54 protein-coding genes and 4 tRNA genes (2 of these 58 cut by a window edge) are annotated in these 54810 nt (G+C 59.2%); 36 read left to right on the top strand and 22 right to left on the bottom strand.

What is annotated here, in order from left to right:
* Positions 1 to 963, bottom strand: the 5' portion of a protein-coding gene (locus CFBP4996_RS08385) for an SDR family oxidoreductase (protein WP_080851510.1). It extends 324 nt beyond the left edge of the window; the window shows 963 of its 1287 coding nt (coding positions 1–963); the start codon lies at positions 961 to 963; its stop codon lies beyond the left edge, outside the window.
* Positions 964 to 1087: 124 nt separating this feature from the next.
* Between CFBP4996_RS08385 and CFBP4996_RS08380 the strand changes: the two genes are divergently transcribed.
* Positions 1088 to 2215, top strand: coding sequence for an ATP-dependent DNA helicase (locus CFBP4996_RS08380; protein ID WP_059756749.1), 1128 nt, complete (start codon positions 1088 to 1090; stop codon positions 2213 to 2215).
* Positions 2216 to 2221: 6 nt separating this feature from the next.
* Here the strand turns inward: CFBP4996_RS08380 and CFBP4996_RS08375 are convergent, their stop codons facing one another.
* The gene (locus CFBP4996_RS08375; protein WP_080851513.1) at positions 2222 to 2920 is read right to left on the bottom strand and encodes a MerR family transcriptional regulator; all 699 of its coding nucleotides are present in this window, start codon (positions 2918 to 2920) and stop codon (positions 2222 to 2224) included.
* Positions 2921 to 3156: 236 nt separating this feature from the next.
* Between CFBP4996_RS08375 and CFBP4996_RS08370 the strand changes: the two genes are divergently transcribed.
* Together CFBP4996_RS08370 and CFBP4996_RS08365 are read left to right on the top strand one after the other, a co-directional pair.
* On the top strand, positions 3157 to 3912 hold the full coding sequence (locus CFBP4996_RS08370) for a pyridoxine 5'-phosphate synthase (protein ID WP_080853130.1): 756 nt from the start codon (positions 3157 to 3159) through the stop codon (positions 3910 to 3912).
* A 72-nt stretch (positions 3913 to 3984) separates the two neighbouring features.
* Positions 3985 to 5250, top strand: a complete 1266-nt coding sequence (locus tag CFBP4996_RS08365) for an NAD(P)/FAD-dependent oxidoreductase (RefSeq protein WP_080851516.1) — start codon at positions 3985 to 3987, stop codon at positions 5248 to 5250.
* A 229-nt stretch (positions 5251 to 5479) separates the two neighbouring features.
* Here the strand turns inward: CFBP4996_RS08365 and CFBP4996_RS08360 are convergent, their stop codons facing one another.
* Positions 5480 to 6526, bottom strand: coding sequence for an NAD(P)-dependent alcohol dehydrogenase (locus tag CFBP4996_RS08360; RefSeq protein ID WP_080851518.1), 1047 nt, complete (start codon positions 6524 to 6526; stop codon positions 5480 to 5482).
* A 189-nt stretch (positions 6527 to 6715) separates the two neighbouring features.
* Between CFBP4996_RS08360 and CFBP4996_RS08355 the strand changes: the two genes are divergently transcribed.
* The 3 genes from CFBP4996_RS08355 (at position 6716) to ilvC (ending at position 9746) form a co-directional block, all read left to right on the top strand.
* Positions 6716 to 7624, top strand: a complete 909-nt coding sequence (locus CFBP4996_RS08355) for an AraC family transcriptional regulator (protein ID WP_080851521.1) — start codon at positions 6716 to 6718, stop codon at positions 7622 to 7624.
* A 399-nt stretch (positions 7625 to 8023) separates the two neighbouring features.
* Entirely contained in the window at positions 8024 to 8677 is a 654-nt protein-coding gene (locus tag CFBP4996_RS08350; RefSeq protein WP_003507581.1) for a TetR/AcrR family transcriptional regulator, read from the top strand.
* A gap of 49 nt (positions 8678 to 8726) precedes the next feature.
* Complete coding sequence (gene ilvC / locus CFBP4996_RS08345; RefSeq protein ID WP_003495030.1) at positions 8727 to 9746, top strand: ketol-acid reductoisomerase; 1020 nt, start codon at positions 8727 to 8729, stop codon at positions 9744 to 9746.
* A 68-nt stretch (positions 9747 to 9814) separates the two neighbouring features.
* Here the strand turns inward: ilvC and CFBP4996_RS08340 are convergent, their stop codons facing one another.
* The gene (locus tag CFBP4996_RS08340; protein ID WP_080851523.1) at positions 9815 to 10846 is read right to left on the bottom strand and encodes an endonuclease/exonuclease/phosphatase family protein; all 1032 of its coding nucleotides are present in this window, start codon (positions 10844 to 10846) and stop codon (positions 9815 to 9817) included.
* A gap of 108 nt (positions 10847 to 10954) precedes the next feature.
* Positions 10955 to 11407: an RbsD/FucU family protein gene (locus tag CFBP4996_RS08335; RefSeq protein ID WP_003522400.1), complete on the bottom strand. Its 453-nt coding sequence runs from the start codon at positions 11405 to 11407 to the stop codon at positions 10955 to 10957.
* Between the two features lie 273 nt (positions 11408 to 11680).
* Here CFBP4996_RS08335 and CFBP4996_RS08330 point away from each other — a divergent pair, with 273 nt between their 5' ends.
* The 5 genes from CFBP4996_RS08330 (at position 11681) to CFBP4996_RS08310 (ending at position 18366) form a co-directional block, all read left to right on the top strand.
* Positions 11681 to 12925 carry an aminotransferase-like domain-containing protein gene (locus CFBP4996_RS08330; protein WP_059756777.1) on the top strand — a complete coding sequence of 415 codons (1245 nt, stop codon included), beginning with the start codon at positions 11681 to 11683 and terminating at the stop codon, positions 12923 to 12925.
* Between the two features lie 327 nt (positions 12926 to 13252).
* Positions 13253 to 14236 (top strand): ABC transporter substrate-binding protein, encoded by a 984-nt coding sequence (locus tag CFBP4996_RS08325; RefSeq protein ID WP_035223972.1) that lies wholly within the window; start codon positions 13253 to 13255, stop codon positions 14234 to 14236.
* Positions 14237 to 14245: 9 nt separating this feature from the next.
* Positions 14246 to 15940, top strand: coding sequence for an ABC transporter permease (locus CFBP4996_RS08320; RefSeq protein ID WP_080851526.1), 1695 nt, complete (start codon positions 14246 to 14248; stop codon positions 15938 to 15940).
* Positions 15928 to 16956, top strand: a complete 1029-nt coding sequence (locus CFBP4996_RS08315; protein WP_080851528.1) for an ABC transporter ATP-binding protein — start codon at positions 15928 to 15930, stop codon at positions 16954 to 16956. The genes CFBP4996_RS08320 and CFBP4996_RS08315 overlap by 13 nt, the downstream gene beginning before the upstream one ends.
* A gap of 300 nt (positions 16957 to 17256) precedes the next feature.
* The gene (locus CFBP4996_RS08310) at positions 17257 to 18366 is read left to right on the top strand and encodes an endonuclease/exonuclease/phosphatase family protein (RefSeq protein ID WP_121490265.1); all 1110 of its coding nucleotides are present in this window, start codon (positions 17257 to 17259) and stop codon (positions 18364 to 18366) included.
* A 30-nt stretch (positions 18367 to 18396) separates the two neighbouring features.
* On the opposite strand, the gene CFBP4996_RS08305 is transcribed toward CFBP4996_RS08310, so the two are convergent.
* Positions 18397 to 20136 (bottom strand): GGDEF domain-containing protein, encoded by a 1740-nt coding sequence (locus CFBP4996_RS08305; protein ID WP_080851531.1) that lies wholly within the window; start codon positions 20134 to 20136, stop codon positions 18397 to 18399.
* A gap of 213 nt (positions 20137 to 20349) precedes the next feature.
* Here CFBP4996_RS08305 and CFBP4996_RS08300 point away from each other — a divergent pair.
* The 3 genes from CFBP4996_RS08300 to CFBP4996_RS08290 all read left to right on the top strand — a co-directional run bounded on the left by CFBP4996_RS08300 (position 20350) and on the right by CFBP4996_RS08290 (position 22710).
* Positions 20350 to 20425 (top strand) — tRNA-Thr (locus CFBP4996_RS08300).
* Between the two features lie 1014 nt (positions 20426 to 21439).
* Positions 21440 to 21760: a hypothetical protein gene (locus tag CFBP4996_RS08295; RefSeq protein WP_137396236.1), complete on the top strand. Its 321-nt coding sequence runs from the start codon at positions 21440 to 21442 to the stop codon at positions 21758 to 21760.
* Positions 21761 to 22140: 380 nt separating this feature from the next.
* The gene (locus tag CFBP4996_RS08290) at positions 22141 to 22710 is read left to right on the top strand and encodes a hypothetical protein (protein WP_003522434.1); all 570 of its coding nucleotides are present in this window, start codon (positions 22141 to 22143) and stop codon (positions 22708 to 22710) included.
* 91 nt (positions 22711 to 22801) lie between these two features.
* Here CFBP4996_RS08290 and CFBP4996_RS08285 read toward each other — a convergent pair whose 3' ends face one another.
* Positions 22802 to 23155 carry a nuclear transport factor 2 family protein gene (locus CFBP4996_RS08285; protein WP_003522435.1) on the bottom strand — a complete coding sequence of 118 codons (354 nt, stop codon included), beginning with the start codon at positions 23153 to 23155 and terminating at the stop codon, positions 22802 to 22804.
* Between the two features lie 396 nt (positions 23156 to 23551).
* Between CFBP4996_RS08285 and CFBP4996_RS08280 the strand changes: the two genes are divergently transcribed.
* Positions 23552 to 24154 carry a J domain-containing protein gene (locus CFBP4996_RS08280; protein ID WP_003522436.1) on the top strand — a complete coding sequence of 201 codons (603 nt, stop codon included), beginning with the start codon at positions 23552 to 23554 and terminating at the stop codon, positions 24152 to 24154.
* A gap of 8 nt (positions 24155 to 24162) precedes the next feature.
* Here the strand turns inward: CFBP4996_RS08280 and CFBP4996_RS08275 are convergent, their stop codons facing one another.
* Together CFBP4996_RS08275 and CFBP4996_RS08270 are read right to left on the bottom strand one after the other, a co-directional pair.
* A complete protein-coding gene (locus CFBP4996_RS08275; RefSeq protein ID WP_080851537.1) occupies positions 24163 to 24771 on the bottom strand; it encodes a DUF922 domain-containing Zn-dependent protease in 609 nt (202 codons plus the stop codon).
* Positions 24772 to 24930: 159 nt separating this feature from the next.
* Positions 24931 to 25386 (bottom strand): PRC-barrel domain-containing protein, encoded by a 456-nt coding sequence (locus tag CFBP4996_RS08270; RefSeq protein ID WP_080851539.1) that lies wholly within the window; start codon positions 25384 to 25386, stop codon positions 24931 to 24933.
* A 141-nt stretch (positions 25387 to 25527) separates the two neighbouring features.
* Here CFBP4996_RS08270 and CFBP4996_RS08265 point away from each other — a divergent pair, with 141 nt between their 5' ends.
* Positions 25528 to 25953: a DUF1801 domain-containing protein gene (locus tag CFBP4996_RS08265; RefSeq protein ID WP_080853132.1), complete on the top strand. Its 426-nt coding sequence runs from the start codon at positions 25528 to 25530 to the stop codon at positions 25951 to 25953.
* A gap of 37 nt (positions 25954 to 25990) precedes the next feature.
* Here CFBP4996_RS08265 and CFBP4996_RS08260 read toward each other — a convergent pair whose 3' ends face one another.
* Positions 25991 to 26959 (bottom strand): alpha/beta hydrolase, encoded by a 969-nt coding sequence (locus CFBP4996_RS08260; protein ID WP_080851542.1) that lies wholly within the window; start codon positions 26957 to 26959, stop codon positions 25991 to 25993.
* Positions 26960 to 27135: 176 nt separating this feature from the next.
* On the opposite strand from CFBP4996_RS08260, the gene CFBP4996_RS08255 reads away from it, so the two are divergent.
* Positions 27136 to 27735: a hypothetical protein gene (locus CFBP4996_RS08255; protein WP_080853133.1), complete on the top strand. Its 600-nt coding sequence runs from the start codon at positions 27136 to 27138 to the stop codon at positions 27733 to 27735.
* A gap of 128 nt (positions 27736 to 27863) precedes the next feature.
* Here CFBP4996_RS08255 and uvrB read toward each other — a convergent pair whose 3' ends face one another.
* A complete protein-coding gene (gene uvrB, locus CFBP4996_RS08250; protein ID WP_080851545.1) occupies positions 27864 to 30830 on the bottom strand; it encodes an excinuclease ABC subunit UvrB in 2967 nt (988 codons plus the stop codon).
* A 268-nt stretch (positions 30831 to 31098) separates the two neighbouring features.
* Between uvrB and CFBP4996_RS08245 the strand changes: the two genes are divergently transcribed.
* Together CFBP4996_RS08245 and CFBP4996_RS08240 are read left to right on the top strand one after the other, a co-directional pair.
* Positions 31099 to 31452, top strand: a complete 354-nt coding sequence (locus tag CFBP4996_RS08245) for a DMT family protein (RefSeq protein WP_059759571.1) — start codon at positions 31099 to 31101, stop codon at positions 31450 to 31452.
* 107 nt (positions 31453 to 31559) lie between these two features.
* Positions 31560 to 31982, top strand: coding sequence for a GNAT family N-acetyltransferase (locus tag CFBP4996_RS08240; protein ID WP_080851548.1), 423 nt, complete (start codon positions 31560 to 31562; stop codon positions 31980 to 31982).
* Between the two features lie 17 nt (positions 31983 to 31999).
* Here the strand turns inward: CFBP4996_RS08240 and CFBP4996_RS08235 are convergent, their stop codons facing one another.
* Positions 32000 to 32383 (bottom strand): winged helix-turn-helix transcriptional regulator, encoded by a 384-nt coding sequence (locus CFBP4996_RS08235; RefSeq protein WP_080851551.1) that lies wholly within the window; start codon positions 32381 to 32383, stop codon positions 32000 to 32002.
* A 154-nt stretch (positions 32384 to 32537) separates the two neighbouring features.
* Here CFBP4996_RS08235 and CFBP4996_RS08230 point away from each other — a divergent pair, with 154 nt between their 5' ends.
* Both CFBP4996_RS08230 and CFBP4996_RS08225 read left to right on the top strand, forming a co-directional pair.
* Positions 32538 to 33149, top strand: a complete 612-nt coding sequence (locus CFBP4996_RS08230; RefSeq protein WP_080851554.1) for an NAD(P)-dependent oxidoreductase — start codon at positions 32538 to 32540, stop codon at positions 33147 to 33149.
* A gap of 12 nt (positions 33150 to 33161) precedes the next feature.
* Positions 33162 to 33638 carry a nuclear transport factor 2 family protein gene (locus tag CFBP4996_RS08225; RefSeq protein ID WP_080851557.1) on the top strand — a complete coding sequence of 159 codons (477 nt, stop codon included), beginning with the start codon at positions 33162 to 33164 and terminating at the stop codon, positions 33636 to 33638.
* A 66-nt stretch (positions 33639 to 33704) separates the two neighbouring features.
* Here the strand turns inward: CFBP4996_RS08225 and CFBP4996_RS08220 are convergent, their stop codons facing one another.
* From CFBP4996_RS08220 to CFBP4996_RS08205, 4 genes are all read right to left on the bottom strand, one after another.
* Positions 33705 to 35069 (bottom strand): PepSY-associated TM helix domain-containing protein, encoded by a 1365-nt coding sequence (locus CFBP4996_RS08220; RefSeq protein WP_080851560.1) that lies wholly within the window; start codon positions 35067 to 35069, stop codon positions 33705 to 33707.
* Between the two features lie 47 nt (positions 35070 to 35116).
* Entirely contained in the window at positions 35117 to 35521 is a 405-nt protein-coding gene (locus CFBP4996_RS08215; protein WP_080851561.1) for a DUF2946 family protein, read from the bottom strand.
* 160 nt (positions 35522 to 35681) lie between these two features.
* A complete protein-coding gene (locus tag CFBP4996_RS08210) occupies positions 35682 to 36074 on the bottom strand; it encodes an acyl-CoA thioesterase (protein ID WP_077981754.1) in 393 nt (130 codons plus the stop codon).
* Between the two features lie 76 nt (positions 36075 to 36150).
* Entirely contained in the window at positions 36151 to 37038 is an 888-nt protein-coding gene (locus tag CFBP4996_RS08205; RefSeq protein ID WP_080851563.1) for a TrmH family RNA methyltransferase, read from the bottom strand.
* A 209-nt stretch (positions 37039 to 37247) separates the two neighbouring features.
* On the opposite strand from CFBP4996_RS08205, the gene CFBP4996_RS08200 reads away from it, so the two are divergent.
* Positions 37248 to 37332, top strand: a tRNA-Tyr gene (locus CFBP4996_RS08200).
* Between the two features lie 25 nt (positions 37333 to 37357).
* Positions 37358 to 37431, top strand: a tRNA-Gly gene (locus CFBP4996_RS08195).
* Positions 37432 to 37474: 43 nt separating this feature from the next.
* Here CFBP4996_RS08195 and CFBP4996_RS08190 read toward each other — a convergent pair.
* Both CFBP4996_RS08190 and CFBP4996_RS08185 read right to left on the bottom strand, forming a co-directional pair.
* Positions 37475 to 37741 carry a site-specific integrase gene (locus CFBP4996_RS08190; RefSeq protein WP_162935848.1) on the bottom strand — a complete coding sequence of 89 codons (267 nt, stop codon included), beginning with the start codon at positions 37739 to 37741 and terminating at the stop codon, positions 37475 to 37477.
* Positions 37742 to 38491: 750 nt separating this feature from the next.
* Entirely contained in the window at positions 38492 to 39457 is a 966-nt protein-coding gene (locus CFBP4996_RS08185; protein ID WP_080851564.1) for a hypothetical protein, read from the bottom strand.
* Positions 39458 to 39537: 80 nt separating this feature from the next.
* On the opposite strand from CFBP4996_RS08185, the gene CFBP4996_RS08180 reads away from it, so the two are divergent.
* Positions 39538 to 39801 carry a DnaB-like helicase N-terminal domain-containing protein gene (locus tag CFBP4996_RS08180; RefSeq protein ID WP_080851565.1) on the top strand — a complete coding sequence of 88 codons (264 nt, stop codon included), beginning with the start codon at positions 39538 to 39540 and terminating at the stop codon, positions 39799 to 39801.
* Positions 39802 to 39877: 76 nt separating this feature from the next.
* On the opposite strand, the gene CFBP4996_RS08175 is transcribed toward CFBP4996_RS08180, so the two are convergent.
* Together CFBP4996_RS08175 and CFBP4996_RS08170 are read right to left on the bottom strand one after the other, a co-directional pair.
* Positions 39878 to 40072, bottom strand: coding sequence for a hypothetical protein (locus tag CFBP4996_RS08175; protein WP_035263387.1), 195 nt, complete (start codon positions 40070 to 40072; stop codon positions 39878 to 39880).
* Between the two features lie 129 nt (positions 40073 to 40201).
* Entirely contained in the window at positions 40202 to 40528 is a 327-nt protein-coding gene (locus tag CFBP4996_RS08170) for a BA14K family protein (RefSeq protein ID WP_080851567.1), read from the bottom strand.
* Positions 40529 to 40845: 317 nt separating this feature from the next.
* On the opposite strand from CFBP4996_RS08170, the gene CFBP4996_RS08165 reads away from it, so the two are divergent.
* The gene (locus CFBP4996_RS08165) at positions 40846 to 41295 is read left to right on the top strand and encodes a hypothetical protein (protein WP_035263391.1); all 450 of its coding nucleotides are present in this window, start codon (positions 40846 to 40848) and stop codon (positions 41293 to 41295) included.
* Between the two features lie 627 nt (positions 41296 to 41922).
* Positions 41923 to 42291: an MliC family protein gene (locus CFBP4996_RS08160; RefSeq protein ID WP_080851568.1), complete on the top strand. Its 369-nt coding sequence runs from the start codon at positions 41923 to 41925 to the stop codon at positions 42289 to 42291.
* A gap of 470 nt (positions 42292 to 42761) precedes the next feature.
* On the opposite strand, the gene CFBP4996_RS08155 is transcribed toward CFBP4996_RS08160, so the two are convergent.
* Positions 42762 to 43394, bottom strand: a complete 633-nt coding sequence (locus CFBP4996_RS08155; RefSeq protein ID WP_035263395.1) for a TerC family protein — start codon at positions 43392 to 43394, stop codon at positions 42762 to 42764.
* A gap of 402 nt (positions 43395 to 43796) precedes the next feature.
* On the opposite strand from CFBP4996_RS08155, the gene tuf reads away from it, so the two are divergent.
* Positions 43797 to 44972: an elongation factor Tu gene (tuf, locus tag CFBP4996_RS08150; protein WP_003525183.1), complete on the top strand. Its 1176-nt coding sequence runs from the start codon at positions 43797 to 43799 to the stop codon at positions 44970 to 44972.
* Positions 44973 to 45204: 232 nt separating this feature from the next.
* Here tuf and CFBP4996_RS08145 read toward each other — a convergent pair whose 3' ends face one another.
* Complete coding sequence (locus CFBP4996_RS08145; RefSeq protein WP_020812237.1) at positions 45205 to 45792, bottom strand: histidine phosphatase family protein; 588 nt, start codon at positions 45790 to 45792, stop codon at positions 45205 to 45207.
* 185 nt (positions 45793 to 45977) lie between these two features.
* On the opposite strand from CFBP4996_RS08145, the gene CFBP4996_RS08140 reads away from it, so the two are divergent.
* From CFBP4996_RS08140 to rpoC, 9 genes are all read left to right on the top strand, one after another.
* Positions 45978 to 46053: transfer RNA gene (locus CFBP4996_RS08140), tRNA-Trp, on the top strand.
* 185 nt (positions 46054 to 46238) lie between these two features.
* On the top strand, positions 46239 to 46439 hold the full coding sequence (gene secE / locus CFBP4996_RS08135) for a preprotein translocase subunit SecE (protein ID WP_003523719.1): 201 nt from the start codon (positions 46239 to 46241) through the stop codon (positions 46437 to 46439).
* 45 nt (positions 46440 to 46484) lie between these two features.
* Positions 46485 to 47015: a transcription termination/antitermination protein NusG gene (nusG, locus tag CFBP4996_RS08130; RefSeq protein WP_003523721.1), complete on the top strand. Its 531-nt coding sequence runs from the start codon at positions 46485 to 46487 to the stop codon at positions 47013 to 47015.
* Positions 47016 to 47159: 144 nt separating this feature from the next.
* Complete coding sequence (rplK, locus tag CFBP4996_RS08125) at positions 47160 to 47591, top strand: 50S ribosomal protein L11 (RefSeq protein WP_003523723.1); 432 nt, start codon at positions 47160 to 47162, stop codon at positions 47589 to 47591.
* 2 nt (positions 47592 to 47593) lie between these two features.
* Entirely contained in the window at positions 47594 to 48289 is a 696-nt protein-coding gene (rplA, locus tag CFBP4996_RS08120) for a 50S ribosomal protein L1 (protein WP_080851570.1), read from the top strand.
* A gap of 354 nt (positions 48290 to 48643) precedes the next feature.
* Positions 48644 to 49162 carry a 50S ribosomal protein L10 gene (gene rplJ, locus CFBP4996_RS08115; RefSeq protein ID WP_003523725.1) on the top strand — a complete coding sequence of 173 codons (519 nt, stop codon included), beginning with the start codon at positions 48644 to 48646 and terminating at the stop codon, positions 49160 to 49162.
* Positions 49163 to 49221: 59 nt separating this feature from the next.
* Entirely contained in the window at positions 49222 to 49602 is a 381-nt protein-coding gene (gene rplL / locus CFBP4996_RS08110) for a 50S ribosomal protein L7/L12 (RefSeq protein WP_003523726.1), read from the top strand.
* Positions 49603 to 49864: 262 nt separating this feature from the next.
* A complete protein-coding gene (rpoB, locus tag CFBP4996_RS08105; RefSeq protein ID WP_003523727.1) occupies positions 49865 to 54001 on the top strand; it encodes a DNA-directed RNA polymerase subunit beta in 4137 nt (1378 codons plus the stop codon).
* A 180-nt stretch (positions 54002 to 54181) separates the two neighbouring features.
* Positions 54182 to 54810, top strand: partial view of a DNA-directed RNA polymerase subunit beta' gene (gene rpoC / locus CFBP4996_RS08100; protein ID WP_059762645.1) — the start only. Its footprint extends 3580 nt past the window's final position; the window shows 629 of its 4209 coding nt (coding positions 1–629); it begins with the start codon at positions 54182 to 54184; its stop codon lies off the right edge, out of view.

Genomic DNA, 54810 nt, shown 5'->3' with positions numbered 1-54810 from the left:
AGACAGGCAGAGAACGATCAGGGGTTTCAACAGATATAATCTGGCAAACCACAGGTCCTGAACGCCGGAAGGGTGGGCGGCCAGCGTCTGTTCCAGGGTCTTGAGTGACGCCATCGCCGGTCCTGCTTCATTCTCCGTTACGATGCCTTCCGACATGACCGTCATGGCGGTCGAACGCAGTGGCGACCGCCAGCCGAGTTTGCCTGCGGCATCCGCCACAAAGCCGACGGGGCGCATGAAGGCGGCGGGAAGATTTATGATCGGAGCACGGGGCAGGCCCAGCCATTGCCGGTGTCTGGCGACTACGTCCTGCAATGTCAGCGTTTCCTTCGCGGCGAGTTCTAGATCGCTGTCCGCCGGGATTTCGCCGTCGATCGCCGCGCATACCACGGTTGCCACATCCTCCACCGCGACCGTCCGGACGGCGATTCGTCCATTGACGAGCGGCACCACGAAGGGAAAGCCTGCAAGCGCACGCACGAGTGCCGTGCCGCCGTGCGCGTTTCGCCCAAGCACCAGCGCGGGGCGCAGAATGACGTGAGGCAGACCGCTTGCGGCGAGCGCCTCGTCGGCGCGGCGTTTGGTGGCGAGGAAGGGCAGGCCGGATGCGGCGCCCGCCGTGCGGGCCGATATCAGGATTATCCGTCTGCCGCCCGCCTGCGCCGTTGCTTCATAGAGCGCCAGCATCGCCTTTTCCTGCGTCGCGGCAAGGTCATCCGACAGGCCGTCCTGCAGCGCGCCCGCGCAATTGAGAATGGCGTCATGGTCATGGACGAGCGATGACCAGTCTGTCGCGTGCGTCATCCTGGAAAGATCGGCTGAGACCCAGTTGGCGAAAGGCCATTTGTCGCGGGCGCGGGTGACCGAACGCGCCAGCCCCGTCACGGCATGCCCGCGGAGGTGCAGGCTTTTGAGAACCTCCGAACCGATGAAACCTGTTGCGCCGAGAATCAATATCTTCATACGAGGGATGATAGCGACCACGGTTTAAAAACCAGCCGTGTTTTATTGCCGCATTATCACGTAGCGATTCATCTTTCGTTCTTTTTCTGTTGCGCATGACGCTCGAATCCTGCGATGAGGGCGCATGTTATTTTCACCGCAACAGGACGAAGCGCTGAAGGCTGTTTCCCGCTGGCTGAAGGAAGGCCGGACGCCGGTTTTCCGGCTGTTCGGTTATGCCGGAACGGGCAAGACGACGCTTGCCAAGCATTTCGCGGAAAATGTCGATGGCGAGGTGCTGTTTGCGGCCTTCACCGGCAAGGCCGCGCAGGTGCTGCGCTCGCGCGGGGCGACCAATGCGCGCACCATCCATTCGCTGATCTATCGCCCGCGCGGCGAAGAAACGGTGGAAGACGAGGAAACCGGCAAGACTTCGATTGCGCCGATGTTCTCCATCAACCGCCAGAGCCCGCTCGCCAAGGCGGCGCTCATCATCATCGATGAATGTTCGATGGTGGATGAGCAGCTCGGCAAGGACCTGATGAGCTTCGGCACGCCGATTCTCGTGCTTGGCGATCCCGGCCAGCTGCCGCCGGTTTCGGGCGGCGGCTTCTTTACCGAGCAGGAGCCGGACTATCTGCTGTCGGAAATCCATCGGCAAGCCAAGGACAATCCCATCATCCATCTCGCCATGGATGTGCGGGAGGGCCGGGAGATCATGCGCGGCGATTACGGGACGGCGCAGGTGATTTCCAAATCCGAGGTGACGCAGTCGCTGGTTCTCGATGCCGATCAGGTGCTGGTCGGCACCAACCGCACCCGCCGCCGTTACAATCAGCGGCTTCGCGAGCTGAAGGGTTTTACCGCCGATTACCCGCAATCCGGCGACAAGCTGGTCTGCCTCCGGAACGATCCGGCCAAGGGGCTGCTCAACGGTTCGCTCTGGCAGGTGATGAGTTCTTCGCGCGAAACGGTGAAGCCCGGCATCAACCTGATGATCCGGCCTGAAGACGACGATATGGATCGTGGTGCTGCCAAGATCAAATTGCTGAAGGCGGCCTTCGAGGATGTGGAGACGGAAATTCCGTGGTCCACGCGCAAGCGGTATGACGAATTCGATTTCGGCTATGCGCTGACCGTGCACAAGGCGCAGGGTTCGCAGTGGAACAACGTGGTTCTCTTCGACGAGAGCTATGCTTTCCGGGACTCGCGCGAGAGGTGGCTTTACACCGCCATTACCCGTGCGGCGGAGACACTGACCATCGTTCGTTGATCGTGACTATGCACGGATGACGCCGAGCAGAACCGCCTTGGCGACCGCCTGAAAGCGGTTGCTGGCATTGAACTTGCCGATGATCTTCGCCTCGAGAACATTGAGATCGCTGCCCGAAAGACCAAGGGCGCGGGCAAGGCGCACCGGGGCGTAACCCTCCGCCATCAGTTCCAGACATTTTCGTTCGGTGTCGGTGAGGGCGATGTCCTTGGCGGGCGCCCGTTCCGCGCCATCCATGCCGTCCGCATCCGTGTCGGCGACCAGCAGTTCCTCGATCTGCTGGGCCTGGCGCTGAAGGGTGGAAAGCTCGGCTGTCAATTCCCGCTTCCGCTGCCGCAGCGCGGCGTGGAATATATCGTCCGCCTCGCTTTGCGAGAGCGAACGGACGAATTTTTCCATGATCTCGGTAATGGCGGCGACGGAAATACCCACTTCGCGGCAGACGTTGATGACGGCCATGCGCTGGACATTGCGGTGGGTGTAGACCCGCATCTGGCCGATGCGCTTCGAGGTCAGCAGCGCCTTTTCCTCGTAAAAATGCAGCGTTCGGTGGGTCACCCCGAAGATATTGGCCATGTCGGCGATGGGCACGGGTTCCGCGGGCAGGGAGGAGGGCAGGCTTATATCCGGTAGAAAGCTGCTGATCCTTAGATTGGGTTTGTCCTCGTCGCCGTGACTTTCGAACGGCATCCGGCCATCCTGCATTGTCTCCCCCTTCGCGCTCTTTGACAGTGTGCCTGCCTTTTTAAAGGTGCCCGTTGCTTGTTCCCCCAAGACGGGCATGTTTTCCGATCAAGACCTCATGCCAAACGCTACATCAGAACCGTAACGTGTATTGCCTGTTTTCGTTCCCGTAGTAATAAAAAATTCGCCGGCCTTCTTGCGATTGGCCTCAACCTGCGTGAAACAGGATGTCAATTCCGAACCGGAGCCCCGATGCCATGCCCGCAAAACTTTCTGTCAATCTGAACGCAATTGCCATGTTACGCAACCGCCGCGATCTTCCATGGCCGGATGTCGCGCATTTCGGGCATATTGCACTGGCGGCGGGGGCAAGCGGGCTGACTGTACACCCGCGGCCGGATCAGCGCCATATCCGCTTTTCCGATCTGCCGGTGCTGCGCGCCCTGATCGATGACAGTTTCCCTGACACGGAATTCAACATCGAAGGTTATCCGACCGAGGATTTCCTCGTTCTTTGCGAGAAGACCCAACCGGAGCAGGTGACGCTGGTGCCCGACGATCCCTCGCAGGCAACCTCCGACCACGGCTGGGATTTCCGCAAACACGGCGTTTTCCTGAAAGACGTGGTGGGGCGCCTGAAGGCTGGCGGCATGCGCGTCTCGCTTTTTGCCGATGGCGATGGGGAGCGCGAGCCGGCGGAACTGGCGGCCGAGACGGGGGCGGCGCGCATCGAACTTTACACCGGCCCCTATGGCGGCTGTTTTGACGATCCGCAAAAGGGTGATGCGCTTCTCGAAAAGCTCGGGCAGACGGCGGATCATGCCAGAGCGCTCGGGCTTGCCGTCAATGCCGGCCATGACCTCACCGTCGCAAACCTGCCCAAGCTGATGAAACGCATCCCTTATCTGGCCGAGGTTTCCATCGGTCACGGGCTGACGGCGGATGCGCTTGAATATGGCATGGCTGAAACAGTCCGGCGTTTTTGTCACGCCTGCGGTCAGGCTATTTCATAACCAAAGTCAATTTTTTTGCCTATAGTTTGCCGGCGCATGCTCCGTGCGCGAGCTTATGAAGGCAGAAGACATATGCAAGAACATCATGTTGTCGTCGTGGGTGGAGGCTTCGGCGGTTTGCAACTGGTACACGGGCTGGAGGGGGCCCCTGTCCGCATCACATTGATAGATCGTCGCAATCACCACCTGTTCCAGCCATTGCTTTATCAGGTTGCGACGACGGCTCTGGCGACATCCGAAATCGCCTGGCCGATCCGCCATCTCTACCGCGACCGCAAGGAGGTCACGACCCTGCTTGCGGAGGTGACCGGCATAGACCGGGCGGCGCGGACCGTGCATTTAAGTTCGGGTCAGGTGATCGGCTTCGATACGCTGGTGCTGGCAACCGGCGCCCGCCACGCCTATTTCGGCCGCGACGAGTGGGAGCGTTCCGCCCCCGGTCTCAAGACGCTCGAAGATGCGACGACAATCCGCCGCCGCTTGCTTCTGGCTTTCGAACGGGCCGAACTCGCCACCAGTGAAGAGGAACGGCAGGCGCTGCTGACCTTCGTCATTATCGGCGCAGGGCCGACGGGCGTGGAAATGGCGGGCATGATCGCCGAACTGGCCCATAAGGCACTGCCGGCGGAATTCCGTAATGTGGATACCAGAAAAACCCGGGTGCTGCTCGTCGAGGCCGGCCCTCGCGTTCTGCCGGTCTTCACGGAAGATCTTTCGGCCTATGCGAAGGAAGCGCTCGAAAAACTCGGCGTCGAGGTACTGCTCGGCACACCGGTGACGGCGTGCAGCGATGAGGGCGTGACGGTGGGCGAGACCTATTACCCCTGCCGCACCGTGGTCTGGGCCGCCGGCGTGCAGGCGTCGCCCGCCGCGAAATGGCTCAACGCCGCCGCCGACCGGGCCGGGCGGGCCGTCGTCGGACCTCATCTCAATCTGGAAGACGATCCGAATATCTTCGTCATCGGCGATACGGCCGCCGTCAATCAGGAAAACGGCAAGCCGGTGCCGGGCATCGCACCCGCGGCAAAGCAGCAGGGCGCCTATGTCGCGAAAGTCATCAAGGCGCGGCTGGCCGGCCGGCCGTCACCGCCGCCGTTCCGCTACAGCCATCAGGGCAATCTGGCGACCATCGGCAAACGCGCGGCGGTAATCGATTTCGGCAGGTTCAAACTCAAGGGCGTGCTGGCGTGGTGGATATGGGGGCTTGCCCACATCTACTTCCTGATCGGAACTCGGTCGCGGCTTGCCGTGGCGTGGAGCTGGCTGTGGATTTACTTAAGCGGCCAGCACAGCGCGCGGCTGATTACCCAGAAAGAGACGCTGAAGGACGAGGCCTGAGGGCAGGGTGTGCAACAAGAAAGGGCGGGAAGCCTGCGCTTCCCGCCCTCGTGCTTCTGTCGGCGCGCCCAACCTCTCCTCCGTCATGCCGGGCTTGATCCGGCATCCAGCCGACGCGCGTCTGCGCGGCGAGAAGAGTTTTTTCAGCCCAAGGACTTGGGCTGGCTGGACCCCGGATCTAGTCCGGGGTGACGGCGTGCGGATGTGGCGTGTGTGCCTAATCCAACGCTCAAGCGTCGAGCGACGCCATATCGATGACGAAGCGATACCGCACATCGCTCTTCAGCACGCGCTCATAGGCTTCGTTGACGTCCTGAATGTTGATCGTCTCGATTTCCGAGACAATGTTGTGCTCGCCGCAGAAATCCAGCATGTCCTGGGTTTCCTTGATCGAACCGATCATCGAGCCGGACAGGCTTTTCGCGCCGATGATGAGCGAGAAGGCGTGCACCGGGATTGCATGTTCCGGCGCACCGACGACGACCATGCTGCCCTTGGGCTTCAGGAGGCCGAGATAGGCGTTCCAGTCGATGGCGACGCCGGCTGTGCAGATGATCAGGTCGAAGGTGCCGGCCAGCTTCTCGAAGGTCGAGGCGTCGCTGGTGGCGTAATACTCCTTCGCGCCGAGCTTCAGGCCGTCTTCCTTCTTCGACAGGGTCTGGGAAAGAACGGTGATATCCGCGCCCATGGCGGCACCGAGCTTGACGCCCATATGACCGAGGCCGCCCATGCCGACAATCGCGACCTTCTGGCCGGGACCGGCGTTCCAGCGGCGCAGCGGCGAATAAAGCGTGATGCCGGCGCAGAGAAGCGGTGCGGAAGCGTCGAGCGGCAGGTTGTCCGGGATCGACAGGACATAACCTTCCTTGACGACGATCGAGTCGGAGTAACCGCCATGGGTCGCGGTCTTCGTGAAGGGATCGACGTCGTTATAGGTCTGGACGAGGCCGGGCATGTAGTGCTCGTTGTCGAGATCGCGGGTGGCGCAGCCAACGCAGGAATCGACGAAGCAGCCGACGCCGACATGGTCGCCGACCTTGAACTTCGTGACCTTGGAGCCGACAGCTTTCACGACGCCGGCGATTTCATGGCCGGGAACGATCGGGTAGACGGCGTTCTTCCATTCGTTGCGGACGGTGTGGATGTCCGAGTGGCAGATGCCGGCATATTTGATATCGATGACGACGTCGTCGTCGTTCGGCTCGCGGCGTTCGAAGGTGAACGGGGTAAGCGGCTTCGACGCATCGGTCGCAGCGTAACCTCTAGCAATAGCCATCTGAATATCCTTTCGGGAGTTGGGGACGACGGAATATGCGATGGAAGCGCGAGGCGGCGTTAGAGCGATCCTCCGAGCTTTTTGCACGATCCTGCAAAAATATGGTGGCGCACTCTTTGCGCGGGCCGTGCGGCTTTCTAGATAAAAGGCATCCGACGCATCTCTTCCTTCAGTTAAGGGATTTCCCCTATGTCCTTGCCGTTCAATGTCTATCAGGAGATCGCCTCCATTGCCGCGCGGCATGCTACCCAGGACGGCGAGGTGCAGACGGCAATCGACTCCCTCGGCATCAGCCGGCGCACGACGCCGAGCGCCCCATGCCACGGCAGCTATCGCCCCTGTCTCGCGCTGGTGATCCAGGGCTCGAAAAGCGTTCAATTGGGAACGGACACCATCAATTATGGCGCGGGGGATTATCTCCTGACCTCGCTTGATCTGCCGGTTGCATGGCGGGTGGTGGAGGCGAGCAGGGAGGTGCCGCATTTCTGCATCGCTCTTGCCATCGACAGCGAAAAGCTGCTCGATCTCATGCGCCGCGTGCCCATCGATCCGCCTGCCGAGCCGGCGAACGCCCAGCGCGGCATCGTCGTCAATACGGCCACGCCGGAACTTCTCGATGCGGCCATTCGCCTGTTGCGCCTGCTCGACCGTCCGGCGGACATTGCGGCCATGGCGCCGCTGATCGAACAGGAAATCCTCTATCGCATCCTGACCGGACCGGCGGGTGGGCAGCTTATGAACATCATCGCGGCCGGCAGCCATGGCAACCGCATCGCCCGCGCCATTGCCTGGCTGCGTGAGAATTTCGCACGCCAGCTGCGTATCGAGGATCTGGCCGATCATATCGGCATGAGCGTCTCGTCCTTCCACCATCACTTCAAGACGATCACGGCCATGACGCCGGTTCAGTACCAGAAGCAACTGCGCCTGCATGAGGCGCGGCGGTTGATGCTGCTGGAGCGGCTGGATGCGGGCACCGCCGGCCATCGCGTCGGTTACCAGAGCCCGTCGCAGTTCAGCCGCGAATATAGCCGTTTCTACGGGTTATCGCCGTCGCGGGATATTGATGCATCGCGGGAGATCAGCGCGGTTGGGTAGTTGGGAAGGTTGTGCGTCGGTTAGCGGATTGATGGCGGGTGTGGCTTACCCCCCTCTGCCCTGCCGGGCATCTCCCCCACAGGTGGGGAGATTGATATGAGGCTAAGCTTCGCCCATCTCAAGGCCAGAGAATGAAGCGGCGCCAAAGCCGCTTGCCGATCTCCCTCCTTGTGGGGGAGATGCCCGGCAGGGCAGAGGGGGGTAAGCCCCACCCGCCATCAATCCACTAACCGACGCACAACCTCGTAAAGCTCCCCAGGCCGGCATTCACGCTGCACCGCACCGCGTCAATTCTCATCCTCCCCCGAAGAATCCGCTTGACGGGCAAGCAGCCTCCGCTTAAATGGCGCTCGAACCGTACCGTACGGTACATTAATCGAGCCCCTGGAGTGGAAAGACTTGGCTTCCGACCCGATCACAGCGCAGGAATTTTCGCCGCGCCAGAACGCCGTTCTGGATCAGGCATTGCGTCTATTGGTCGAGGGCGGCGAGAAAGCGCTCACCACATCGGGTCTGGCGCGCGCCGCCAACTGTTCCAAGGAAAGCCTCTATAAGTGGTTCGGCGACCGGGACGGCCTGCTGGCGGCGATGATCACCTTTCAGCAGAGCAAGGTCCGCACCTTCGAGAAGGCGGGCGACCGCGTTTCCGCACCGCAGCTTGCCGATCACCTCGAGGTTTTCGCGCATGATCTGCTGGATGTGCTGGCGGGTGACGTGTCGCTGGCGCTTAACCGTCTGGCGATAGGGCAGGCGAGCCGTGACGGCTCGAAGCTCGGCGATCTGCTGCTGGAACGCGGCCGTCGCCAGATCGACCGGCGGGCGCGTGGGCTGATTGAGGCGGGTCGCCGTTCGGGCTATCTGCGTTTCGATGATGCCGAAGAGGCGTATCGCAGTTTTTACGGCCTCATCGTTTCGGATTTGCATGTGCGCATGCTTTTGGGCGAGGCGCCGGACAAGGATTTTTCCGCCCGGGCGAAGAAGGCGGTCGTCGCCTTTCTGACCCTCTACGGCACGGAAAAAGTACATTCGGAACTCAGCGGCAAACCCGCCTGACATTCCGGTTCAGACAACTGAGAGACAAGCATTAGGGAAGGACCATAAAATGCGCGTTTATTATGATCGTGATGCCGATCTCAATCTCATCAAGTCCAAGAATGTCGTCGTTGTCGGCTACGGTTCCCAGGGCCGCGCCCATGCGCTGAACCTCAAGGATTCCGGCGCCAAGAACGTCGTCATCGCTCTGAAGGCCGGTTCGCCGACCGTCAAGAAGGCCGAAGCCGACGGCTTCAAGGTCATGACCGTTGCCGAAGCCGCCAAGTGGGGCGACCTTCTGATGATGGCGACGCCGGACGAACTCCAGGCCGACATCTACAAGGCCGACATCGCCGGCAACATCCGTGATGGCGCAGCAATCGCTTTCGCACACGGCCTCAACGTTCACTTCGGCCTCATCGAGCCGAAGGCATCGCTCGACGTCGTCATGATCGCACCGAAGGGCCCAGGCCACACGGTTCGCGGCGAATACCAGAAGGGCGGCGGCGTTCCCTGCCTCGTTGCCGTTCACCAGAACGCTTCCGGCAACGCGCTTGAACTCGCTCTCTCCTACGCCTGCGGCGTTGGCGGCGGCCGTTCGGGCATCATCGAAACCAACTTCAAGGAAGAGTGCGAAACCGACCTCTTCGGCGAACAGGTCGTTCTGTGCGGCGGTCTCGTCGAGCTCATCCGCGCCGGTTTCGAAACCCTGGTCGAAGCCGGTTACGCACCGGAAATGGCCTATTTCGAGTGCCTGCACGAAGTGAAGCTGATCGTCGACCTGATCTATGAAGGCGGCATCGCCAACATGAACTACTCGATCTCCAACACGGCCGAGTGGGGCGAATACGTCACCGGTCCGCGCATCATCACTGCCGACACCAAGGCTGAAATGAAGCGCGTTCTGCACGACATCCAGACCGGCAAGTTCACCTCCGAGTGGATGCAGGAATGGAAGGCCGGCGGCGCCCGCTTCAAGGGTATCCGTCGCAACAACGACTCCCACCAGATCGAAGAAGTCGGCGCCAAGCTGCGCGGCATGATGCCCTGGATCGGCAAGAACAAGCTGGTCGACAAGGCCGTCAACTAAGCTTCATTGCTTGCAGAAGATTAAAAGGCCGGGGCGATAGCTCCGGCCTTTTTGTTTTCGATGTGCTGTCACACGATGGCGTCTTCTTCTTCGATAATCACCGAAACCGGGAAGTGATCGGAGAACCCACCGAGATTGACGTTTTTGACCGCATCGCCTTTCGACAGGCCGAAGCGGATCGGCCCCTCATTCTTGCTGTGGCTGACCATGGCGGCAATGGCTTCGATTTTTGCCGTCTCCTCACGCGCCTTGAAGCCGCTGCTACCGGTCAGAAGCGATCGGGAAACGAGGATCTGATCGAAGATATTGGCATCGCCGTTGAAATAGAGCGTGCCGTAGATGGTTCTTGCCGTGCCCACTGAATCGACCACCGGCTGGCGCAGGTAATTCCATGTGAGATTGTAGAACATGGCCGATTGCGAGTTTTCGACATCGTCGCGCTCGCGGGTGGAATTGGCGTGGTAGCGTAGCGATGCATCGGAAGGATCGTCGTTGAAGTCGCCGAAGGCGATGACGGCGATGTCGTTGCCTTTCTCTTCCCTGATGCGCTGGTGCCAGTAGCCCAGCGTTTCACCGGCGGTCATGCGAAAACCGGCGCTTTCCACCGCGCCGCCAGAGCGTGACGGCCAGTGATTGGAGAGCGCGATAAGCTGGCGGCCGCCCTTGGTGATGAAGGTGCACTGGGTAATGTCGCGCGTGCCGGTGCGGCGCATCACGAAATGGCTGAAAATCTCGTTCTCGTTGATCAGCAGCTTTTTGCTGTCGTAGATGAAGGCGGTATCGATGCCGCGCTGGTCCTTGCTGGAATCGGCGTGCACGACCCGGTAGGAGCGCGCGGGCATGAGGTCGTTCAGATGTTCCGCCAGCGTCTCCAGAACGAAACGGTTCTCGACTTCGCAGACACCGAGCAGATCCGGTCCCGCGCCGCCGATCTGGCTTATGATCAGACCGAGCTGCTTGACCTTGGTTTTGAACAGGTCCTCGGTCCAGCCTTTCAGATCGTTCTTCAGCCGCTCGGCAATCCACGGCTCGCGCGCCGGATAACCCTCCGGCGCAAACAGGTTTTCGACATTCCAGAACGCCAGGACATATTGGGTCATGATCCGCACACCTCCGGTTGGTTTTTCAAGCCTAGTGGAAGTTTTTGCCATAACAACTTGAAATTGTCATGAAGGTGGGCGGTTGGCGCAATTTTCCCGTTTTCGGCCTTACTTCGCTGGCGGGATGACACCCTTCGTCAGAAGGAAGCAGCCATAAAATCGGGTTTCACCTGTCGTGATGACGCAATAGGCTTTTTTTGCCTGCTCGTAGAAGGCGAAGCGCTCGATGCCATACATGGGAGCGGATTTTCCTTCCGCCGCGTCGATTTCCTTCTGCACTTCCACCTGCACCGGCTCCAGCTGATCCGGCGCGCCCATCACTTCCATGCGGCCGACCGAGGGCTGCAGCGGCGTGTCGAGCGGCAGGACGGAGAGGATCGCCTTCATGGCGCGGGCTGCGGAGACGTTGTCGATATGCAGCACCTTGCCGACGGTCGTGTGGCGGGCAACAGAATCGGAAGGGAAGTTGGTGTCGGAGATTACCAGCGTATCGCCGTGACCCATGGCGCGCAGCGCGTGCAGGACATCGGCATTCAGCGCCGGGTCGATATTTTTCAGCATGTCGTCAAACTCCCATGATGCTTTCGCCGTGTTGCGGCGCGCGCGCAATCCAGCTGGAAAACCATGCCGCGTCAATCGCAAAGGTGTGATTGTGAAGCTTTGCGCAAGGGTGTATTTGGCTTTGTCCGCAAAATCGGGCCTTAAGGCAGGTCGGTTGCGGGCAAGGTGCAGGGAGGCAGAAATAATTCGAAAAACTGATAAGTCAGTATTGCTGACGTATCGACATTTCTGTAAAGATGCACGCATAAAAACGACACAAGAGGAAACGTACCCATGCTCAATTGGGAACAAATTTTCGCCACGCGCTCTTCGCGCATGAAAGCGTCCGAAATCCGCGAGTTGCTGAAGCTGCTCGAGCAGCCCGATATCATTTCCTTTGCCGGCGGTATTCCTGACCCGGCTCTTTTCCCCGCAGAGGAGTTTCAGCAGGCTTATGCGGAAATTTTTTCGGGTTCGCAGGTCAACTCGGCGCTGCAATATTCGGTAAGCGAAGGTTACAAGCCGCTGCGCGAATGGCTGGCGGGCGAAATGGCCGAGATCGGCATCGACTGCACCGCCGATAACGTCTTTATCGTTTCCGGTTCTCAGCAGGGTCTCGATTATCTCGGCAAGCTGTTCCTGTCGCCGAAGGATACGGCGCTGGTGACGTGGCCGACCTATCTCGGCGCACTTTCCGCCTTCAACGCCTATGAGCCGAATTACGACCAGCTGAACCCCGGCGGCAACCGCACGCCCGAGGCTTACCGCGAAACGGCGGCCAAGCTCGGCGGTGCGGTGAAGTTCGCTTATCTCTCGGCCGATTTCTCCAACCCGACCGGCGAAACCGTCGATCTGGCCGGCCGCGAAAAGGTTCTGGCGCTGGCCGATGAACTCGATATCGCCGTCATCGAAGATGCCGCCTATCAGTCGCTGCGTTACGATGGCGAGGCTGTTCCGCCGATCATGGCGCTCGACATCGCCCGCTCGGGCGGCATCGAGAACACCCGCACCATCTACTGCGGCAGCTTTTCGAAGACGCTCGCACCAGGCCTTCGCGTCGGTTACATCGTCGCTTCCGCGCCGGTCATCCGCAAGCTGGTGCTGATGAAGCAGGCCGCCGACCTGCATTCCTCCACCATCAACCAGATCGCCATCGAACGTGTCGCCTCGCGCGGCTTCGACAAACAGGTCGCCAAGATCAAGGCAGCCTATAGCGCCCGTCGCGACGCGATGCTGGCTGCGCTCGACAGATACATGCCGAAGGGCACGCGATGGACGAAGCCGGAAGGTGGCATGTTCATCTGGGTGACGTTGCCTGAGGGTATGGATGGCGCAGCTCTGCTGGCGAAATCCATCGCCACGGAAAAGGTCGCCTTCGTTCCCGGCCGGGCATTCTTCGCGGATGGCTCCGGCACGAATACGCTGCGCATCAGCTTCTCCTGCGCCAACGAGGCGATGATCGAGGAAGGCATGAAGCGGCTTGGCCGGTTGATCGCGACGGCGCAGGCGGAAACGGGCGAGGCGTTGCCGGCTATTTAAGGGGCTTTGCGGCAACGACGGAGGTTGTGGCTTCACCCCCCTCTGTCCTGCCGGACATCTCCCCCTCAAGGGGGGAGATCGACTCGCGGGCAGGTTTCGCCCATCTCGATGTTTGAGACCGAAGTGGTGTCAGCGCCTCTTGCCGATCTCCCCCCTTGAGGGGGAGATGCCCGGCAGGGCAGAGGGGGGTGAGCCGCAAGCGCCAAGGGGCACTGTTCCCCTCAATCTCGACGATCCCAACAGATCACACCCCAAAAATCCTGCCTGTCACATACATGTTATGCAATCATGTTTTAGCGGTCCCACCAAACAACAGGGACTGGACCCATGAAAACGCTGCTCTCCGCTTTCACCGCCATCGTGTCGCTCGGCTTCATCGCCACCGCCGCCAATGCCGCCGATCTGGTGCTTTACACCAGCCAGCCCAACGAGGACGCGCAGGCGACCGTTGATGGTTTCAAGGCTGCCAATCCCGGTCTTGAAGTCGAATGGGTGCGTGACGGAACGCCGAAGATCATGGCCAAGCTAATGGCCGAGATCAATGCCGGCAATCCGGTTGCCGACGTGCTGCTGATCGCCGATACCGTGACGCTGGAGCGCATGAAGCAGGCTGGCCAGCTTCTGGCCCACAAGTCTGCGGAAGCCAAGAACATCGATGCCTCGCTCTACGATGCGGACGGCTTTTATTATTCCACCAAGCTCATCACGACAGGCATCATGTACAACACCGCCGCTGCGATGAAGCCGACGAGCTGGAAGGATCTGGCCAAGGCGGAAGCCAAGGGTCTGGTGACCATGCCGAGCCCGCTGACCTCGGGTGCGGCGCTGATCCATGCGCAGACGCTTGCCGCCGTTAAGGATCTCGGCTGGGACTATTACAAGCAGCTGAAGGCCAATGAAGCCATTGCCGGCGGTGGCAACGGCGCGGTTCTGAAGTCCGTTGCATCGGGCGAAAAGGCCTATGGCGTGGTCGTCGATTACATGCCGATCCGCGAAAAGGCCAAGGGCGCGCCGGTCGAGTTCGTCTTCCCGGAAGAGGGCGTTTCGGCCGTCACCGAGCCGGTCGCGATCATCAAGGGCACCAAGCATGAGGAAGCGGCGAAGAAGTTCGTCGATTACGTGCTGTCCGAAAAGGGCCAGCAGGGCTTCGTGAAGCTCGGTTACATCCCGGTTCGTGCTGATGCCGGCATGCCGGAAGGTTTCCCGGCCCGCGACAAGATCAAGGTTCTGCCGCTCAACGCTGCCGATGCGCTGAAGAATTCCGAACAGGACCTGAAGACCTTCTCCGACATCTTCGGCTCCAAGGGCTGATATAGCGGCATGTCCCGTTCCAATGCCTATGGAAGCAGCCAGCCGCGCTGGCTGTTTCCTTTTGTGGTCAGCGTTGTTTTTGCGCTCAGCGCCCTGCCGCTCGGGCGGCTCGCCTATACCGGCATCATGTCATCACTTAATGGTGACATATGGCGGCTTCTCGCCGATCCGGCGCTTTGGGATGCGGCGCTGAACACGCTCTCCACATCGTTTTTCGGCATGCTGATTTCGCTCGGCATCGGCGGCGCTTTCGCACTTGCGCTGACGCTTTGCGACATACGCGGCAAGTCGATTCTGAGCTTCCTGTTCATGTTGCCGATGATGATACCGCCGCAGGTGACGGCGCTGTCGTGGATCGGCATGACCGGTCCCTCGAGCACGCTGTTGAAGGCCATCGGCCTTGCGCCGGCGATGGGATCGCCGCAGCCGCTTTATTCGATTGCGGGCATCGCGCTGCTGCTCGGTGTGCAGCACGCGCCGCTCGTCTATCTGTCGCTGCGGGCCGGTCTGCTGGCCTTGCCGCAGGACGGCATCGAGGCAGCCAAGCTTTCCGGTGCTTCGCCGCGCCGCGTGCTGTTCGATATCATCCTGCCGCTGTCGACGCCGGGATTGATCGCCGGGGCGGCGATCTCCTTCGTGTCTAGTGTCGGCAATTTCGGCATTCCGGCGATCCTCGGCATTCCCGCCTCGCTCTTCACCCTGCCGACGCTGATCTACAGCCGTTTTGCCAGTTTCGGCACCAGCACATTCGGCGATATCGCCATTCTCTCCACCATGATCGCCATCATCTCCGTCGCCGGGCTTGCGCTTCAGGAACGGGCGATGAAGGGCAGGGATTATCGCATCATAGGCCTTTCCGGTAAGGCGGCGACCTTCCGGCTTGGGCTGTGGCGGGTGCCGGCGGAGCTTGCCCTGTGGCTCGTGCTGTTCTTTATGCTGGTGGCGCCGCTGACGGCGCTGGTGGCAAGCTCGCTCGCGCCTGCCTATGGCGTGCCGCTCAGCCTCAAGACCGCGACGTTGCATGCCTATGAGGAGTTGCTCTATCGGCAGAGCGTGACGCGTACCGCCTTCCGCAACTCGCTGTTTCTGGCGACGGCCACCTCGCTTTGCCTGCTGGCGGTGACGGTGCTGACGGCTTATTTCCTGGTGCGCGGCAAGAGCCGCTTCATGTTCCTGCTTTCGGCGCTGGTGGATATTCCCTATGCGCTGCCGGGGGTGGTGATTTCCGTTTCTTTCGTGCTGCTTTTCGCGGCTCCCATTCCGCTTGTCGGCATCACGCTTTACGGCACGATCTGGATCATTCTGCTCGCCTATTTCTCCTCCTTCTTCGCCGTCAGCCTCAAACCCATGGTCAGCGCCTTCCTGCAATTCGACCCGTCGCTGGAAGAGGCGGCAAGGCTCTCCGGCGCCGGTTTCTGGCGGCGGCTGAAGGATATCATCCTGCCACTGGTCGGGCCTGCGGCGGGGGCATCGGTCATCCTTGTTTTCCTGATCGCCTGCAACGAGCTGACGGTTTCGGCGCTGCTGTGGTCCGCCGGCACCCAGACGCTCGGCGTGCTCATTTACAATCTCGATGACAGCGGCAGCTTCGATCTTGCCTCGGCACTTTCGGTGCTTGTCGTCATCATGGTGATTTTCCTCATGGCTCTGCTGGAAATTCTGGGGCGCTATCTGCCGAAAGGAGTGGTCCCTTGGCGAAACTGATCCTCAACCGCCTGTCGAAAAGTTTCGGTGCCGGTTCGAAACCAGCCGTGGACGATGTGTCGCTGACGGTGCGCGACGGCGGTTTTCTCGCTCTGCTCGGGCCTTCCGGCTGCGGCAAGACGACGGTGCTGCGCATGATCGCCGGTTTCGAACAGCCGACCGACGGTTCCATCCTGCTCGGCGAGCGGGTGCTGGCCGATGCCGGCAGCATGGTGCCGCCGGAGCGGCGTAACATGGCGATGGTGTTCCAGTCCTATGCACTGTGGCCGCATATGTCGGTTGCCGACAATGCCGGTTATCCCTTGAAGGTGCGCGGTATTTCGGGTGAGAAATATCGCGACAAGGTGCGCCAGGCGCTTGCCGCGGTCCGCCTCGAGAGCTTCGCCGATCGCCGCCCCGCTGAATTGTCCGGTGGCCAGCGGCAGCGCGTGGCGCTCGCGCGCTGCCTCGTTACCGAGCCTGACGTGGTGCTGCTCGACGAGCCGCTCGCCAATCTCGACCGGCATCTGCGGCAGGAGATGGAGGAGACGTTTCGCGAGTTCCACATCCGCTCTGGCGCGACGATGATTTATGTCACCCACGATCAGGCGGAAGCCATGGCGCTGGCAACCGATGTCGCCGTGATGTCGCAGGGCAAGCTGCTGCAGGTCGCGCCACCGGCGGAGCTTTATGCGCGGCCCGAAGGCAGGCTGGTCGGCTCGCTGGTGGGGCAGGGGGCGATCCTGACCTTGCCGGTGCCGGAAGGGACTTCGCGCGACCTTGATTGGGCAGAACTTCGGGCAGCGATGGAGAGCGGCAGGCTATTGCCGCAGGCGGATATTCTCGTGCGGCCGCAGGATGTGGTGCGGGATGCAGAGGGCATTGCCTGCACCGTCACCTCGGTTCTTTATGAGGGCGAGCGTTATGCCCTGCGCCTCGACCTGCCGGATGGGCAGGCGCTGAGGGCCTATTCGCGCGAAGCGGTGGCAGTCGGTGATCGCCTGCCGGTCGCCATTCGCGCGGCGTGGCGGCTTTAGAGGTGGTGTCACGGGCGACCTGTCGATGCAATAATACGGCAGATCTCGCTTCTCCCATTTTATTGGGTTCCCCGTCATTCCGGCCTTGAGCCGGAATCTAGCCGCCGCGCGTCTGCGCGGCGAGAGGACTCCTTTCAGCCCAAGGACTTGGGCTGGCTGGATACCGGCTCAGGGCCGGTATTGACGGAGAGAAATTCAGCAATCGGAAAGAGGTAGGCAGCGCCGCACTCGTGCGAGAACACTCCACTGGCGAAACGGGTCTGGAATCGCTAGTCTCGGTATTCAAAACAGGGATCATTCATGTCGCTTCGGCTTGCCACCTTCAATATCGAAAATCTCCTCACCCGTTTCGATTTCACCGGCTTTCGCAACCAGACGCGGCGCGACAGGGCGATCCAGCTTTTCGATATCAGGGACGAGGCGACCTATCAGGCGCTGGAAAGCGCGCGGATGGTGTCTTCCACCGACGATACGCGCCAGCTTTCGGCGCTCGCCATTGCCGATGCGGATGCCGATATTCTCTGCCTGCAGGAAGTGGACAACATGGCCGCCCTGCAGGCCTTCGAATATGGCTATCTCTATCGCATGGTCGGCAATGGCTACCTGCAGAAATATCTGGTCGAGGGCAATGACAGCCGCGGCATCGATGTCGCCGTGGTCATGCGTGAGGAGACGCGGGACGGCGACAGGATCGAGGTGGTCGATATCAAGAGCCATGCGGCGCTGACCTATCGTAATCTCGATCTCTTCAATCCCGCGCTTGCCGTGACAAACCAGATCGACGACAAGATTTTCAAACGGGATTGCCTGGAAATCGACCTGAGGATCGGTGGAAAGCCGCTGACGCTTTACGTTACGCATTTCAAATCCATGACCAATGCCCGCGATGCGGTCGACGCCCGCATCGCCACCATGCCGATCCGCGAGGCGGAAGCCATGGCCGTGCGCAGTATCATTGAAAACCGCTGGGGTGTGGGCAATACGCGCAACAAGAATTTCGCCATCTGCGGCGATCTGAACGATTATCAGGAGCGTGTCGCGATTTCCGGCGACAGACGCAGCGGCTACAGCTTCGCGCCCGTCGAAGAGGAGCGCAGCGCGCTCGATATCCTTTCGGCCGATGGTTTCGTGGTCAATCCGATGATGCGCCGTGACGTCATGGATCGCTGGACGCTTTACCATTCACGCGGGCCGCAGGAGCAGCATCTGTGCCAGCTCGACTATATCTGGCTGTCCCCGCGTCTGGCGGAGACGAACGTCACGCATGTTCCCGAAATCATTCGCAATGGACAGCCTTTCCGGACGATATTCCCGCCGGGGCAGGAGGTCGAACGTTATCCCCGCACCGGCTGGGATCGTCCGAAGGCTTCCGATCATTGCCCCGTGGTCATGACGCTGGATTTGATCTAGTCGAAGCAAAACCCGCCGCCGGCGATGCTCTTAGCCGTTCGCGACCTTCGGGAAATAGGTTGCCCAGACCCGGTTGCGGCCCGCACGCTTGGCTTCGTAAAGCCGGTCGTCGGCGATGGCGATCAACTCGTCCCAGCTGTTGATCGCACGCGCTTCCTGCCAGACCACGCCGAAACTTGCCGTCAGCGACAGGCCGCTTTGCTCGTCGATGGTCTGGGCTTCGATCAGGCGGCGAAGGCGGTCGGCCGTGGCCGTCGCCGTGGCGTGGCTGACATTCTGCAGCACAACGACGAATTCCTCACCGCCATATCGGGCAAGAATGTCGTCCTTGCGCAATGCGCTGCGCAACAGGCCGGCGGTCTTCTGAAGCGCGATGTCACCCATGGCATGGCCGTAACGGTCGTTGATCGATTTGAAATGGTCGATATCGACAATCATCACGCCGAGCGACTGACATTGCTCCTCGCCCGTCAATATGGAGCGAACAGCCTTTTCGAGTGCGCGGCGGTTGAAGACGCCCGTCAGCGCATCGGTTTCGGAAAGGGTGCGCAGCTGTTCGGCCAGCGCACGCTGCTGGTTTTCCATTTCACCCTTCTGGCGAAGCTGTTCGCGCAGGAAATCCAGTTCCTCGAACATCTTCTTCACTTCCGGAGCAACCCTGTCCTCATGATTGCTCTCGGAAAGATCACCGCCGGCGATGGCGGCGATCTGCGCCTGGACGGATTGCATGGGCCGGAACAGCGCGGTTTTGTAAACCGATGTCAGCCGCAACAGCACCAGCACAGCGATGCCGGCGAGAAAGAGCGAGGTTCCGCCATAGATCAGGGCCTCCTGCTTTTTCTTTTCGATCCGTGCGCGCGTTTCGGACAGAATAAGATCGCGCAGGGTGTCGGACGACCGCATGCCCTCGATATAGTTTCTGGAGAATTCAAGTGCGCTTGGCTGGGCGGATGGTACGGCCATCACGACCGTATTCTGCGCGTAACGCAAAGCCTGACCGAAATATTGGGTTTCAAGATCGCGCAATGCCCCGTCCAGTCGCGGGGTCGAGAGATAAGCGGCGGTATAATTGATTAGCGATGCCCTCAGTGACAGCAGGCTCTGCATCTCGGTATCGAACTTGGCGCGATAACCGAGCTTTTCCTGCCTGTTCGCCTTTAGACTCATGATCACATAGGAACCGAGGCGGCCGATCCGGTCCCGCATCACGCCCGCCGTGCCCGTCAGTGCGATGTCAATCGCCACGTCGGGCGTCACCTTGATGATGGCGCGTGCGGCCCTGCCGCGCAGCAGATTGACGCTGTCCGCCGCCTTGAACATCGATGAAATCGCGTTGGACATCGCGCCGTGGTTACGCGCGTCGGGAGGGAGCGCGGCAACCTGATCGACCAGTTCTCGCGATTGCTCGAGCTTCTGGCGGGTTTCAGCAAGTGACTTCGCCAGTTCAGGCTGTGTCCTGATATCGTCGGCGAAGGATTTCTCCAGCTCTGACAGCTTGTCGTCCGTTGCCTTGCGCGCGGCGGCAAGCCCTTCGGCCAGCCTTGCATCCGGCACGGATGCGCCCATCAGATTATTGGCGGGGCCTCGCTCGGCCGACACCAGCCATGCGGACTGGAGAGCGGTTTCAAAGCGGGTGAGCTGCGCGGCATTGGTGCGATAACGCAGAAAATTGTAGACGCTGGGCAGCGCGGCAAGGGTTGCCAGCAGGATGGAGCTTACGGCGATGATGATCGTGCCTGTCAGCTGGATTTTCTGTATGCTCGCGCGCATATGATGCGTTGTTCTCACTGGAATGGTTATGTTTCATCGCCATTCTAGTGGCGCTGCGTAAATACTTCGCTTATTTTCCGGGCCTTTTGCTACAATTGCGATCATGCGGACAGCCCAGCCGGCCACGGTGTGGAAAAGCGGTCTGTCGATGCCACGGCGTTAGTTTTTGCTTTACACCAAGTCAGAATCTGATAGTTGGCAAGGCACTGGCTTGCCCTTGTAGCTCAGTTGGTAGAGCACCTGATTTGTAATCAGGGGGTCGCGGGTTCGAACCCTGCCGGGGGCACCAGTATTTTTCTATAATATCAACTGCTTATCTGAAATTTCAAGATCATGCTGTTTTACAGCATGCCGCGCTTTTTACATTTTGTTGTTAACGCGTTCCTTTGCTGATGGCGTCAGTAACCTCCTGTCCAGCCAAATAGTGATGCCGATAATCCCCTCGGCCTCTTCCCGTGAATGCCCCGAAGGTCGCGGCAGATCACTCCATTGATGCGCAGTCGCGTCATTTCCTTGCGCTAAGACGACTTGGTGTCGCGTGCAATCCAATTATGACCAAACGAATTGTCGAGCGGGTGCTACCCTCTCTTATGCTTGGCACCCTCAATAGTCGCGAGATTCCATCGGTATTGACCATGACGCCTACCAGTCACGAAATTCGACAAGTCTTTTGGAAAGATGAAGCAATCGTAAGCTCCTTTGACGGCGAAATAGCGCGAAGCGGCTCAGTTCGGCCCCGGGTGCGCGACTTACACACCGTGCGCGTCATAAAAAATTCATGGTCCCGTTCGTTGACCTTAAAGAGTTCACGTGTAAAAAACCGCCAACCAAGTTGGGCAGGAGGTGGTCGAGACCTCCCGCCCTTGACGGTCAAGCGTCAGTGTCTTGGTTTATCTTGGGGGCCGTCTCTGAAAATTGAGATGGCCCTTTTCATTTCCGAAATGCTGTGTCCCGCGTAGTAATATGAGACACAGGCAAACATGACCGCCAACATTATCGCTTTGAGCATCTTGTGCCCTCCACTCATTTGTTGACTTTTGTGAACCCACATTTGCGTTGGTTTACGTTCGCACACATGTCCTTTTAGTGTTTCAGCTTCATGACATTTCAACGTCAGTTCGATGACGCATCTAAGTGAGACTGTGTCCCATCTCTAAATGGCCGAAGGCAATATTCCTGGCGTTATTGGAAAGATCGGTAGCGGTCGGATTTCGATACTGTGTTACTTTAGCTTGACATGCACTTTGTCAAAGGTTGTATTTCGCGGGCGATTAAATCTAAGGGGGTGGTGATGTAGGTTCATATGGATGAGAATGGCTTGCGAATGAAATCAAGCGGCCGAGTAGCTGTTGAACAGCAGGGGCAGGTTATCCTCGCACAGATCAGGGCCAAAACAATCCAAAAACTTGGGCTTTTCTGCCTTGCGGGTGTGTTTCTCATTGGGGCGTCGCTAATCGTTGTGTTCGCGCCTGAAGGCAGAGAAACCCTTTCATCCTTCATAGGCGTTGGTTTGGTGGTCGCCGCCGCTGGAAGTGCCGGATACGGCCGTTTTGGCGTAAAGGTACCGGGAGTTGAGGCTGCATTTGGTGGCGCGGATAAGGCCCGCGACAATGAGCTTCCTTAACACCCAGCCGGGCGTTAAAAAACTGGAGGTGGTGTCGCAATTGTCAGTGCGGAGACGATAATCTCCCTGCCGCAAGGTCTCACTCTGGACAGTTGGCGCAGGTGCTTCATCATTTCTCGCACGTCCGGCCAGTGTCAGCTTTATGTTTGCCCATGTCGCAGTGCAAATATGGCTCGGTCGAGCTGTTGCTGGTGGCTGAGTTTTGACCAAATTGGAGCTCGCGTTTCCGGTCCGCTAACCGGGGAACTCTCGCATCAGGAAGCCGGTCCAGTCCGCTAGAAGGCGAGATCGGGAAGGGCGGGGCATCCGCCAGAGTTGTAAAGCCCGAAGGTTTAAGCATATTGTTCGGCGGATAAGTTGAGCAACAGCGGGCGCTTTCAATGGATGCATATGGTCATTTGCGGATATTGGTAAGCCTCATCCTCGGCCTGGCCATTACCAGGGTGTTGTCCGGACTTTCCAGAAGGCTGCAGGAGCCGCAGAAAACCGACCGCATGCACGCGCAGATCGTCTGGTCGATTGTCCTGCTTCTTGGAGCTGTCCATTTCTGGTGGTGGGAGTTTGCCCTGCGGCTGATCCACAACTGGAATTTCTGGATTTACATTTTCGTTCTGGTCTACACGTCGCTGTTCTTTTTGATGTCGACGCTGCTTTATCCCGATCACATTCAGGAGCTGTCCGAACGGGAAAGTTTTTTCGTGCGCAGGCGACATGCGTTCTTTGCCCTGTTTGCGGCCTCGTTCGTCTTCGATCTGGTGGACACCTACATCAAGGGCAGGGAACATTTCGAACAGCTCGGGCCATGGTATCTGGCAAGGATAGTCGGCGGTCTGCTTATCGCGATTGTGGCGATGAGAACCGATAGCAGCCGCAAAATCATGTGGCTTGGTGTTATCTGGCTCTTCTTTAACGCGCTGTGGATAACGGCGATCTACAGCGACCTGTTCTAGCTCCTTCAGCGGCGAAATAACCGGATCGCGAGCCGCGGCTGCGAGTGGAACGCGCAAGCGCACAATGCGGGGTGGCGGTTTCGATGATCGCCTACGGCTTTATGTGATAGAGCTTGTGCACGATAGACCAGTTGCCGTCGCGTTCCAGCAGGGAGAGATATTCGTAAAAATCCATACCGTCGAAACGGGTCGTCAGCTTCACCGAGGCGCTGTCGCCTTCCTTGTCGATGCCCATGATTTCAAAAGCGGGATCGTGATCGGGGAGGCCGCGTTCGCTTTTGCGCATCTGGTCGACAAAGTCCTCCAGGGACAGCCATTCGATCTCGCCTTCGAAGGTTCCGACGATGCTGGCGCGCGGGTCGAAAACGTCACGCATCAGGCTCTCATCCGCATAGGCCATGGCATGGACATAGTCCGTGACGGTCTGGGTAATCGTTTGCGGCATCGGATCGTCCTCCCTTCTAATCCAAAGGCCAAGCTTACACCCGTTGACGTCTTTCCACCATAACCCCCTGAAAACGCGCCGGTTACGCTTCTTCCTGCGGTGTTTTCCGGCCGGTTGCGGCAGGCGCGGTGCGGAACCGTGCGGCATGTTTTGCCGCCGCTTTCCACAATTTTGTCCTCCCTGTCATTATAGTCGCCTTGGGTCCGACAAATTTCGGCATCAAGGGCTTTTTCGCCCGTTCCGATGCGGCGCGCCGCGAGGCTTTGTGTGGGCTTTGCCGGTTTAACCGCCGGGGCGGGGTGCCGCGCCGGGCGGAATTGGCCTATGATCCGCCCGCGTGCCAGACGGGAGCGGTGTTGGGCATGCGGGTAACAGTTTGCGTTTGAAGGTGTTTTTGTGATTGATCCCTATGTTTTGCTTGGCGTGGAGCGCGATGCCGACGAGGCGGCGATCAAGTCGGCCTACCGCAAGGTGGCCAAGGCCGCGCATCCCGATAGCGGCGGCGATGCCGAGCAATTCGCGCGCCTGCAGACGGCCTATGAGCTGCTGAAGGATCCGGTGCGCCGTAAGGTATTCGACGATACCGGCTACGATCCGCAGCTTGCCGACGCCAAGGACCTCAAGGGCCTGCTGATGCTGGAAACGCTGGTGAATGAATTCATTCTGGACGAACGCGAACCCGGCAGTTTCGACCCCGTGGCCGCCATGCGCCGCAAGCTGACCGACGATATTCTGAAAAGCCGTTTCCATATTCTCGAGCTGGAACGGCACCGCACGCGGGTTCGCAAACATATGGACCGTCTCGGCCGCAAGCCGGAAACCGATGTGCTGAGTTCGATGCTGCGCGCCCGCAGCCAGTCCATCGCCGAAGCCATCCGTAATGCCGAAGCCCAGATCGAGGCAATCGAACAGGCCTATACGATGCTCGAAGGTTATTCCTACGAGCTGGAAAGCGTGACGCTGGCCGAGCCCTTGCTGAAAGGCGAGGCGGCGGAATAGGCGGCCGTTCAGGGGCCGTTGACGAGGGCGAGGATGAGTTGATGCACCCGTCCGCCGGGGGAAAGCTCGTCCCGGTCGAAATCGCGGCCGCGCTGGCGCTGTTCGTTGGAAAGCTCACCCAGACGCTGTTGCAGAACGGCGCGCACCTTCTGGCATTTGGCATCGTTCTCCGCCCTCAGCCCGATGCTGAAGGCCTCGATCTTTTTCACCATGTCGAGAATATGGTCACCATGGACGCGTTCATGGGTTTCCACGCCGGAGATGAATGTCCTCCAGCTGGCGGCGACGGCGGGTGGCAGACTGGCCGGCGCTTTCGGCCAGGTGTAGATGATGGTGAGATTGGGCCTTGCGGTGGCCAGCACGCAGGCACCATCCGGCTGCGGACGGTAATCCCGCCGCCATGTGAGCTTGAAGGTGGTGTGGGCAATGGCCTGCACGCCGGCGGTCGGACCGCGTTCGCCAATCGATTGATAAAGCGCACCGCCCGTATTGCCGCTGATGGCATAGGTTTTTATCTGCTCGGCCGGTTTCCAGTCGGCCGCCTGCGCTGACAGAGGCAGGGCGCTGAGCGTGATGGCGGTGCTGATGGCAAAGGAAAAGAGGCTATTGGCGGGCACGCAGCGATCCTTGGTGATTTGCGCGCCGAAGATAGGCGAGAGGCGCGCCGTCAGGCAAGGGCCCTCCGGTGGGGAGCGTCGGGTTTTCCGATAGGGCGCCACATATGAAAACCCCCGCGACAGGGCGCGGGGGGACAAGCTTGCGGACTGCAGGGGTAATCAGTCGTCCAGCTTGTCGTAATCGAGCTTCGGAGCGTTCTGAAGCGCTTCTTTGGTGGTGTCGACATAGGCCTTCCAGGTGCCGTTGTCGTTGTGGACCGCAACGGAGGCCGGGTCGAGCACCACATAGCTCTTGTCGATGCCGAGGAAACCGCCGACGCTGGCTACAAGGCCGATCACGGACTTGCCGTCGCCGATGACGACATCCTCGATTTCGCCGATGTTTTCGTTCTGGGCGTTATAGATGTCCATGCCATCGAGTTGGGAGGCGGTGAGGTCGGTCTTCTGGACATTGACGAACTTCAGCCGGCCGCTGGCCTTGGTGCCCATGGTAATGCCGGGGCCGGACAAAGTGGCGTCCGCGCCGGCAGCAGGAGCAGTAGTGGCCGTCTGGGCAAAAGCCACGGAAGAGGAGAGCGCTGCTGCCGCAGCGAGAGCGATGACATTGATTTTCATGATGTTTCTTCCCTTTGTATGCTGAACGTTGCGTTCGGGGAGGAAACGACGGGAGGCGGATTTGGTTCCTCATGGGAGGACAGGAAAATTTCGTCTATGCTGAAAAAAGGAACAGGCTTGCATCGAAATCGGGAGGATGCCATGGCGAAAAACACGGTGGGGAAAGATGCGGAGGAGACCGCACCATCGGACTTCATCGACCGGAAAATCGCGGAGCTCGGCGACTGGCGCGGTGAGACGCTCGCGCATATTCGCGCGGCGATCAGGAAGGCCGATCCGGAGGTGGTGGAAGAGGTGAAATGGCGCGGCGTGCCGGTCTGGTCGCATGCGGGCATCCTCTGCACCGGCGAAACCTACAAGAGCGCGGTGAAGATGACATTCGCCAAGGGCGCCTCGCTAGAGGACCCGGCGGGGCTGTTCAATTCGAGCCTTGAGGGCAATATGCGGCGGGCGATTGATTTTCACGAGGGGGATGTCGTGGATGAGGAGGCGCTGGCGGCGCTGATCAGGGCGGCGGTGGCGTTGAACGCGGTGGGGAAGAGCGGGAAAAAGCGGGCCGGAAAATAATAGGATCTACCCGGTGACGAGAAAGAGGCTCCACGCCTCAATCCTTGGCTTTGTCGGCAGCCTTGTCCCATTCCCCATCGATGAACTTCAGCGCGTCGATAATCGAGACCTTCCACACCGACCAGACGTGATCGCCATCGGTCACGCGCAGCTCGGATTTGCGCTTGTCGGCCTGCAGCGTCTCATGCAGGGCGATGGCGCCGCGCCAGAGGAAGAAGCCGTCATCGTCGCCGACGGTCAGATAGGTGGCGGGCAAATCCTGGCTTTCGGCGACATGTTGCGCCATGAGGGTGAAGACGTTCTTTTCGTTGAAGAGCCTTGCATCGAAAGGTGTGCCGAAGGCGCCGGAGAAATGGTCGCCGGTTGAGGGAAGCACGATGCCGCTGGTGACGGTGGTGCGGTCGACCCGGTGGAAAAAGGCGCTGTCCTGAATGAGCTTGAGTTCGGCGGGTGTTTTATCGAGATCGGAGGCGGGGACATTCTGCCAGATGGCGCCCGACAGGCTGGCCACGGCGCCATAGAGGTCTTCATGGCCATAGGCGAGATGCAGGGCGCCGAAACCGCCCATGGAGAGGCCGGCGATGGCGCGGCCTTCCCGATCTTTCCGCACCGGCAGCGTTTTTTCGATCTGGTGGCGCAGATCGCCGGTCAGGGCGGTTTCGTAATCGCCTGGGCCGCCGACAGCGGCGGAATCCACATACCAGCTGTTTTTCACAGCGGGCATGACGACAACCAGCGGGCGGATGGCGCCGGCAGCGATGAGCGTATCGAGTGTCTTTTCGATATTGCCGAGATCGCGCCAGCTGTTTTGGTCGCCATCATGGCCGTGCAGGAGGTAAAGTACCGGCCAGCCGTTTTCCGGCGGCGCGCCGTCCGGGCGATAGATGTTCACGGGAAGCGGCGCGTTCAGGGCGGGACTATGGAAGGTCGCATCCTCGATCTGTCCGGCAAAGGCCGGGGTGCAGGTGACGAGGAGGCAGAACGTCGCCAGATTTTTTCGATACATGCGGTCGCTCCCTGCTGCCATTTCCAGAACATATCAACGTGCGCGCGCACTGGGCGTTCCGGAACCCATAATGTTGCGGCAATGTCGCCCGCGCAAGTTTGCGCGCGATGCAACGGCTTCGGAAAACCCGATCCGGCGACCCTTCCGCATCGCGCTGCAGCTTTCAGGTTTTGACCATGATAAAATTGACATTATCGCATTTCACACGATTGCTTGTTTTGCTCCTGCTTCTTTCCGGCTGCATGACAGTGCCGATTTCCAGCATTCCCAAGCTCATGCGGCTCGATTTTCTGACAATGAATTTCGAGCATGTGCGGGTGGGGCTGCAGCTTCCTTCCTATCTTTCGTTGCGCTCCGGCGATGCCGTGATGATCGCCCGGAGCCGGACAGATGGGTTGGAAGGCGAGACGGTCTATACCTATACGCTGGTAGAGGATACGGATGCCGCTGCCCTTGCAAGGTTCCGGCCGGAAAAACGGGTGGGAACAGCCGCGACCGTGTGGCGGATTAAGCCTGAGGACGTTGCCGGGCTCGCGGAACTGCAGGAGCGGGTGCGCCGTTCCCGCATTCAGGGACCGCGTATCAGGGGTAGTACGGAGATCAAGATATTGAAGGCCTGCCTCACGGGCGCGTTTCCCGCCGGTCCGATCTATTCCTCGACCTATATCAAGCCCGCGGAAAACGAAGATTATATTCCCGCATCGATAGATAACGATCTGGTCAAGCTATTCGGACCGACCGAGATCAGGTCGCTAATCAGGCAATGCGAGAACTGACGGCGATTGCCGAGTGTCTGGATGCCTTGTCCCGTTTCAGGTTTCCGTACGGCCTCCCGAAACTTCGCATATGGAGCAGCGGGTACGTTAACCCGCTGTCCGTCAGGTCGACCTCGTGTCTTCGTGCGTCAGCGCCCCGGCCGGCCCGTCTTGCCCTTGGTTCGGCTCTTGCGCTTCTGCTCGCCGGCGTCCTCATAGGAACCCGCGCCGATCTTGCCGCGCACCAGCGGCCTCGGATCGTCCGTGGCGCGCTCCGGCTGGCCTTCCAGCAACGGTGAGAACCGTTTGCCGGGCTCGGTCTCGGGCTTGTCGGGCACCGCGCCGCGCACGGGTTTTTCGGTCCTGCCCACCGTCATCTCGTCCAGCGTGTTCCTGCGGAACAGCGGTTTTCCCGCATCCGAGCCGGGGCCCATTTCATCCAGCGAGGGTTTGGCGAAGAGGGATTTGCCGCTTTCGTTCGCTGCGGCGCCCGCATCTGTCCTGCTGGACGTCTCACCCTCCGGCGGGGAGATCGACAAGTGGCTGCGTCTGTTGTTCTTTCCGCCGCCTTCGATGGCGCGGGCCTCCTCCTTGGCCATCGGGTCGTCCATGGTGGCCAGTTCGGCGGCCTTGAGGCGTTTGATTTCGTCGCGCAGGCGGGCGGCTTTTTCGAAGTCGAGATCGGCGGCGGCGTCGCGCATGGATTTTTCCAGCGCGTTGAGATGGGCCTGAAGATTGTTGCCGACCAGATGGCCGCCATCGGCGAAGCCCTTGCCGGAAACGCCAGAAATATCGGCCCTTACGTGATCGCGCTCATAAACAGAATCAAGAATGTCCGAAATCTTCGCCTTGACCGATTCCGGCGTGATGCCGTGTTCGGCGTTATAGGCCATCTGCTTTTCGCGGCGGCGGGAGGTTTCCTCCATCGCCCGCTTCATCGAGCCGGTGATATTGTCGGCATAGAGGATGACCTTGCCGTCGACGTTACGGGCGGCGCGGCCGATGGTCTGGATCAGCGAGGTTTCCGAGCGCAGGAAGCCTTCCTTGTCGGCATCGAGGATGGCGACGAAACCGCATTCGGGAATATCGAGACCTTCGCGCAGCAGGTTGATGCCAACAAGCACATCGAAAGCGCCGAGGCGCAGATCGCGGATGATCTCGATGCGCTCCAGCGTGTCGATATCCGAGTGCATATAACGGACGCGAACACCCTGTTCGTGCAGATATTCGGTCAGGTCTTCAGCCATGCGCTTGGTCAGCACGGTGCAGAGCGTGCGATAGCCCTTGGCGGCGGTCTCGCGGATTTCGCCGAGGACATCGTCGACCTGACTGCGGGCGGAGCGCACCTCGACCGGCGGATCGATGAGGCCGGTCGGGCGAATGACCTGTTCGGCGAAGACGCCGCCGGACTGTTCCATCTCCCATGAGCCGGGGGTTGCCGAAACCGCCACGGTGAGCGGGCGCATCGCATCCCATTCCTCGAAGCGCAGCGGCCGGTTGTCCATGCAGGAGGGCAGGCGGAAGCCGTATTCGGCCAGCGTCGCCTTGCGCCTGAAGTCGCCGCGATACATGCCGCCGATCTGGCTCACCGAGACGTGGCTTTCGTCGATGAACAGAAGTGCATTATCAGGGATATATTCGAACAGGGTCGGCGGCGGTTCGCCGGGATTGCGGCCGGTGAGATAACGCGAATAGTTCTCGATGCCGGCGCAGGAGCCGGTCGCCTCCAGCATTTCCACATCGTAGCGGGTGCGCTGTTCCAGCCGCTGGGCTTCCAGCAGGCGTCCGGCCTTTTCCAACTCGGCGAGGCGGCCCTTCAATTCTTCCTTGATCGACTTGATCGCACCGTTGAGCGTCGGGCGCGGGGTGACATAGTGCGAATTGGCGTAAATCTTGACGGATTGCAGCTCGCCGGTCTTCTGGCCGCTCAGCGGGTCGAATTCGGTGATGGAATCGATCTCGTCGCCGAACATCGAGATGCGCCAGGCGGCATCTTCAAGGTGGGCCGGGAAGATTTCGATGGTATCGCCGCGCACGCGGAACGAGCCGCGCTGGAAATCCATGTCGCGGCGTTTGTATTGCTGGGCCACGAGGTCAGCCAGGAGCTGGCGCTGGTCCAGCCGGTCGCCCACCTGCATCTGGAAGGTCATGGCCGTATAGGTCTCGACCGAACCGATACCGTAGATGCAGGAAACCGAGGCGACGATGATGCAGTCGTCGCGTTCCAGCAGCGAGCGGGTGGCGGAGTGGCGCATCCGGTCGATCTGTTCGTTGATCGAGGATTCCTTCTCGATGAAGGTGTCGGAGCGCGGCACATAGGCTTCCGGCTGGTAATAATCGTAGTAGGAGACGAAATATTCCACCGCATTGTCGGGGAAGAAGTTCTTGAACTCCGAATAGAGCTGCGCGGCCAGCGTCTTGTTGGGGGCGAGGATGACGGCCGGGCGCTGCGTCGCCTCGATCACCTTGGCCATGGTAAAGGTCTTGCCCGAGCCGGTGACGCCGAGCAGCACCTGGCTGCGTTCGCCGGAATTGATGCCTTCCACGAGGTCGTTGATGGCCGTCGGCTGGTCGCCGGCGGGCTGGTAGTCCGAGGCCATGCGGATGGCGACGCCGCCTTCCGATTTCGGCGGGCGGGCCGGGCGGTGCGGCGTCCAAAGCTTGCCGTCCTTGAACAGCGGATTGCCGCTCTCGATCAGTTTCGACAGCGCGTCCACCGTGGCGGTGACGGCGCCCGGCGCGAGGTTGGCGGCATCCTCCAGCGATACGTCCATGCCGGCGACCGGATTGAGACCGGCGGCGGCGCGGGTTTTCGGATCGCTCGATGCGCCGATGGAAACGCCGCGTGCGGTCTTGGAGGCCGTGGTGTTCTTGGCCGTCTTCGGGGGGGCTTTCTGGGCCTCCTTGCGCGCCTCGATCTCGATCTTCTTGCGGTGCTTGCCTGCCTTCGAGGCGATTTCGCGCTGGGTTTCCACAGAGGACGCCTCCGCTTCCGCCTCAAGCTGCTTCACCCAATCGGCGACGCTGCCGCTAAGCGGCGCGCCTTCGAAGGACGATTGCGGAGCTTCCTCGAAGCCCGAGGGCGAGGAGGTGGAGTTTTTCGGTGATCTGGCCATGGGTGAAATATGGAGGGAGTCACGCATAAAGGGAAGGGGATGTGGTGAAAAAATGAGTACAAAAAGGAAACGAAGCGTGCGGAACAAAATTCGGCCGGATGCGTTGCGTAGCGGCTGAAGACAGCTTTGTTCAAATCCGTAGGAAATCGATTCCGGTTTTCGGGCGGATGCGCTAGAGCAAATCCATACGGGCGGAATGAGGGTTCCCTTCTGACTGCCTTCTCCTGCCGCATTTCATGACATCCCTCCCTTTTTTCCAGGATCCATCATGCCGTTCTCAATCAGCCCTGCCCATATCTGGCCTGTCCTGATGCTTGTCGCCTCCAATGTTTTCATGACCTTCGCCTGGTACGGCCACCTCAAGCACAAGGGCAGTGCGCTTTTCCTGGCGATTGTCGCCAGCTGGGGCATCGCCTTCTTCGAATATGTGCTTGCCGTTCCCGCGAACCGCATCGGTTCTGAGGTCTATTCCACCGCGCAGCTCAAGACCATTCAGGAAGTCATCACGCTCGCGGTCTTCGCGCTGTTTTCGATCTTCTGGCTGAAGGAAAGCATCACTATCAATCACGTGATCGGTTTTGCGTTGATCGCTTTCGGCGCTTCCTTCATTTTCCGCTCCTGAAAAGGAATAAATACCCCGGCGCCTTGCCGGCCCGGAACCAGTCGCAACGGATATGAGGTGATGTATCGATGAAAATACGGCCTGCGAAAGTTGACGATGCAGCCGGAATGGCGGCGGTTCAGAACGAGATATTCTCGGCCGGCCTCCGAAAAGCGCCGACGGATATAACGGCGGTGCTGGAGAATTACATCCAGCACGCCGACCGTATCGAATGCTCGGTCGCCGAGGATGACGACGGGCGTATTCTGGGCTTCCAGTCGCTGCGTTATGCGCGGACGGACAATCCCTATGGCGTGGCGGAAGGTTGGGGCATCATCGGCACCCATGTCAGCCCGCAGGCAGCACGAAGAGGCGTGGGATCCGCCCTCTTCGCGGCAACGCGCAGGGCGGCGGAGGCGCGTGGCCTTAAAAATATCGACGCCAGCATCGGCGCGGACAACATGCTCGGGCAAAGCTATTACGACGCCATGGGATTTATGACCTATCGCCAGCCGGCGGGGCTGGTCTGCAAGGTTTACCGGCTGGGCTAGACGCGGCCTGCTTCCGGTCAGCCGCGACTGTCGTTTTCGGAATATAGCAGGCGGGCCTTGCAGATGCGAACGTGGTTCTCGTCAGCCCATTGCACCAGCAATTGCATCGGCACCAGAAACGAGCGGCCGAGATTGGTCAGCTCATATTCCACGCGCGGCGGCACCTCGGCATAAAGCGTGCGGCGGATGAAGCCATCCTCTTCCAGCCGTTTCAGCGTGCGCGACAACATCTGCTTGGAAATATCGTCGATCCTGCGGTTGAGCTCGTTGAAGCGCAGCACGCCGCCCTGCAGGGCTTCCAGAACCAAAAGGCTCCATTGATCGCCGATACGGTCCAGCACGTCGCGGATGGGGCAGGGCTGGTCGAAGGCAAAAACTTCTTTCGTCTGCGTATCCGCCATGTCCTTACCCCTTGCCCTTTTTACCCTTGCAGGTCATCGCCATGTGACCAGATCAGCCGCCGCTGACTTCTTGCGGCTATGGCTGCGATACCATAGCTCTTCTTCGCGGTCTATAATCTAGACCGGTAACGATAGTGACAAGAGGAAAGAAGCCATGGCTAAAATCGCGCTCATCGGCGCTTCCGGCAATGCCGGGTCCCGTATTCTGAAGGAACTTTCCGACCGGGGACATCAGGTGACGGCAATCGCCCGCAATCCCGAAAAGATCGCCAGCCTGCCGAATGTGGTGGCAAAGAAGGGCGATGTTTTCGATCAGGCAGGGCTTTCGGAACTGCTGAAGGGTCACGATGCCGTGATCAGCTCGGTGCATTTCACCGCCAGCGATCCGGCAACGCTGATCGAGGCCGTGCGCGCCTCCGGCGTTCAGCGCTATCTCGTTGTCGGCGGCGCCGGCAGCCTTGAAATCGCGCCGGGCCAGCGTGTGGTCGACCTGCCGGATTTCCCGGCCGCCTACAAGGTTGAGGCTACCAAGGGTGCGGAGTTTCTGGACCGGCTGAAACAGGAAAAGCAACTCAACTGGACCTTCCTGTCGCCATCCGCCGAATTCGTGCCGGGCGAAAGAACCGGCAAATTCCGCATCGGCAAGGATAATCTCCTCAGCAACGATGAGGGCAGCCGCATTTCCTTCGAAGATTATGCCATCGCGCTTGTCGATGAAATCGAGAAGCCGCAGCATTCCCGCCAGCGTTTCACCATCGGTTATTGAGAGGTATCACCCATGAATTTCGTAACACGCCGTCTTGCCATCGCCACCCTTGCCCTTGCACCCGCGCTGATGGCCGCACCGGTTCTGGCGCAAACCGCAGCGCGGGACTTCGCGCAGGAAGAAGCCAACCGCAAACTGGTAATCGAGTTTTACGACACGGTCTTCAACAAGCATGATGTGGCGAAGGGCGCCACCGTCCTCGTCGACGGCTACAAGCAGCACAACCCGATGGTGCCGGACGGCAAGGCGCCGTTCGTCAATTATTTTACCGGCTTCTTCAAGGAGAATCCGCAGTCGAAAGCGCGGATCGTTCGCAGCGCAACGGATGGCGATCTGGTCTATCTGCACATCCATTCGACGGAAAATGAAGGCGATCGCGGTAGGGCCATCGTCGATATCTTCCGGGTCACCGATGGCAAGATCACCGAGCACTGGGACGTGATCCAGGAGGTGCCGGAAAAGGCGGCGAACAACAATACGATGTTCTGAGGGCCGTTGCCGTCGCATTGCCGATAACAGGGAACAGCCGGGATTTTCGCCCGGCTGTTTTCATTTTCAGATCGCGCGTCGTTTCTGGCGCGACTGTACGATCAGATCCAGCACCAGCATGGCCAGCAGGCTCGCGCCCACCAGCGGGAAAATGATGCCGCCGATGGCGAGTATGGCGAGCAGACCGTGCAGGACGCGTTTTTCCTGCGGCAGGGGTGGCACGCCGAGTGACCCTTTCGGACGGCGTTTCCACCACATGATGCCGGCAGACACGGCAAGCAGCACAATGCCGATACAGGCCGCCAGAAGCACGATCTGGTTGGCGAGGCCATATTGCTGGCCCAGATGTACGTTGATGCCCCATTCCAGCGCTTTGCCGAGCGGGCCGTAATCGACGTAGCCCATATCGATCAGCGGCTTGCCGCTATATTGATCGAGATGGACGACACGTTGCTGCGCCAGATCGTTGGGATAGACGGAGCCGCTATAAACGCCCGTCGGTTTTCCCGGCAGGGAGACAGCGTAACCGGCGGCAAGACCGAGCGCGTCGAAACGTGCTATCGCCTCGTCGATCCCAATTGGCTGGCCTTCGGCGGAATGCGTGGATTCCGGTATTTTCGCCTGCTCCAGCGACCAGCTCGTCTTCGCCACGTGATCGAGATGTTCGCCCGACATCGGAACATCGGTGCGAATGCCCGCCGGATATCCGAAGTTGCTGCCGTTCGCCCATTCATTGACCTTCGCGCCCCAGACGCCTGACCAGGGCATGCCGGTGACCGCAAGGAAAACGATGAAAAAACCGACGAAAATGCCGGTGACGGCATGGGTATCGCGCCAGAACACCCGCTTTTTCGGCGTGCCGCGCACGGTCACGACACCGCCGGTCTGCTTTCGCGGCCACCAGAGATAGATGCCGGTGGCGACAAGAAGGATGGACCAGCCGGCGGCGATCTCGATCAGATAGCGGGCATAGGTACCGAAATATTTCAGACTGTGGAGATAGCGGATCGTCCACATGACGGTGCCGCGATCCGGCAGGGAGCCCGTAACCTCTCCGGTATAGGTGTTGACATAGACGGCCCGCTTTCCATCCGCCGTATTGACGGTGATTTCCGTCGACGCGCCGGGATCGGCGGGGGTGGTATATTTGACGGCTGTGCCGGGAACGGCCGCAAGTGCTGCACTCACGATCTCGGAAGGCAGCGCTTTCGGCGCATTTTGCGCCACTTCGATCCGCTTGAGGTCTGAATGGATGAGATTATCGAACTCGTCCCGGAAGAGATAAAGCGCACCGGTGACGGCGAGCGATATCATGAAGGGCAGGACGAGGAGACCGGCGTAGAAATGCCAGCGCCATACGGCGCGGTAAAGATTTGCGGACGAGGAATGCGCAGGCGCACGCTCGCCCTCGAAAGAGGTCGTAACGGACATGGATGTCTCCGCAAGAGAATTGATTTTCCGGCAGGCCGGACAGTGTTCTAGCGCTGCGGAGCGGAGGGAGGTGCGCGTGGGCGCGATTCCAGATTGGGCGGCGATGGCGGCAACGCCGCGTCGACGTTCAGGAAGGCGACTTGGACCGCAGGGAGAATATTGTCCGCGCGCTCGATGGGAATATCTGGAAGAGCGGCGACCGTGGCCGAAGCCAGACGGCAGAGCGTGCCGCAACAGTCGTCGGCGATCTTGCCGGCGGGGTTCTGTTTGCCGGAGCCGCCTTCCGGCATATGGCTGGAACAGATGATCTCATCCGCCGCCAGCGCGGCCATCGCCATATTGCCGCTGGTCAGGCCGTTGGCGAGCCCCTGCAAAAGGAAAAGCAGAACCGCCAGCATGGCGATGGCGCCAGCCGAACTTCTGTCCTGCATGATCCTGCGAATGAATCCCATGCAATCGGAATGTCATATTTGCGGCGAAATGTCACCGTGACACAATGACGGGAAGGGAGGGGCAATAACGATCCGGCAAGGCGTGGGATGCCGATGCTGCTTGTTGTTATATATGCTGCTTAAATGGAGTGCGGCGCTGGAGCCCAGCGCCGCAGCGCGCTTATTCCGCTGCCGGAATGGGCGTGGGTTGTCCGTTTTCGTCCATCGCCACCATGATGAAGGTTCCGGCGGTGACTTTTTCCAGCTTGTCATAACGCGACCGCTGCGCCCAGGCTTCCACCGTCAGCGTGATGGAGGTGCGGCCAACGCGGGCGATGTCGGTATAGATGGACAGCGTATCGCCGATCTTCACCGGCAGTTCGAAGGCCATTTCCTTGACCGCCGCTGTGACCACGCGACAGCGGGAACGCTCCGCAGCACGGATGCCGCTCGCCAAGTCCATCTGCGACATGACCCAGCCGCCGAAAATATCGCCGGCCGGATTGGCGTCGGCCGGCATGGCGAGCGTTCTTAGCGTCAGCTCGCCGGTCGGTTTGATGGTCTGGTCGGTCATGTTGAGATTTGCTCCGTGCGAATGACAAAGGCGCAGCATGCGTTGCGCTTTGCGATTTCGCAAGGAAGGCGAAGCGTCAGGACGACGCTTTGCCCAGAAATTGCTGCGTTGCATAAAGGGCGATGGCTGCCGCATTCGAAACGTTGAGCGATTTGATCTCGCCGGGCATATCGAGACGGGCGAGCGCCGAGACGGTTTCGCGCGTTTTCTGGCGCAGGCCCTTGCCTTCGGCGCCCAGCACCAGCGCGATTTTTTCACCGCTGAACGTCTGCTCGATGGGGGCGGGGCCTTCGGAATCCAGACCGACGGAGAAGAAACCGAGCTTGTGCAGCTCGCCCAGCGCATCGGCCAGATTGGTGATCTGGATATAGGGAATGAGTTCCAGCGCACCGGAAGCCGATTTCGCCAGCACGCCCGACTCGGTCGGACTGTGGCGCATGGTGGTGATGACGGCGCCGGCGTTGAAGGCGACCGCCGAGCGCATGATGGCGCCGACATTGTGCGGATCGGTCACCTGATCGAGCACGAGAATAAGCGGGCTGTCCTTCAGCGCGCCGAGACGCTTGACCGGCAGCGGTCGGGTTTCCAGCATCACGCCCTGGTGGATGGCCTCGGGGCCGAGCACACGGTCGATATCCTGCGGCGAAACCATCTCGACCGGGAAGGGCTGGGCATCCGCCTCGCCGATATCCAGCCGCACAAAGGCGTTCTGGGTGACGGAGAGTTTGACGATCTGCCGTTCGGGATTGGCGAGTGCCGCACGCACGGTATGCAGGCCGTAAAGATGCACCTGATCGGGCGCAAGCTGCGGCGGTTTCCAGTCGTCTGCGCCACGGTTCTTGCGCTTCGGCTGCTGCGGGGTCGGAATTTCGCCACGCTCGCGCTTGGCGTCGCGCACGGCGCGGCGCAGGTTGGCATAGTGCGTGTCGCGGGTGGATTTGTTCTTGGGATCGTCTTTGCTCATGGCGCCTTATATCTCTGCCGGGAGGCGCGCACCAGCCCCCGCGATAATCCACAGGGCCGTAAAGAGGTTTGAATTTTTTCCCGAAAATTCGTGAAAGGGCGTGTTGACAGAAACGAACGAGGCCGTCATATACGCGCCACAGACGACGCAACGGCGCTTCGCCGCAGCGAAATCTGAAGAGCTTGGTCGCTCGATCCTAGCAGAAAGCTGGAGGGATGCCCGAGTGGTTAAAGGGGACGGACTGTAAATCCGTTGGCTACGCCTACGTTGGTTCAAATCCAACTCCCTCCACCATTCTGCACGGATCGAAATCACCACCGCGGGTATAGCTCAATGGTAGAGCAGCAGCCTTCCAAGCTGAATACGCGGGTTCGATTCCCGCTACCCGCTCCAGCTTAAATTTCAATAACTTATCCCTATTTTTGTAGCTGAAAAATCACGACTGTTTTACAGTTGGTTTTACATTTTCTGTTCGCGTTCTGGCCTCGTTCAGCTGGCGAATCATCTCCTTCGTAGCGGAATTTCTACCCACATATCGGCGGATGATTTTCTCTACTGCTTCCTCTTCCCACGCCATTACTTCCGCAATCATTCTGATCGACAGGCCGGCGACGTAGAATTTTGTAGCAGCGATTCCGCGCAGGTCATGGAAATGCAGATCGGAGTCGAGCATCTTTGCTTTTTCTTTCGCGCGCCAAAACATCGTATTGCATCCATCCTGCTTCTAGGGCTTTTTCTTCGTGCTAGTGAGGAATGACGGGCGACCTCTTCGGGATATTCGCCAGAACGTCGTTCAAGGCGTCGTAGCGCGGGATTATTGCCTCGCGCCTGTGCTTGCTCTTCCCTGTCGTGATTACAACGGCGTCTGGTTCAACGTGCGACCATGGGCGGCACAGAAAATTCCCAACGCGCAGCCCTGTATGAGCGGCTAGATCGATCACCCATCTAATCTCGTCCGAAACATCTGCTTTCACCTGCGCCATATCGGAATCGGTCCAGATGATTTCTGATCGGTCGGAGCTATAGAGGCGCTTGATCCCCTCTGCCGGGTTGGAACTAAGCTTTCCCATGGGATACGCCATGCGATAGGATGCGGGAAAGAACCTGCATACCTGTATCGGCAGCTCTCGGCATGTTGCTGTATTGGCCACGCCATTGGCGAATGCTCGGGCGAATTTTATCTGTCCGGCTGAACTGCGCGATGCTCCAATTTCCGAAGTGCTCTGAAATTCGATCTATCCAAGGTGCCTAAGTGCGCTTCATCATCCTGCCGGCAAAAAAAGGCCGCCCGAGACAATGCGGCCGAAGCTGCTGCGCTCGCTGTATGCTGGCGTGGCGTCGAGATCCACGCGGGCCGGTATCGACCGGCATTCCAAGACTTTCTCCAGCAGCGCAACGAGCGCGCACCGTCGGGCTGTCTGTTTGCGGGGGTGGGCGCATAATGGGCATCGTACTACTTCAGGAGCATTTTTTCGCTAGATCCATCTCTCGCCTCGAGGTGTTCAGTCAGCAACCGCAGAGTTGCTTGAGAAGGAGGGTGATCCGCATGATAGTAACAGCCCTCGAAACTGGATCCTTCGATATCAATTGCGATATCAGCTGCGCTGAAATCGCAATTGATAAATCGGTTATTCTTGCTGTTTGCGGCAATCTTGAGCACAAGAGAATCCTCAATTTTGCAATCGATGAGCGTGACGTCGGAACTGGCGAATATTGCTTTTTCGACATCACAGTCCTCCAGATTTGTAGTGGCCACGAAGTAGATATTATCCAGCTCAGCGTGTTTCAAGAATATGTTGCTCGCGCCTTGTTTTTTAAGCTGACGTGCATCGGCTTCATTTCTTCCAGCCCAGAAGCTGATGCGTTTGAGCATTGCGTTACATGCGAGAAAGTACTCAAGCGCCTCTCGTTTTTCGTGATATTTAATAAACTGATAGAGAATGTTCTCGGCGGCAAATGCAGAGACATCGTCGTCAGTTTGTTGGAGGACCGCTTCCAGAATGTGAACCCCTGTTGTTCGCTTGGAGGACTTGTCGTCGTCAAGCAAAGAGCCACCTTTTTCTACAAATCCAAGGTTTTCGGAAGACTGATTGAGTTGAAGTTGTTTATCCGCGTGTTGAAGCTGTCGCTCAGTGCGGATGCCTTGCGCGATCATTTCATCGACTTGCTGTTTAGCAATCCAGCTCCTCCAAATGGCGAGTGGAAGGCCTATCACGCCAAGAAGAAAAAGGCCGATGTTACGCACGACCTCGGAGCGCTGCGCGAGGCTGTCGATCCTGGCCCCGTCTGCCGAAATTATTTCGGCTACTCCGATAAGCCCACCCGAAACAACAACCGCGGCGAATACAACCAAGACCAAGCCAACAGCATCCACACCAGCACGTTCATCAGCCACTTCCACGCTTTTCTTGTCAGCCATCAAATTACCCACCCTATCAGCCTGTCGCTGGCTTCGGCTGATTCTATGTCTAGTTGCAATAGGGAGGCAGCGCGAACACAATGAACCACAAATTTATCCCTGCGAACAAAGAGGCGGAGCAGGCTCTGCTTGGCGCACTGCTGATGAACAACCAAGCGTTGGACGCGATCAAGGTGCCGCTGACATCGGCGCACTTATCCGAAAAAGTGCATTCCGAGATTTTCGATGCGGTCCAGATGCTAGTGCACGCTGGCCGATTGGCTAACCCGGTAACAATGAAGCCTCTGATCAATGAAACGATGGTGGCTGATCTCACGATCGCCAAATACCTCGCCCTTGGATGAGCCAAGGCGCATTCAGTGACATGGTGTCGGCTGTTATCGCGACTGAATACGACAGGGCTCCATGCAGAACGCGTCTTCAGGATGGCTCCAGCGCTGACTGGATCCGCAGTTTTTCCGCGTCCAGTTCGCTCAGCCTTCCCATATGCGCCGTGATTTCCTCAAAGATCGAGGTGCGATCCGTTTTCGACAGGCGCTCCACGCGACGCAGGGCCGTGATGACCTCGATCAGATCAAGTCGCTCCTGCTCAAGCTTTTCCAGATTCCAGAACATCGCGTTTTCCCCGTTGGCACGCCTTCAAACGGCTGGCCGGGCAAAAGGTTCAGATCAGTAGAATTTAAGGTAAATTTTATCTTGTCGGCAACGGCCCGGGCTGGAGATGCAGCCCGGGCCTCAGCCGAATCAATAGGGTGAGCGGCACTGCGTCCGCGTGCCGGCAGGAGCCATGTAGCTGTTGTCGGTGGGGTGGTAGGATGTGTAACGCGCCGCACACCATTTTATATGGTCGATTTCGGCTTGAGAGAGGGCGTAGCCGTTGGGCGTGGCCTCTTCGCCTTTCCCCGCCGCAAAGGCAGACGCGGGGTAGCCTCGCTGATCTGAATTCTGCGCCTGCGCCTGTGTTTCGTAGGCCGGCTGTATGAGGCTCAACCCATGGGCGGGCACGACAGCAGCGGCAGATATCGCGACGCCAAGAGCGAGCGCGGAGATGGTCTTCGGCATCCTCAACATCGATAAATCCTCGTTATTCGTTCGGTATGCTAACGAAAACTTAGGAAATTCGTTCCGGTGAAGGGTTGACGCCACACGAACACGTGATTCTCCGGGCTGGGCGCGGGAGGCGGTTGAAGCGGCAATATCGGGGTGCTCCCGGTCCTGCGGCGGCGTTTATGATGACGGTGCGATGCTGCCTTCACCGGGAAGACGGTGTGTCCGGCAAGCAAGTTCCATTCCCACCTGCTTCGCTTCCCGTCCTTTCGCACTGCTCGTTGACAAGCGGAAAATCCGGTCAGATAGTCGGCCGGCAATCATGCAAACGGGAGTCTTCAATGTTTAACAGGGTTGTCATTCTCTCATCCTTTGCGCTGCTGGCATCGGCGGCGTTTGTCTCCCCCGCAGCCGCACTCACCATGAAGGAGTGCAGCGTGAAATATCAGGCGGCGAAAGCCGACGGGTCGGCCAAGGACGTCAAGTGGAACGACTATCGCGCCAAGTTCTGCGGCAGCGAGGCGGCAGCCGAGGATGCGGCCGACGACAAGCAGGTCGCGGCCACCACCGAAAAAGAACCCGCAAAAGCGACGACAAAGGCCCCGAAGGGCGTCGCTTTCCCGAGTGCTGTCGATAAGAAATATTCAAGCGAGACGCCCGCAAAGGCCCGCCTGAAAACCTGTGTCGACTCCTATCACAAGAACAAGAATGACGGCACGCTCGGCGATCTGAAATGGATACAGAAGGGCGGCGGCTACTGGAGCCTGTGCAACACGGCCCTGAAGAGCTGAGACAGGCGGGGGCGGATTACCGCCGGCACTGGCGCGTTATCCGACATGGTTTCGGATAACGCGTGAGTCGATTCGGCTGCGATCGTTTGCCCTTGCGCCCTTTTTTCCTTGCCGCCATTCCCGGCAGATGCGGATATCGCTTCTTGTCCGCGATCAGGACCTGATCGCGGATGGCTCCGTTCCTTGATGGGTGGAAACGTGCCGTATGGGGCAACCCCGTTTTCGGGTGGGTAAAATCTGCGAATGGCTTGCGATTCAGTCTCTTGATAGAAAGACTTGACCCTGCGGCTTGATCCGCATCCAGCAATTCAACGGCTGCGGCTGTCCGATGACGGCTCGCCGGCAATGTGGGCGGATGACCAGACGATTTCGAAACTATCTCACCGTGCTGGCCATATCGCTGCTGATGTGGACGGTGATCCTTGGCGTCGTTTATTGGCTGTTTCGATAGGTTTTGCCACAGCTTGCCGGCCTGAATGAAAGTGCCGCAGGGCCTGTGCGGCGACAAAGCCGCCTTATGCCTGCGAGGCCGATATTCCCGAAAATTTGATATGGTGCGAGGCGACCGCCCCATTTCGGCTTTGCTGGCGTGACCTTATGGTTCGGTGAAATCAGGAAAGGGTCATCATGAAAAAATCCGTTGCCGCGACATGCCTTGCAGCTTTCTCCATGTCGGTCGCTACCGGCGCCATGGCTGAAGAGCTGGTGATTCCGCTTCCGAAAGACACGACGGTCGAAAAGGTGGAGACCGTCTATCAATGCGCCGCCGACAAGGTGGAGGCCGTCTATTTCAATGCCGGTGAGATCAGCCTCGTGCGGCTGGGGCTGAAGGATGGTGTCACCGTTGCCGCAAATGTCATTTCCGGCTCGGGCGCGAAATATCAGGGCGGCATTTATGTCTGGTGGTCGAAGGGCGAGGAGGCGGATCTTTACGATCTGATGGCGGATCCGGAGATGAAGCAGCCGGTTCATTGCGTCGAGGCCAGGAAATCCTGAGCGTCTGCTCCTTCCCGCAAAGGAGCGGCGGCAGGGCGGTTTCTGAAAACCTTGCCATGCCGCCGGTCAGCGTGGGAGTGCGCGCGCGGCGCGTTCAGCCAAGAACGAGCGACGCAAGAAGCGCCAGCAGGATAAGAGAGCTGGCGACAACACCGAGCCTCACCCTGCGAAGGCGGCGGGTACGACCGCCGCTCCAGTCATAAGCCATTGGCAGCTTTACCTTTCTTTTTATTATTATGACTTATTGACTAGCTCCCTAGGCTTGCCCGTGGCTGACCTCAATTGTCAGAATCCATCGGCGAAAATTCACGATTTCCCTGTCTTCTCCCGATGTTGCAGCAAGCGCGGCGATTGATTCTTCCTGCCCTGCGACGGCAAAGAGGATGAGGCGACCTGACGGGCGCAGGCCATGAAAAAGGCCCGGAAACGGCGTTTCCGGGCCTTGTGGAGAAGCGTGTCTGCTGGTCGTTTCAGCTCAGATAGGGCTGGAGATAGGGCAGAACCTCGAGCGTGCCGTGATACAGCATGTTGAGGGCGACATAGATGATGACCATCAGGCCGAGATAGGAAATCCAGCGATAGCGGTGCAGCAGCTTGGCGACGAAGTTGGCGGCGAGGCCCATGAGCGCAATCGAAACGACGAGGCCGATGATGAGCACCGTCACATGTTCCTGTGCGGCGCCGGCGACGGCAAGGACGTTATCCAGCGACATGGAAACATCGGCGATGACGATCTGGGTCGCGGCCTGGAAGAAGGTCTTGTGCCCCTTGGTCAGGTCGGCCTCTTCGTCCGTCACCTCGTCTTCGATGGAGCCTGCGGCCTCACGCAGTTCGACCCACATCTTCCAGCACACCCAGGCGAGCAGCAGGCCGCCGAACAATTGCAGGCCGACAATGGCGAGAAGCTGCACGGTGACGGCGGCAAAGCCGATGCGCAGAACCGTGGCGGCGATGATGCCGACCAGGATCGCCTTGCGGCGGAGGTGAGCGGGCAGACCGGCGGCGGCAAGGCCGATGACGATGGCGTTATCGCCCGCCAGCACGAGGTCGATTGCGATGACCTGTAAGAATGCCGTGAAACCGGCAGCTGTGAAGATTTCCATGGGATGGTCCTGAAACGGATAGAGAGGTCGCGAGGGAAGCGACGGATCGAGATATGGCTTGGGATGGCGCGTTCGCGCCGGGTTCCAGTCGCCCGTCTCCCCCCGGCGATGAAATGTCCTTAAGCCATCATGCCGGTGCAGGTAAAGAAGTTGTGATAGAAATATCTTATTTAGTGATCGGCCATTCCGAAGGATGGGGCCATCGAGCGGATGCCCGCTTCGCCCTCGCGAGGGTTTGAATGTCGCAAATCAGATACCATATACGGGCCTCAAGGCACGCTTAGAGCGCGCGCGAAGACGCTTTCACAATTAAGTCTTGCGCATTCGCTTACAAAGCCTTAAACGGCGACACCAAACCGGTACGCCGGGGAAACTACTTCACGTTCACAGGAAGCAATTCACATGGCAAAGAGCAAGTTTGAGCGCAATAAGCCGCACGTCAACATTGGCACGATCGGTCACGTTGACCATGGCAAGACGTCGCTGACGGCAGCGATCACGAAGTTCTTCGGCGAATTCAAGGCGTATGACCAGATCGACGCCGCGCCTGAAGAAAAGGCCCGTGGTATCACGATTTCGACGGCGCACGTTGAATACGAAACGCCTGCCCGTCACTACGCGCACGTCGACTGCCCCGGCCACGCCGACTACGTGAAGAACATGATCACCGGTGCTGCCCAGATGGACGGCGCGATCCTGGTTTGCTCGGCTGCCGACGGCCCGATGCCGCAGACCCGCGAGCACATCCTGCTTGCCCGTCAGGTTGGCGTTCCGGCGATCGTCGTGTTCCTCAACAAGGTCGACCAGGTTGACGACGCCGAGCTTCTCGAGCTCGTCGAGCTTGAAGTTCGCGAACTTCTGTCGTCCTACGATTTCCCGGGCGACGATATCCCGATCATCAAGGGTTCGGCCCTTGCTGCTCTTGAAGACAGCGACAAGAAGATCGGTGAAGACGCGATCCGCGAGCTGATGGCTGCGGTTGACGCCTACATCCCGACGCCTGAGCGTCCGATCGACCAGCCGTTCCTGATGCCGATCGAAGACGTGTTCTCGATCTCTGGCCGTGGTACGGTTGTGACGGGTCGCGTTGAGCGCGGTATCGTCAAGGTTGGCGAAGAAGTCGAAATCGTCGGCATCCGTCCGACCTCGAAGACGACGGTTACCGGCGTTGAAATGTTCCGCAAGCTGCTCGACCAGGGCCAGGCCGGCGACAACATCGGCGCACTGGTTCGCGGTGTTAACCGTGACGGCGTCGAGCGTGGTCAGATCCTGTGCAAGCCGGGTTCGGTTAAGCCGCACAAGAAGTTCAAGGCCGAAGCCTACATCCTGACGAAGGAAGAAGGCGGCCGTCATACGCCGTTCTTCACGAACTACCGTCCGCAGTTCTACTTCCGCACGACGGACGTAACGGGCATCGTTACGCTTCCGGAAGGCACGGAAATGGTTATGCCTGGCGACAACGTGACCGTTGACGTCGAGCTGATCGTTCCGATCGCGATGGAAGAAAAGCTGCGCTTCGCTATCCGCGAAGGCGGCCGTACCGTCGGCGCAGGCATCGTGGCTTCGATCGTCGAGTAATCTTTTCCCGCAAGGGATTTGAGAAAACCCCGCTGGAGACAGCGGGGTTTTTTATTGCCCGAAAGGGTCAGAGTCCGTTTGAAAACGTCGGACGGGTCGATCCGGCGATGCATTTTGCGTCTGGCTGCGTCGAAAATCTTGACGATATCATCGGATATCGCCTTCGATCTTCTTCTTGCCAGACACAAAAATCACCTGCCGGCTCTCCGCCGCCGAGTTTCGAAACGGACTCTCAGCAGTCGATGCGGACGATGTCGCCATCCTTGAGATGGAAGAATGCGTCCTGCGGCACATCGAGGCGCAATGCTTCCTCCTTTGGAAGGTTCGCATAGACGCCGCGCAACAGGCGGCTGGTGATGCCGTGGCAGATGACGATCGCATCGCGCGCCTGTCTCTGCTGAATGGTCTCCAGGCTGCGGGCCACCCGGCTTGTCATTCTTTCGAACGTCTCACCGCCCGGCGCGTGGAAGAACCATTCGTATCGATCCAGCCCGTCGCGCATGCCGGGATATTCATAATCGATCTCGTAATCCGTCATGCCGTCCCATACGCCCATGCCGATCTCCATCAGGCCGGGATCGAGGGTGATGCCGTCGATCATGCCGATTTCGCCTGCGACGATTTCGCAGGTCTGCCTCGCCCTGCCGAGCGGGCTGGAGAAAATATGGACTTCATCGGTTTCGATCAGCGCGGCGAGCCTGCGGCCCATGCGCATCGCCTGTTGTCGCCCCAGTTCCGTCAGCGGCGAATCGACCTGACCCTGCCAGCGGCGAACGGCGTTGAATTCGGTCTGGCCGTGACGGACGAGATAGATGCTCATGGGCGTTCCTATGAAATGCGGGGAAGATCAGCGAATTGAACGATGTACCCGTGGGAGGGGCATGCCGGGGTATTTTGCCAGACAATGTGAAAAAACAAAAAACACACTTGCCATTCTTTTCCCTGCACCTTAAAGGAGCGCATACCGAATTGGCCAAGCGATTTCGCAGCCGGTTCAGGTGATCAAGGGGTATAGCTCAGTTGGTAGAGCGGCGGTCTCCAAAACCGCAGGTCGGGGGTTCGAGCCCCTCTGCCCCTGCCACTTTCCATTCGCAAGCGCGGGTCCTCGCTGCATGGCAGATGGGTGCCGGATTTCCGGCGAATTTCGCGGAATGTCGATTTCCTCTTGTTAAAAAGGGAATCGGTGTTTATGTAGGGTCAAAACAGACACGCGGTGCGTGGGGCTGATTAGTTCGGCTTTACGCGCCGTAATTGCGTGGGCAGTCAATGGCATCCAAAACCAATCCGTTTACGTTTCTGCAGCAGGTTCGCGCCGAAGCGTCAAAAATCACTTGGCCGTCGCGCCGCGAGACCATGATTTCGACGGCTATGGTGCTGGTGATGGTCATTTTTGCGGCTCTGTTCTTCTTTGCTGCGGATCAGCTCATCGGCTGGCTGCTTAGCCTGGTGCTGAACGTAGGCCGGTAACGGCGCGGTCAAAGGCCTGGTGGAAGGATCGAACGGAGAATAAAAATGGCAGCGCGCTGGTATATCGTTCACGCATATTCGAATTTCGAAAAGAAGGTCGCCGAGTCGATCGAGGAAAAGGCCCGTCAGAAGGGTCTGGATCATCTTTTCGAGAAAATCCTCGTGCCGACCGAAAAGGTGGTCGAGGTGCGTCGCGGCCGCAAGGTCGACAGCGAGCGCAAGTTTTTTCCAGGTTACGTGCTGGTGCGCGCCAACCTGACGGATGAGGCCTATCACCTCATCAAGAACACGCCGAAGGTTACCGGTTTCCTCGGTTCGGACAGCAAGCCTGTTCCGATTCCCGATTATGAAGCCGAGCGTATCCTCGGTCAGGTTCAGGAAGGTGTCGAGCGTCCGAAGTCTTCGGTTTCGTTCGAGATCGGCGAGCAGGTTCGCGTTTCCGACGGTCCGTTCGCGTCGTTCAACGGCGTGGTTCAGGATGTCGACGAAGAGCGTTCGCGCCTGAAGGTGGAAGTGTCGATTTTCGGCCGCGCTACGCCGGTCGAGCTGGAATACAATCAGGTCGAAAAGGTCTGATTGGCGGGGCGAGACCCCAAGCGCGTGGAAGGCTAACTGGCTCTTTAAGCCGGGGCAGGGCGCCGCACCACGCAACCGCAGCCGCCGGAGCAATCCGGCTTAAGAGAAGCCGGGTAACCGGTTTGAATTGAAAGGCAGAGAGATATGGCTAAGAAAGTTGCAGGCCAGCTCAAGTTGCAGGTAAAGGCCGGGGCGGCCAATCCGTCCCCGCCGATCGGTCCGGCACTTGGTCAGCGTGGCATTAACATCATGGAATTCTGCAAGGCGTTCAATGCCGCCACGCAGGAAATGGAAAAGGGTATGCCGATCCCGGTCGTCATCACCTATTACCAGGACAAGTCCTTCACCTTCGTCATGAAGCAGCCGCCGATGACCTACTGGCTGAAGAAGGAAGCAAAGATCACCTCCGGTTCCAAGACGCCTGGCAAGGGCGCCAAGGTCGGCTCCATCACCAAGGCTCAGGTCAAGACGATCGCTGAAGCCAAGATGAAGGATCTGAACGCAGCCGACATCGAAGGCGCAATGGCAATGGTTGAGGGCTCCGCCCGCGCCATGGGCCTGGAAGTGGTAGGTTGATCATGGCCAAGGTAGCAAAGCGCACTCAGAAGATCCGCGAAGGCGTGGATCCTAACAAGCTTTACGTTCTCACCGACGCCATTTCGATGGTCAAGGAACGTGCTGTCGCCAAGTTCGACGAAACCGTTGAAGTTTCGATGAACCTCGGCGTTGACCCGCGCCATGCGGACCAGATGGTTCGTGGCGTTGTCAACCTGCCGAACGGCACCGGCCGTGACGTTCGCGTCGCCGTTTTCGCCCGTGGCGCCAAGGCTGATGAAGCCACGGCTGCTGGCGCTGACGTTGTTGGTGCAGAAGAACTGGTTGAAATCGTTCAGGGCGGCAAGATCGACTTCGATCGTTGCATCGCGACCCCGGACATGATGCCGCTCGTCGGCCGTCTCGGCAAGGTACTCGGCCCGCGTGGCATGATGCCGAACCCGAAGGTCGGTACGGTGACGATGGATGTTGCCGGCGCCGTCAAGGCGTCCAAGGGCGGCGCTGTCGAGTTCCGCGTCGAAAAGGCCGGTATCGTACACGCTGGCGTTGGCAAGGCTTCGTTCGACGCCAAGGCTCTTGAAGAAAACATCAAGGCTTTCGCCGATGCCGTCATCAAGGCAAAGCCGACGGGTGCCAAGGGCAACTACGTCAAGCGCGTCGCGATTTCCTCGACCATGGGTCCGGGCGTCAAGATCGACCCTTCGTCGGTTACGGCTTAATCAATTCTCGCGCTTCCCACGGGAAGTGTGAATAAAAGAATTTCCGGCTCCCAGGAGCCGGAGATTTCCGGGGAAACCCCGGAACTCCTGTCCGAGATTGCGGGTGGCCATGTCTTTCGGGACCTGGCCTTAATCATTCAACCTGCATGAGACGGGTGAGGCTGGATTTGAGGCATCCTAGATGCCTGACTGTCCGGTTCGAACCTGGTGTGCCTGTGCCTGAAGCCGTTTGCGGCGACAGAGCGGGGGACAGGATCCTCGAGCGTCGCTCGGGATCTTTGTAAAAAGGTCCCTTGGGGCAAAGGCAAACCCGACGGGTTCACATGTTGTGTTCCCGTCTACTGGAGACAGACAGTGGAAAGAGCGGAAAAACGCGAATTCGTCACGGAGCTGAACGAAGTCTTCAAGGCTTCCGGTTCGGTTGTCGTGGCCCACTATGCTGGTGTCACCGTTGCGCAGATGAACGACTTCCGTTCGAAGATGCGCGCTGCCGGAGGCACCGTCAAGGTCGCGAAGAACCGCCTGGCCAAGATCGCTCTTCAGGGCACGGAGTCGGAAGGGATGACAGATCTCTTCAAGGGCCAGACGCTGATTGCATACAGCGTCGACCCGATGATCGCTCCGAAAGTCGTCATGGATTTCGCCAAGACCAACGACAAGGTCGTTGTTCTCGGTGGCGCCATGGGTGCAACCACGCTCAACGCTGAAGCAGTCAAGTCGCTTGCGACCCTGCCTTCGCTGGACGAGCTGCGCGCAAAGCTGCTGGGCCTTCTCAATGCCCCGGCAACCCGCGTCGCTACGGTTGTCGCCGCACCTGCAAGCCAGCTGGCACGGGTGTTCTCGGCTTACGCCAAGAAGGACGAAGCCGCTTAAGGCGGTTTTTCGCTGTAAATATTCAAACTGGTTCGAACTGAACAAAAGGAACTATCAAAATGGCTGATCTCGCAAAGATCGTAGACGACCTCTCCTCGCTGACCGTTCTGGAAGCTGCAGAACTGTCCAAGCTTCTCGAAGAAAAGTGGGGCGTTTCCGCTGCTGCTCCGGTAGCTGTTGCTGCTGTTGCTGGCGGTGCAGGCGCTGCTGCTGCTGCTGAAGAAGAAAAGACTGAATTCGACGTGATCCTGGTTGACGCTGGCGCCAACAAGATCAACGTCATCAAGGAAGTCCGCGCTATCACGGGCCTCGGCCTGAAGGAAGCCAAGGACCTCGTTGAAGGCGCTCCGAAGGCTGTCAAGGAAGCTGTTTCCAAGGCTGAAGCTGCTGATCTCAAGAAGAAGCTTGAAGAAGCCGGCGCTAAGGTCGACGTTAAGTAATCTTGCGATTACTGGCGGGAAGGGGCTTTATGCCCCTTTCCGTCGTCATCGTTTTTAAAACTCATTACCCAAAAGCCGCGTGAAAATGGCTTTTGGGTAATGGGTTCTTCAAGAGAATGGTTCCGAACCGGCTCATCTAGGCAATCCGGCCTGATCGATCCGGGATGTGGAACGAGATTGATGACACCCATTGCTTGACGGGATCGACTGGCCATCGGTTCCCGTCCGTTGCAGGCCCGGATGCAATTTTAAAGGAGCGACGATGGCTCAGACCCTTTCGTTTAACGGTCGCAGGCGCGTACGCAAGTTTTTCGGCAAAATTCCAGAAGTAGCGGAAATGCCGAACCTCATCGAGGTTCAGAAGGCTTCGTACGACCAGTTTCTCATGGTTGACGAGCCCAAGGGTGGCCGTCCCGACGAGGGATTGAATGCCGTATTCAAGTCCGTATTCCCGATCACCGATTTTTCCGGCGCCTCCATGCTTGAATTCGTGTCCTACGAATTCGAAGCGCCGAAGTTCGACGTCGAGGAATGCCGTCAGCGCGATCTGACCTATGCTGCGCCGCTGAAAGTGACGCTGCGCCTCATCGTGTTCGATATCGATGAAGATACGGGCGCGAAGTCCATCAAGGACATCAAGGAACAGTCCGTCTACATGGGCGACATGCCGCTCATGACCAATAACGGTACGTTCATCGTCAACGGCACCGAGCGCGTCATCGTTTCGCAGATGCACCGTTCGCCGGGCGTGTTCTTCGATCACGACAAGGGCAAGAGCCATTCTTCCGGCAAGCTGCTCTTCGCTGCCCGCGTCATCCCCTATCGCGGTTCCTGGCTCGACATCGAGTTCGACGCCAAGGACATCGTCTATGCGCGTATCGACCGTCGCCGCAAGATCCCCGTGACCTCGCTGTTGATGGCGCTTGGGATGGATGGCGAAGACATTCTGTCGACCTTCTATACCAAGGCTTCCTATGAGCGCGACGGCGACGGCTGGCGCATTCCGTTCCAGCCCGAGACGCTGAAGAACGCCAAGGTCATCACCGACATGATCGACGCCGATACCGGCGAAGTCGTGGTCGAAGGTGGCAAGAAGCTGACCCCGCGCCTGATCCGTCAGCTGACGGAGAAGGGCCTCAAGGCACTGAAGGCGACCGACGAAGACCTCTACGGCAACTATCTGGCCGAAGACATCGTCAACTACGAGACGGGTGAAATCTATCTCGAAGCCGGCGACGAAATCGACGAGAAGACCCTCGGTCTCATCCTGCAGTCCGGCTTCGACGAGATTCCGGTCCTCAACATCGACCACGTCAATGTTGGCGCCTATATCCGCAACACGCTGTCTGCCGACAAGAACGAGAACCGTCAGGAAGCTCTGTTCGACATCTACCGCGTCATGCGTCCGGGTGAGCCGCCGACCATGGAATCGGCGGAAGCGATGTTCAACTCGCTGTTCTTCGATGCAGAGCGTTACGACCTGTCGGCCGTCGGCCGCGTCAAGATGAACATGCGCCTCGACCTCGATGCGGAAGACACCGTGCGCACGCTGCGCAAGGAAGACATCCTCGCCGTCGTCAAGATGCTGGTCGAACTGCGCGACGGCAAGGGCGAAATCGACGACATCGACAACCTCGGCAACCGCCGTGTCCGTTCTGTCGGCGAACTGATGGAAAACCAGTATCGTCTGGGCCTTCTGCGCATGGAACGTGCGATCAAGGAACGTATGTCCTCGATCGAAATCGACACCGTGATGCCGCAGGACCTGATCAACGCGAAGCCGGCAGCCGCCGCCGTTCGCGAATTCTTCGGTTCCTCGCAGCTGTCGCAGTTCATGGACCAGGTGAACCCGCTTTCGGAAATCACCCACAAGCGCCGTCTTTCAGCTCTTGGACCGGGTGGTCTGACCCGCGAGCGCGCCGGCTTCGAAGTCCGCGACGTTCACCCGACCCATTACGGCCGTATTTGCCCGATCGAAACGCCGGAAGGCCCGAATATCGGTCTGATCAACTCGCTTGCAACCTTCGCCCGCGTCAACAAGTACGGCTTCATCGAAAGCCCGTACCGCAAGATCGTCGACGGCAAGGTGACCAACGACGTGATCTACCTCTCCGCCATGGAAGAGGCCAAGTATTACGTCGCGCAGGCCAACGCGCCGCTCAATGAAGACGGTTCGTTCTCGGAAGAGTTCGTCGTCTGCCGTCACTCGGGCGAAGTTATGCTCGCACCGCGTGACAACATCAACCTGATGGACGTTTCGCCGAAGCAGCTCGTTTCGGTCGCAGCGGCTCTCATTCCGTTCCTGGAAAACGACGACGCCAACCGCGCTCTCATGGGCTCGAACATGCAGCGTCAGGCCGTTCCGCTTCTGCGCGCCGAGGCGCCGTTCGTCGGTACCGGCATGGAGCCGATCGTCGCCCGTGACTCCGGCGCTGCCATCGCAGCCCGTCGTGGCGGTGTGGTCGATCAGGTGGATGCGACCCGTATCGTTATCCGCGCCACGGAAGACCTCGATGCCGGCAAGTCCGGTGTTGACATCTACCGTCTGCAGAAGTTCCAGCGTTCGAACCAGAACACCTGCGTCAACCAGCGTCCGCTGGTTTCCGTCGGCGACAACATCTCCAAGGGCGATATCATCGCGGACGGTCCGTCGACCGACCTCGGCGATCTGGCTCTCGGCCGCAACGCGCTCGTCGCGTTCATGCCCTGGAACGGCTACAACTACGAAGACTCGATCCTGATGTCGGAGCGTATCGTTTCCGACGACGTGTTCACCTCCATCCACATCGAAGAATTCGAAGTGATGGCGCGCGACACCAAGCTTGGTCCGGAAGAAATCACGCGCGACATTCCGAACGTTTCGGAAGAAGCGCTGAAGAACCTCGACGAAGCCGGTATCGTTTACATCGGTGCGGAAGTTCAGCCGGGCGACATCCTCGTCGGCAAAATCACGCCGAAGGGCGAAAGCCCGATGACGCCGGAAGAAAAGCTTCTGCGCGCCATCTTCGGTGAAAAGGCTTCCGACGTTCGCGACACTTCCATGCGCATGCCTCCGGGCACGTTCGGTACTGTCGTCGAAGTCCGCGTCTTCAACCGTCACGGTGTGGAGAAGGACGAGCGCGCGATGGCTATCGAGCGCGAAGAGATCGAACGTCTGGCGAAGGACCGCGACGACGAGCAGGCGATCCTCGACCGTAACGTCTACGGCCGTCTGATCGACATGCTGCGTGGCCACGTTTCCATCGCCGGTCCGAAGGGCTTCAAGAAGGGCGTCGAGCTTTCTAACGCCGTCGTTTCCGAATATCCCCGCTCGCAGTGGTGGATGTTCGCGGTCGAAGACGAGAAGGCTCAGTCCGAGCTGGAAGCGCTTCGCGGCCAGTACGACGAATCCAAGTCGCGCCTTGAACAGCGCTTCATGGACAAGGTCGAAAAGGTCCAGCGCGGCGATGAAATGCCTCCGGGCGTCATGAAGATGGTCAAGGTCTTCGTTGCCGTTAAGCGCAAGATCCAGCCGGGCGACAAGATGGCCGGCCGTCACGGTAACAAGGGCGTCGTCTCGCGTATCGTTCCGGTCGAGGACATGCCGTTCCTCGAAGACGGCACGCATGTCGACATCTGCTTGAACCCGCTCGGCGTGCCTTCGCGCATGAACGTCGGCCAGATCCTCGAAACCCACCTCGCATGGGCATGCGCAGGCATGGGCAAGAAGATCGGCGAGATGCTCGAAGAGTATCGCAAGACGATGGACATCAGCGAGCTTCGCAGCGAGCTGACGGAAATCTACGCGTCTGAAGCCAATGACGAGGTTCAGCGTTTCGATGACGATTCGCTCGTCAAGCTTGCCGAAGAAGCCAAGCGCGGTGTTTCCATCGCGACCCCGGTTTTCGACGGTGCGCATGAGCCTGACGTCGCCGCGATGCTGAAGAAGGCAGGTCTGCATGAATCCGGTCAGTCCGTCCTTTACGACGGTCGTACCGGTGAGCCGTTCGACCGCAAGGTCACCGTCGGCTACATGTACATGATCAAGCTGAACCACCTTGTCGACGACAAGATCCACGCTCGCTCGATCGGTCCTTACTCGCTCGTTACCCAGCAGCCGCTGGGCGGCAAGGCGCAGTTCGGCGGACAGCGCTTCGGGGAAATGGAAGTCTGGGCTCTGGAAGCATACGGCGCGGCTTACACGCTGCAGGAAATGCTCACCGTCAAGTCGGACGACGTGGCGGGCCGCACCAAGGTCTACGAAGCGATCGTCCGTGGCGACGACACCTTCGAGGCCGGTATTCCGGAGAGCTTCAACGTTCTCGTCAAGGAAATGCGGTCGCTCGGTCTTTCGGTCGAACTGGAAAACTCGAAGATCGAGAACCAGCCCGAAGACCAGCTGCCCGACGCGGCGGAATAAGACGATAGAGGCGGGCGCCTTCAAGGGCGCCTGCCGGTTTCCCGGACGGTATTGGCCGGTTCGGGACACTTTCGCCGCATTATGCGGTTAATCCGTATTTAAAGCTCTGGACGGTGACCCGGGAAGAAGCCGGTCCAGATGCAAACAGGGGCAGCAGCTAGCCTCTCAAGGAGACAAGGCATGAACCAAGAGGTCATGAATCTTTTCAATCCTCAGGTGCCTGCGCAGCATTTCGATTCCATCCGGATTTCGATCGCTTCGCCGGAAAAAATCCTGTCGTGGTCCTACGGCGAGATCAAGAAGCCGGAAACCATCAACTACCGTACGTTCAAGCCGGAACGCGACGGTCTCTTCTGCGCGCGCATCTTCGGACCGATCAAGGACTATGAGTGCCTGTGCGGCAAGTACAAGCGCATGAAGTACAAGGGCATCATCTGCGAAAAGTGCGGCGTTGAAGTCACGCTGTCGCGCGTTCGCCGTGAGCGCATGGGCCATATCGAGCTCGCAGCGCCGGTTGCCCATATCTGGTTCCTGAAATCGCTTCCCTCGCGTATCTCGACCCTGCTCGACATGACGCTGAAGGATGTCGAGCGCGTTCTCTATTTCGAGAACTACATCGTCACCGAACCGGGCCTCACTTCGCTGAAGCAGAACCAGCTTCTGTCCGAAGAAGAGTACATGATCGCCGTCGACGAATTCGGCGAAGACCAGTTCACCGCCATGATCGGCGCTGAAGCCATCTATGAGATGCTGGCTTCGATGAACCTCGAAAAGATCGCCGGCGACCTGCGCGTCGAGCTTGCTGAAAC

Source organism: Agrobacterium leguminum (assembly GCF_005144435.2).
In the GTDB taxonomy this organism is placed as follows: domain Bacteria; phylum Pseudomonadota; class Alphaproteobacteria; order Rhizobiales; family Rhizobiaceae; genus Agrobacterium; species Agrobacterium leguminum.
Note: the sequence above shows the minus strand (reverse complement) of the source record. Positions and strands in the feature narration are given on the sequence as shown.

Bases quoted from the DNA above. Each gene is read 5' to 3' on its own strand.
- CFBP4996_RS08225 (WP_080851557.1), top strand. From the start codon at position 33,162: ATGAATTTCGTAACACGCCGTCTTGCCATCGCCACCCTTGCCCTTGCA.
- CFBP4996_RS08320 (WP_080851526.1), top strand. From the start codon at position 14,246: ATGTCCCGTTCCAATGCCTATGGAAGCAGCCAGCCGCGCTGGCTGTTT.
- nusG (WP_003523721.1), top strand. From the start codon at position 46,485: ATGGCAGCGCGCTGGTATATCGTTCACGCATATTCGAATTTCGAAAAG.
- CFBP4996_RS08265 (WP_080853132.1), top strand. From the start codon at position 25,528: ATGGCGAAAAACACGGTGGGGAAAGATGCGGAGGAGACCGCACCATCG.
- rplA (WP_080851570.1), top strand. From the start codon at position 47,594: ATGGCCAAGGTAGCAAAGCGCACTCAGAAGATCCGCGAAGGCGTGGAT.
- CFBP4996_RS08375 (WP_080851513.1), bottom strand. From the start codon at position 2,920: ATGCAGGATGGCCGGATGCCGTTCGAAAGTCACGGCGACGAGGACAAA.
- CFBP4996_RS08220 (WP_080851560.1), bottom strand. From the start codon at position 35,069: ATGTCCGTTACGACCTCTTTCGAGGGCGAGCGTGCGCCTGCGCATTCC.
- CFBP4996_RS08335 (WP_003522400.1), bottom strand. From the start codon at position 11,407: ATGCTGAAAAATATCGACCCGGCGCTGAATGCCGATGTCCTGCACGCG.
- CFBP4996_RS08170 (WP_080851567.1), bottom strand. From the start codon at position 40,528: ATGTTGAGGATGCCGAAGACCATCTCCGCGCTCGCTCTTGGCGTCGCG.
- CFBP4996_RS08245 (WP_059759571.1), top strand. From the start codon at position 31,099: ATGCCGTTCTCAATCAGCCCTGCCCATATCTGGCCTGTCCTGATGCTT.
- CFBP4996_RS08185 (WP_080851564.1), bottom strand. From the start codon at position 39,457: ATGGCTGACAAGAAAAGCGTGGAAGTGGCTGATGAACGTGCTGGTGTG.
- rpoB (WP_003523727.1), top strand. From the start codon at position 49,865: ATGGCTCAGACCCTTTCGTTTAACGGTCGCAGGCGCGTACGCAAGTTT.
- CFBP4996_RS08360 (WP_080851518.1), bottom strand. From the start codon at position 6,526: ATGGCTATTGCTAGAGGTTACGCTGCGACCGATGCGTCGAAGCCGCTT.
- CFBP4996_RS08180 (WP_080851565.1), top strand. From the start codon at position 39,538: ATGAACCACAAATTTATCCCTGCGAACAAAGAGGCGGAGCAGGCTCTG.
- CFBP4996_RS08235 (WP_080851551.1), bottom strand. From the start codon at position 32,383: ATGGCGGATACGCAGACGAAAGAAGTTTTTGCCTTCGACCAGCCCTGC.
- CFBP4996_RS08165 (WP_035263391.1), top strand. From the start codon at position 40,846: ATGTTTAACAGGGTTGTCATTCTCTCATCCTTTGCGCTGCTGGCATCG.
- CFBP4996_RS08145 (WP_020812237.1), bottom strand. From the start codon at position 45,792: ATGAGCATCTATCTCGTCCGTCACGGCCAGACCGAATTCAACGCCGTT.
- CFBP4996_RS08340 (WP_080851523.1), bottom strand. From the start codon at position 10,846: ATGACCCAATATGTCCTGGCGTTCTGGAATGTCGAAAACCTGTTTGCG.
- rplK (WP_003523723.1), top strand. From the start codon at position 47,160: ATGGCTAAGAAAGTTGCAGGCCAGCTCAAGTTGCAGGTAAAGGCCGGG.
- CFBP4996_RS08285 (WP_003522435.1), bottom strand. From the start codon at position 23,155: ATGCCGCAAACGATTACCCAGACCGTCACGGACTATGTCCATGCCATG.
- CFBP4996_RS08355 (WP_080851521.1), top strand. From the start codon at position 6,716: ATGTCCTTGCCGTTCAATGTCTATCAGGAGATCGCCTCCATTGCCGCG.
- CFBP4996_RS08260 (WP_080851542.1), bottom strand. From the start codon at position 26,959: ATGTATCGAAAAAATCTGGCGACGTTCTGCCTCCTCGTCACCTGCACC.
- CFBP4996_RS08380 (WP_059756749.1), top strand. From the start codon at position 1,088: ATGTTATTTTCACCGCAACAGGACGAAGCGCTGAAGGCTGTTTCCCGC.
- CFBP4996_RS08310 (WP_121490265.1), top strand. From the start codon at position 17,257: ATGTCGCTTCGGCTTGCCACCTTCAATATCGAAAATCTCCTCACCCGT.
- CFBP4996_RS08230 (WP_080851554.1), top strand. From the start codon at position 32,538: ATGGCTAAAATCGCGCTCATCGGCGCTTCCGGCAATGCCGGGTCCCGT.
- tuf (WP_003525183.1), top strand. From the start codon at position 43,797: ATGGCAAAGAGCAAGTTTGAGCGCAATAAGCCGCACGTCAACATTGGC.
- CFBP4996_RS08255 (WP_080853133.1), top strand. From the start codon at position 27,136: ATGATAAAATTGACATTATCGCATTTCACACGATTGCTTGTTTTGCTC.
- CFBP4996_RS08270 (WP_080851539.1), bottom strand. From the start codon at position 25,386: ATGAAAATCAATGTCATCGCTCTCGCTGCGGCAGCAGCGCTCTCCTCT.
- CFBP4996_RS08155 (WP_035263395.1), bottom strand. From the start codon at position 43,394: ATGGAAATCTTCACAGCTGCCGGTTTCACGGCATTCTTACAGGTCATC.
- CFBP4996_RS08175 (WP_035263387.1), bottom strand. From the start codon at position 40,072: ATGTTCTGGAATCTGGAAAAGCTTGAGCAGGAGCGACTTGATCTGATC.
- CFBP4996_RS08290 (WP_003522434.1), top strand. From the start codon at position 22,141: ATGGATGCATATGGTCATTTGCGGATATTGGTAAGCCTCATCCTCGGC.
- CFBP4996_RS08305 (WP_080851531.1), bottom strand. From the start codon at position 20,136: ATGCGCGCGAGCATACAGAAAATCCAGCTGACAGGCACGATCATCATC.
- uvrB (WP_080851545.1), bottom strand. From the start codon at position 30,830: ATGGCCAGATCACCGAAAAACTCCACCTCCTCGCCCTCGGGCTTCGAG.
- ilvC (WP_003495030.1), top strand. From the start codon at position 8,727: ATGCGCGTTTATTATGATCGTGATGCCGATCTCAATCTCATCAAGTCC.
- CFBP4996_RS08295 (WP_137396236.1), top strand. From the start codon at position 21,440: ATGGATGAGAATGGCTTGCGAATGAAATCAAGCGGCCGAGTAGCTGTT.
- CFBP4996_RS08160 (WP_080851568.1), top strand. From the start codon at position 41,923: ATGAAAAAATCCGTTGCCGCGACATGCCTTGCAGCTTTCTCCATGTCG.
- CFBP4996_RS08325 (WP_035223972.1), top strand. From the start codon at position 13,253: ATGAAAACGCTGCTCTCCGCTTTCACCGCCATCGTGTCGCTCGGCTTC.
- CFBP4996_RS08330 (WP_059756777.1), top strand. From the start codon at position 11,681: ATGCTCAATTGGGAACAAATTTTCGCCACGCGCTCTTCGCGCATGAAA.
- CFBP4996_RS08240 (WP_080851548.1), top strand. From the start codon at position 31,560: ATGGCGGCGGTTCAGAACGAGATATTCTCGGCCGGCCTCCGAAAAGCG.
- CFBP4996_RS08370 (WP_080853130.1), top strand. From the start codon at position 3,157: ATGCCCGCAAAACTTTCTGTCAATCTGAACGCAATTGCCATGTTACGC.
- CFBP4996_RS08205 (WP_080851563.1), bottom strand. From the start codon at position 37,038: ATGAGCAAAGACGATCCCAAGAACAAATCCACCCGCGACACGCACTAT.
- rplL (WP_003523726.1), top strand. From the start codon at position 49,222: ATGGCTGATCTCGCAAAGATCGTAGACGACCTCTCCTCGCTGACCGTT.
- CFBP4996_RS08190 (WP_162935848.1), bottom strand. From the start codon at position 37,741: ATGTTTTGGCGCGCGAAAGAAAAAGCAAAGATGCTCGACTCCGATCTG.
- CFBP4996_RS08365 (WP_080851516.1), top strand. From the start codon at position 3,985: ATGCAAGAACATCATGTTGTCGTCGTGGGTGGAGGCTTCGGCGGTTTG.
- CFBP4996_RS08210 (WP_077981754.1), bottom strand. From the start codon at position 36,074: ATGACCGACCAGACCATCAAACCGACCGGCGAGCTGACGCTAAGAACG.
- CFBP4996_RS08215 (WP_080851561.1), bottom strand. From the start codon at position 35,521: ATGGGATTCATTCGCAGGATCATGCAGGACAGAAGTTCGGCTGGCGCC.
- secE (WP_003523719.1), top strand. From the start codon at position 46,239: ATGGCATCCAAAACCAATCCGTTTACGTTTCTGCAGCAGGTTCGCGCC.